The organism is Psychrobacter sp. T6-6 (genome assembly GCF_052258185.1).
GTDB lineage: Bacteria > Pseudomonadota > Gammaproteobacteria > Pseudomonadales > Moraxellaceae > Psychrobacter.
Genome location: NZ_JBQQEX010000011.1, coordinates 1 through 57,671, shown reverse-complemented (window position 1 = coordinate 57,671; position 57,671 = coordinate 1). Strand labels below are relative to the sequence as shown.

The 57,671-nt window shown below is 42.5% G+C and carries 47 protein-coding genes and 2 pseudogenes (1 of these 49 running past the window's edge); 31 read left to right on the top strand and 18 right to left on the bottom strand.

Annotation, left to right across the window (positions count from 1 at the left end):
- The 7 genes from nirB to codA form a co-directional block, all read left to right on the top strand.
- On the top strand, positions 1-630 hold the 3' end of the coding sequence (gene nirB / locus ACTXGL_RS12850; RefSeq protein WP_443527136.1) for a nitrite reductase large subunit NirB. Its footprint begins 1,956 nt before the window's first position; the window shows 630 of its 2,586 coding nt (coding positions 1,957-2,586); the start codon falls outside the window, past its left edge; the stop codon is at positions 628-630.
- A 90-nt stretch (positions 631-720) separates the two neighbouring features.
- Positions 721-1,071, top strand: a complete 351-nt coding sequence (nirD, locus tag ACTXGL_RS12845; protein WP_238036651.1) for a nitrite reductase small subunit NirD — start codon at positions 721-723, stop codon at positions 1,069-1,071.
- Between the two features lie 196 nt (positions 1,072-1,267).
- Positions 1,268-1,618: an IS630 transposase-related protein gene (locus ACTXGL_RS12840; protein ID WP_443527135.1), complete on the top strand. Its 351-nt coding sequence runs from the start codon at positions 1,268-1,270 to the stop codon at positions 1,616-1,618.
- Positions 1,593-2,117: an IS630 family transposase gene (locus ACTXGL_RS12835; protein WP_443527142.1), complete on the top strand. Its 525-nt coding sequence runs from the start codon at positions 1,593-1,595 to the stop codon at positions 2,115-2,117. Before ACTXGL_RS12840 ends, ACTXGL_RS12835 begins: the two co-directional genes overlap by 26 nt.
- 438 nt (positions 2,118-2,555) lie before the next feature.
- Positions 2,556-3,812, top strand: a complete 1,257-nt coding sequence (codB, locus tag ACTXGL_RS12830) for a cytosine permease (protein ID WP_443527134.1) — start codon at positions 2,556-2,558, stop codon at positions 3,810-3,812.
- Positions 3,813-3,815: 3 nt separating this feature from the next.
- Complete coding sequence (locus ACTXGL_RS12825; RefSeq protein ID WP_443527133.1) at positions 3,816-4,964, top strand: PucR family transcriptional regulator; 1,149 nt, start codon at positions 3,816-3,818, stop codon at positions 4,962-4,964.
- A 35-nt stretch (positions 4,965-4,999) separates the two neighbouring features.
- Positions 5,000-6,250, top strand: coding sequence for a cytosine deaminase (gene codA, locus ACTXGL_RS12820; protein WP_443527132.1), 1,251 nt, complete (start codon positions 5,000-5,002; stop codon positions 6,248-6,250).
- 210 nt (positions 6,251-6,460) lie between these two features.
- Here codA and ACTXGL_RS12815 read toward each other — a convergent pair whose 3' ends face one another.
- Both ACTXGL_RS12815 and ACTXGL_RS12810 read right to left on the bottom strand, forming a co-directional pair.
- A complete protein-coding gene (locus ACTXGL_RS12815) occupies positions 6,461-7,582 on the bottom strand; it encodes a Fic family protein (RefSeq protein WP_443527131.1) in 1,122 nt (373 codons plus the stop codon).
- 526 nt (positions 7,583-8,108) lie between these two features.
- Positions 8,109-9,209: an L-dopachrome tautomerase-related protein gene (locus ACTXGL_RS12810; RefSeq protein WP_443527130.1), complete on the bottom strand. Its 1,101-nt coding sequence runs from the start codon at positions 9,207-9,209 to the stop codon at positions 8,109-8,111.
- Positions 9,210-9,645: 436 nt separating this feature from the next.
- Here ACTXGL_RS12810 and ACTXGL_RS12805 point away from each other — a divergent pair, with 436 nt between their 5' ends.
- On the top strand, positions 9,646-9,984 hold the full coding sequence (locus ACTXGL_RS12805) for a periplasmic heavy metal sensor (protein WP_443527129.1): 339 nt from the start codon (positions 9,646-9,648) through the stop codon (positions 9,982-9,984).
- Positions 9,985-10,172: 188 nt separating this feature from the next.
- Here ACTXGL_RS12805 and ACTXGL_RS12800 read toward each other — a convergent pair whose 3' ends face one another.
- From ACTXGL_RS12800 to ACTXGL_RS12790, 3 genes are all read right to left on the bottom strand, one after another.
- Positions 10,173-11,576 (bottom strand): YjiH family protein, encoded by a 1,404-nt coding sequence (locus ACTXGL_RS12800; RefSeq protein ID WP_443527128.1) that lies wholly within the window; start codon positions 11,574-11,576, stop codon positions 10,173-10,175.
- 86 nt (positions 11,577-11,662) lie between these two features.
- Positions 11,663-12,622 carry an arginase gene (locus tag ACTXGL_RS12795; RefSeq protein WP_443527127.1) on the bottom strand — a complete coding sequence of 320 codons (960 nt, stop codon included), beginning with the start codon at positions 12,620-12,622 and terminating at the stop codon, positions 11,663-11,665.
- 67 nt (positions 12,623-12,689) lie between these two features.
- Positions 12,690-13,784, bottom strand: coding sequence for an ornithine cyclodeaminase (locus tag ACTXGL_RS12790; protein ID WP_443527126.1), 1,095 nt, complete (start codon positions 13,782-13,784; stop codon positions 12,690-12,692).
- A gap of 169 nt (positions 13,785-13,953) precedes the next feature.
- Between ACTXGL_RS12790 and ACTXGL_RS12785 the strand changes: the two genes are divergently transcribed.
- The 6 genes and pseudogenes from ACTXGL_RS12785 (at position 13,954) to ACTXGL_RS12760 (ending at position 18,381) form a co-directional block, all read left to right on the top strand.
- Entirely contained in the window at positions 13,954-14,385 is a 432-nt protein-coding gene (locus ACTXGL_RS12785) for an Lrp/AsnC family transcriptional regulator (RefSeq protein WP_443527125.1), read from the top strand.
- Between the two features lie 160 nt (positions 14,386-14,545).
- Positions 14,546-14,683 (top strand): annotated as a pseudogene (locus tag ACTXGL_RS12780) (TetR/AcrR family transcriptional regulator); the annotation flags it as partial.
- Positions 14,684-14,833: 150 nt separating this feature from the next.
- Complete coding sequence (locus tag ACTXGL_RS12775; RefSeq protein ID WP_443527124.1) at positions 14,834-15,061, top strand: hypothetical protein; 228 nt, start codon at positions 14,834-14,836, stop codon at positions 15,059-15,061.
- Complete coding sequence (locus ACTXGL_RS12770) at positions 15,058-16,116, top strand: alcohol dehydrogenase family protein (protein WP_443527123.1); 1,059 nt, start codon at positions 15,058-15,060, stop codon at positions 16,114-16,116. The genes ACTXGL_RS12775 and ACTXGL_RS12770 overlap by 4 nt, the downstream gene beginning before the upstream one ends.
- Before the next feature lie 489 nt (positions 16,117-16,605).
- Complete coding sequence (locus tag ACTXGL_RS12765) at positions 16,606-17,511, top strand: alpha/beta fold hydrolase (RefSeq protein ID WP_443527122.1); 906 nt, start codon at positions 16,606-16,608, stop codon at positions 17,509-17,511.
- A 234-nt stretch (positions 17,512-17,745) separates the two neighbouring features.
- Positions 17,746-18,381, top strand: a complete 636-nt coding sequence (locus tag ACTXGL_RS12760) for a BLUF domain-containing protein (protein ID WP_443527121.1) — start codon at positions 17,746-17,748, stop codon at positions 18,379-18,381.
- A 231-nt stretch (positions 18,382-18,612) separates the two neighbouring features.
- On the opposite strand, the gene ACTXGL_RS12755 is transcribed toward ACTXGL_RS12760, so the two are convergent.
- Complete coding sequence (locus tag ACTXGL_RS12755; protein ID WP_443527120.1) at positions 18,613-19,338, bottom strand: GntR family transcriptional regulator; 726 nt, start codon at positions 19,336-19,338, stop codon at positions 18,613-18,615.
- A 333-nt stretch (positions 19,339-19,671) separates the two neighbouring features.
- Between ACTXGL_RS12755 and ACTXGL_RS12750 the strand changes: the two genes are divergently transcribed.
- The 6 genes from ACTXGL_RS12750 to ACTXGL_RS12725 all read left to right on the top strand — a co-directional run bounded on the left by ACTXGL_RS12750 (position 19,672) and on the right by ACTXGL_RS12725 (position 25,976).
- Positions 19,672-20,961 (top strand): SLC13 family permease, encoded by a 1,290-nt coding sequence (locus ACTXGL_RS12750; protein WP_443527119.1) that lies wholly within the window; start codon positions 19,672-19,674, stop codon positions 20,959-20,961.
- Positions 20,962-21,526: 565 nt separating this feature from the next.
- Positions 21,527-22,540 (top strand): Bug family tripartite tricarboxylate transporter substrate binding protein, encoded by a 1,014-nt coding sequence (locus ACTXGL_RS12745; protein ID WP_443527118.1) that lies wholly within the window; start codon positions 21,527-21,529, stop codon positions 22,538-22,540.
- A 116-nt stretch (positions 22,541-22,656) separates the two neighbouring features.
- On the top strand, positions 22,657-23,112 hold the full coding sequence (locus tag ACTXGL_RS12740) for a tripartite tricarboxylate transporter TctB family protein (protein ID WP_443527117.1): 456 nt from the start codon (positions 22,657-22,659) through the stop codon (positions 23,110-23,112).
- Between the two features lie 5 nt (positions 23,113-23,117).
- On the top strand, positions 23,118-24,623 hold the full coding sequence (locus ACTXGL_RS12735) for a tripartite tricarboxylate transporter permease (RefSeq protein WP_443527116.1): 1,506 nt from the start codon (positions 23,118-23,120) through the stop codon (positions 24,621-24,623).
- Positions 24,624-24,808: 185 nt separating this feature from the next.
- Positions 24,809-25,582: a sulfite exporter TauE/SafE family protein gene (locus ACTXGL_RS12730; protein WP_443527115.1), complete on the top strand. Its 774-nt coding sequence runs from the start codon at positions 24,809-24,811 to the stop codon at positions 25,580-25,582.
- A 115-nt stretch (positions 25,583-25,697) separates the two neighbouring features.
- On the top strand, positions 25,698-25,976 hold the full coding sequence (locus ACTXGL_RS12725; protein ID WP_443527114.1) for a peptidylprolyl isomerase: 279 nt from the start codon (positions 25,698-25,700) through the stop codon (positions 25,974-25,976).
- A 227-nt stretch (positions 25,977-26,203) separates the two neighbouring features.
- On the opposite strand, the gene ACTXGL_RS12720 is transcribed toward ACTXGL_RS12725, so the two are convergent.
- From ACTXGL_RS12720 to rutA, 9 genes and pseudogenes are all read right to left on the bottom strand, one after another.
- On the bottom strand, positions 26,204-26,800 hold the full coding sequence (locus ACTXGL_RS12720) for a malonic semialdehyde reductase (protein ID WP_443527113.1): 597 nt from the start codon (positions 26,798-26,800) through the stop codon (positions 26,204-26,206).
- Between the two features lie 18 nt (positions 26,801-26,818).
- Positions 26,819-27,595, bottom strand: coding sequence for a pyrimidine utilization protein D (gene rutD, locus ACTXGL_RS12715; RefSeq protein ID WP_443527112.1), 777 nt, complete (start codon positions 27,593-27,595; stop codon positions 26,819-26,821).
- A gap of 140 nt (positions 27,596-27,735) precedes the next feature.
- Positions 27,736-28,380, bottom strand: a pseudogene (gene ribB, locus ACTXGL_RS12710) (3,4-dihydroxy-2-butanone-4-phosphate synthase); the annotation flags it as partial.
- Positions 28,381-28,499: 119 nt separating this feature from the next.
- Positions 28,500-29,999, bottom strand: a complete 1,500-nt coding sequence (locus ACTXGL_RS12705) for a CoA-acylating methylmalonate-semialdehyde dehydrogenase (protein ID WP_443527111.1) — start codon at positions 29,997-29,999, stop codon at positions 28,500-28,502.
- A 40-nt stretch (positions 30,000-30,039) separates the two neighbouring features.
- A complete protein-coding gene (locus ACTXGL_RS12700; RefSeq protein ID WP_443527110.1) occupies positions 30,040-31,398 on the bottom strand; it encodes a solute carrier family 23 protein in 1,359 nt (452 codons plus the stop codon).
- A gap of 33 nt (positions 31,399-31,431) precedes the next feature.
- On the bottom strand, positions 31,432-32,013 hold the full coding sequence (rutF, locus tag ACTXGL_RS12695) for an NADH-dependent FMN reductase RutF (protein ID WP_443527109.1): 582 nt from the start codon (positions 32,011-32,013) through the stop codon (positions 31,432-31,434).
- A 116-nt stretch (positions 32,014-32,129) separates the two neighbouring features.
- Positions 32,130-32,513, bottom strand: coding sequence for a pyrimidine utilization protein C (gene rutC, locus ACTXGL_RS12690; RefSeq protein WP_443527108.1), 384 nt, complete (start codon positions 32,511-32,513; stop codon positions 32,130-32,132).
- A gap of 74 nt (positions 32,514-32,587) precedes the next feature.
- Positions 32,588-33,307, bottom strand: a complete 720-nt coding sequence (gene rutB, locus ACTXGL_RS12685; protein WP_443527107.1) for a pyrimidine utilization protein B — start codon at positions 33,305-33,307, stop codon at positions 32,588-32,590.
- Between the two features lie 14 nt (positions 33,308-33,321).
- Complete coding sequence (gene rutA, locus ACTXGL_RS12680; protein ID WP_443527106.1) at positions 33,322-34,425, bottom strand: pyrimidine utilization protein A; 1,104 nt, start codon at positions 34,423-34,425, stop codon at positions 33,322-33,324.
- Positions 34,426-34,898: 473 nt separating this feature from the next.
- On the opposite strand from rutA, the gene ACTXGL_RS12675 reads away from it, so the two are divergent.
- On the top strand, positions 34,899-35,534 hold the full coding sequence (locus ACTXGL_RS12675; RefSeq protein ID WP_443527105.1) for a TetR family transcriptional regulator C-terminal domain-containing protein: 636 nt from the start codon (positions 34,899-34,901) through the stop codon (positions 35,532-35,534).
- Positions 35,535-35,719: 185 nt separating this feature from the next.
- Here the strand turns inward: ACTXGL_RS12675 and ACTXGL_RS12670 are convergent, their stop codons facing one another.
- Complete coding sequence (locus tag ACTXGL_RS12670) at positions 35,720-36,589, bottom strand: alpha/beta fold hydrolase (RefSeq protein ID WP_443527104.1); 870 nt, start codon at positions 36,587-36,589, stop codon at positions 35,720-35,722.
- 7 nt (positions 36,590-36,596) lie between these two features.
- Complete coding sequence (locus ACTXGL_RS12665; RefSeq protein ID WP_443527103.1) at positions 36,597-37,388, bottom strand: class II aldolase/adducin family protein; 792 nt, start codon at positions 37,386-37,388, stop codon at positions 36,597-36,599.
- Positions 37,389-37,473: 85 nt separating this feature from the next.
- Here ACTXGL_RS12665 and ACTXGL_RS12660 point away from each other — a divergent pair, with 85 nt between their 5' ends.
- The 10 genes from ACTXGL_RS12660 to ACTXGL_RS12615 all read left to right on the top strand — a co-directional run bounded on the left by ACTXGL_RS12660 (position 37,474) and on the right by ACTXGL_RS12615 (position 48,641).
- Positions 37,474-38,163 carry a Crp/Fnr family transcriptional regulator gene (locus ACTXGL_RS12660; protein WP_443527102.1) on the top strand — a complete coding sequence of 230 codons (690 nt, stop codon included), beginning with the start codon at positions 37,474-37,476 and terminating at the stop codon, positions 38,161-38,163.
- Positions 38,164-38,336: 173 nt separating this feature from the next.
- Positions 38,337-40,025 carry a phosphoethanolamine transferase gene (locus ACTXGL_RS12655; protein ID WP_443527101.1) on the top strand — a complete coding sequence of 563 codons (1,689 nt, stop codon included), beginning with the start codon at positions 38,337-38,339 and terminating at the stop codon, positions 40,023-40,025.
- Positions 40,026-40,080: 55 nt separating this feature from the next.
- Positions 40,081-40,761, top strand: a complete 681-nt coding sequence (locus ACTXGL_RS12650; protein ID WP_443527100.1) for a response regulator transcription factor — start codon at positions 40,081-40,083, stop codon at positions 40,759-40,761.
- A 94-nt stretch (positions 40,762-40,855) separates the two neighbouring features.
- Positions 40,856-42,217: a sensor histidine kinase gene (locus ACTXGL_RS12645; protein WP_443527099.1), complete on the top strand. Its 1,362-nt coding sequence runs from the start codon at positions 40,856-40,858 to the stop codon at positions 42,215-42,217.
- Positions 42,218-42,440: 223 nt separating this feature from the next.
- Positions 42,441-42,902 carry a diacylglycerol kinase gene (locus ACTXGL_RS12640; protein WP_443527141.1) on the top strand — a complete coding sequence of 154 codons (462 nt, stop codon included), beginning with the start codon at positions 42,441-42,443 and terminating at the stop codon, positions 42,900-42,902.
- A 211-nt stretch (positions 42,903-43,113) separates the two neighbouring features.
- Positions 43,114-43,839 (top strand): PAP2 family lipid A phosphatase, encoded by a 726-nt coding sequence (locus tag ACTXGL_RS12635; RefSeq protein ID WP_443527098.1) that lies wholly within the window; start codon positions 43,114-43,116, stop codon positions 43,837-43,839.
- A 181-nt stretch (positions 43,840-44,020) separates the two neighbouring features.
- The gene (locus ACTXGL_RS12630; RefSeq protein WP_443527097.1) at positions 44,021-44,632 is read left to right on the top strand and encodes a YceI family protein; all 612 of its coding nucleotides are present in this window, start codon (positions 44,021-44,023) and stop codon (positions 44,630-44,632) included.
- 111 nt (positions 44,633-44,743) lie between these two features.
- Positions 44,744-46,180 carry a c-type cytochrome gene (locus ACTXGL_RS12625; RefSeq protein WP_443527096.1) on the top strand — a complete coding sequence of 479 codons (1,437 nt, stop codon included), beginning with the start codon at positions 44,744-44,746 and terminating at the stop codon, positions 46,178-46,180.
- A 94-nt stretch (positions 46,181-46,274) separates the two neighbouring features.
- A complete protein-coding gene (locus ACTXGL_RS12620) occupies positions 46,275-47,888 on the top strand; it encodes a flavin monoamine oxidase family protein (RefSeq protein WP_443527095.1) in 1,614 nt (537 codons plus the stop codon).
- 72 nt (positions 47,889-47,960) lie between these two features.
- Positions 47,961-48,641, top strand: a complete 681-nt coding sequence (locus ACTXGL_RS12615) for a c-type cytochrome (RefSeq protein WP_443527094.1) — start codon at positions 47,961-47,963, stop codon at positions 48,639-48,641.
- A 147-nt stretch (positions 48,642-48,788) separates the two neighbouring features.
- Here ACTXGL_RS12615 and ACTXGL_RS12610 read toward each other — a convergent pair whose 3' ends face one another.
- Positions 48,789-57,548 carry a Calx-beta domain-containing protein gene (locus ACTXGL_RS12610; protein WP_443527093.1) on the bottom strand — a complete coding sequence of 2,920 codons (8,760 nt, stop codon included), beginning with the start codon at positions 57,546-57,548 and terminating at the stop codon, positions 48,789-48,791.
- Positions 57,549-57,671: the final 123 nt, after the last annotated feature.

Here is a 57,671-nt window from a genome sequence, read left to right as displayed (position 1 = left end):
GTGAAATCTTGTGTGGGCAACAACTGGTGTCGCTACGGTGTCGATGACAGTGTGGGTTTAGCACTTAGACTAGAAGACCGCTACAAAGGAGTACGCTCACCACACAAAATAAAAATGGGCGTATCTGGATGTACCCGTGAGTGCGCTGAAGCGCAAAGCAAAGATTTTGGGATTATTGCTACTGAAAACGGCTGGAATCTCTTTGTCTGCGGTAATGGTGGCATGACCCCACGTCATGGCGAGCTATTCGCAACGGATCTTGATACGGATACAGTTGTCAAATATATCGACCGTATTATCATGTTTTATATCAAGACCGCAGATAAGCTTCAGCGTACATCCAAATGGCGCGAGAGCCTTGAAGGTGGACTTGAGTATCTACAGGCAGTCATTATTGAGGACAGTTTAGGTATCGCTGAGGAGCTAGAGTCGCAGATGCAATTACTCATCGACAACTATGTTTGTGAATGGAAAGCCACCATTACTGATAGCGAAAAACTCAAACGTTTCCGTCATTTTGTTAATAGTGAGCAAGGCGATGACAATGTGGTATTCGTCACTGAGCGAGAGCAGATTCGCCCTGCAACCGATATCGAAAAGACGCAAATAAAAGTGACCGAATTGGCGTAATCTTAACGTGTCAGCGTCTATTGATATTAGACGCTAAAAAGCATTTTTTGTTGTTGGTCTCATTTATATTTTACTATTAAGGATCTTCTGATGACTCAGCTCACTGTGTGCAAAATCAATGATATTATTCCCGAGACAGGTGTCTGTGCGCTCGTAAACGGCAAACAAGTGGCTATTTTTTGCACCAAGCAAACACAGTTATTTGCGCTTGATAATTATGATCCGTTTAGTCAAGCCAACGTCTTGTCTAGAGGTCTGATTGGCGGCACCACTATTACTAACGAGGATGGCTCTGATGAAAATGTGCTATATGTCGCCTCACCTATTTATAAGCAACGCTTTAATCTTGTCACAGGTCAATGTTTAGATGATAAAAGCATTATACTCGACACGTATAAAGTAGAGCTTGAGGGTAGCGATGTCATCGTAAAATATAACTAGGTATTTGTGTGTCTAGCACATACTACCTTCTAGACTATTAAAGCAGCCTTTGATTTTAAGAGTCGAAGGCCGTTTTATTCTTCATCAAACCTTTTGTCATCCCCTAATAAATTAATGAGATTGATGTCTGCTAGTATAGTCAGTTCAATATAAAAGTATTATAAATACAATCAACTAAACCAACATTCAAACAATCATGACCTACTCCTTAGACTTTCGCAAACAAGTACTAAAAAGCTTAGATGATGGCATGACGTTCGCTCAAGCTGTCGACTTTTATAATATTAGCCCAACCACTATTCAGAAGTGGAAGAAGCGTATTCATAGCAAAACAACCAGACAAGTTAAGCCTCATAAGATAACCGATGAGCGCTTACTCAAAGATGTAAAGGACTATCCAGACAGTTATCATTATGAACGCGCAAGACGTTTAAAGTGTAGTAAATCAGGGATTTGTGAAGCCCTAAAGCGTCTAGGTATCAGTCAAAAAAAAGACACTAGAGCATTCAAAAGCGTGTCCGATAAAAAGAGCAGCGTACCAGAGTAAGCTTAATAGTTTTATGCAGCAAGACTATCCCATTGTCTATATGGATGAAAGCGGCTTTGAGGCTGAGACTATAAGACCCTATGGCTACGCACCGATTGGCAAACCTTGTATTGATACCTACAACTGGCAAGCAAGAAAGCGCACTAACGTTATTGGGGCTCTGTATGAAAAAATGCTATTTGCGCTTGATTACTTTGAGCAAAATATTAACAGCCGCATATTTTATCACTGGTGCAAATATACCCTTATTCCAAGCCTCAAGGCCAAATGCGTAATTGCGATGGATAATGCTCGATTTCATAAAAATAAACGCATCCAAAAATTACTGAACAGACATGGCCATCGTATTCTTTGGTTGCCACCTTACAGTCCTGATCTGAATCCCATTGAAAAGAAGTGGGCTCAAGCAAAGTTTCTACGCCAAGGCTGGATGCAAAATGACTTATCTAAATTATTTTATGATATTTGTCCTGGTCATAACAATTTTATTTTGAACTAACTATACTTACTATTACTTAGAGTCCCCTGCATTCGAAATAAAACCCTCATATTTTCTAGTTATTCTATTAAGCTTTTCTCATCCTTAATGAAAACCCAATCATAAGATTTTCTACATTCAAAACCCTCATGATTTACCTTTCCGTTATTCATACTCTTGTAAATTATTAAGCCTACAACAGTCCTAAAACTGTTTCATTCGAAACTGCTCTTACGTATTAGAGAGATCACCATGCACCATTTAAGGACATGCAAAGATCAATTTGGTGCATCCGTTCGCAATCTTCAAACAACTTCGTTCCTTACTAAAAAATACTGTTCATGTGGTACATTTACGAAAAGGGTTAATGATCGTTTTGTTACTTATTTTTTTCTTTTTAATATTGGCATAAAGGTTGCTATTTGTAAGTTACAACTTCCAAATTAGGGATATTGAATAATGAATGAATCTAACGACTACCCTTTGAGTGCTGTACCAACTGACAAGAGAAAGAATTTATGGTCCATGATGTCAGTATTATTGGGCTTTACATTTTTTACTTCTACAATGTGGGCAGGCGGTACGCTTGGTAAATCATTTTCATTTTATGAGCTGATGTCTATTATATTCATAGGCAACTTGTTGCTTGGATCTTATGCAGCAAGCTTAGGTTATATTGCGTGTAAAACTGGTTTGAACACCGTGTTATTAGGTCGGTATTGTTTTGGACTAAATGGAAGTAAGTTATCTGACTTTGTATTAGGATTTACACAAATCGGTTGGTATGCATGGGGTACTGCGACGATTGCCATTATCATTGTGAAGTTACTGGAATTGTCAGATGCATGGCTCACGCCATTGATGATCTTTTTTGGTTTTGGTTTCTGTATCAGTGCCTATATAGGCTACAAGGCGTTAGAAATTCTTTCAAAAGTCTCCGTACCTGCGATGCTATTTTTTATCGGCTTATGTTTCTATAAAGGCATACTTGATATAGGCGGCATTTCGGAATTTGTAGCTATCGAACCAACTGAAAGTATGCCTATCGCAGCTGCAATTACCTTGGTATTTGGTACCTTTGTAAGTGGGGGTACGCAAGCAACAAATTGGAGCCGTTTTGCTAAGTCAGGAAAAGTAGCGGTTATAAGTACTTTGGCAGCATTTTTTATCGGTAATGGCTTGATGGTGTTTGTCGGTGCTTTTGGTACGGCTATATATCAACAAGCGGATATCGTTGATGTACTTGTTGCTCAAGGTTTCATGCTTGTCGCTGTCCTAATGTTATTCACTAATATTTGGACTACCCAAGATAATACTATTTACAATTTTGCAGCGGCAGGATGTAACTTGTTAAGAACAGATAAAAGGCGTTTAGTCACCTTATTCGGTGCTGCATTAGGCACCGCATTAGCCGTCATGGGCATGTATAACATGCTAATACCCTTTCTAATACTTCTGGGGACCTTCATTCCACCAATTGGTGCGATTATCATGACAGATTTTTGGGTGAAGTATAAAGGTAATATGCCAGATTTAAGCAGTATCGAATTACCAAAGTACAATATAGTTGGATTATCAGCTTACGTGATTGGTTCAGGTTGTGCTTACGCTTCACCTTGGATTGCTCCACTTGTTGGCATTATTACTTCTGCTATTGCTTATACAATATTATTGAAGCTCTCTACTGTAAAAACCCAACAAGAACAGAGTATTTAATTAATGATATCTATTGAATCGTTAAATCAAATAAGTGGACTAGAAGCTCTTCGTTTTAGAGCGGGTCGGCAAGGTAGCAGAAATGCAATACGTTGGCCCTATATAGCAGAAAACACAGAGATTGAAAACTGGACAAAAGGTGGAGAGTTGATCTTTGTTACAGGGTTAAATTGGAACTGGACTGTTCAAGACTTTATTACTCTCATTAAAAAAGCAAAAACGCAATGTACGAGTGGGTTAGTGATTTTAACCCACTCACCCTATCTCGATACCATTCCTATTGAAGTTTTAGATTTTGCTAATGAACAACACTTTCCTGTTTTTGAACAGCCTTATTCATTGCCAATGGTAAATGTTACCGAAATATTGTCTAACGCGATCATTATGGATGGTCTCAATAATAAATCTAGTCGTTGGTTTCTACAAGACTTAGCAGATAACCCAAATATATCTGAAATAGACCTGATTAAAGCCACAGAAATAGGACTTAACCCCACTCAACAGTTATCTGTCGCTTTTATTAAATTCAACCGTATTACTGATGAAGAAGTCATTAAAGGAGATTACTTAATCAGTCAGTTCATGCTGAACGAGGGCGTTCAACTTCCTATTACGGAGCTTCATCAAGGTTGGCTGGCGATTATGCCGACATCAGCGGAACACTGTGATGATAGTATGAAACGATGGAATCAATTGCATCAAAAACTGCTTGCATATGGCTTTCACTGCACTATTGGTGTTAGCGATGCAAAAGAATTAAAAGTCATTTATAAAGCCGTTTCACAGGCAAGACAAAGCGCTAAATTTCATAGAGATAATAATAGAAACGAAGTTATACATTACAACTCATTAGGTATTGCTCAGCTTTTTACTCATATCGATAACAATGAAATTGACTCTTTTTGTCGTCAGTATCTAGGTGATATTTTCAACAAACAGGATACTCAGAGTTTGGTTCTAAAAACCACTTTAGCTTGTTATTTTGATAATTTATGTTCGATGCGTCAGACAGCATTAGCAATGAATATACACAGAAACACTTTGTCTAATCGATTAGAAAAGATAGAAACGTTAACGGGTATTAATTTAAGTAATGCTCAACAGCGATTGAGTTTGCAAATAGCGCTCATTGCAGATCGTTACATCAGTTAATTTTTATAAAATATAATTACCAATTAGGAGACACCATGATTATTAACAATGCCAAACTTCGCGGTAAACAGGGATTACATAGCATTGAATGCGAAAATGGAAGATTTGTAAGTATTATCGAGCAAGATGGCCTAGTCATTCCATTAGAGTCAAGTCTTGATGCTAAAATGAATTTACTGTCTGCTCCATTTGTTGAGCCTCATATTCACCTTGATGCTGTATTTACAGCAGGTGAGCCAAATTGGAATTTAAGTGGCACGTTGTTTGAAGGGATAGAACGTTGGGCTGAACGTAAGCCGATGCTAACTAGCGCTGATGTTCAGCGAAGAGTATTAAAAGCCGTACAACTATTGGTCGAAAATGGTGTTCAACATATTCGAACACATGTTGATATTACCGATCCTGAATTAGTTGCCTTAAAAGCAATAGTCGCTTTAAAAGAAAAACTTAGTGCTTATATTGATTTACAAATAGTTGCATTCCCCCAAGAAGGTATTTTGTCCTTCCCCAACGGTAAGCAGCTAATGGAAAAAGCACTTGAACAAGGTGCTGATGTCATCGGTGGTATTCCTCATTTTGAATATACTAGAGAATATGGGGTTGAGTCGATGCGATGGATCATCGACCTCGCAGAAAAGCATGGCAAGTTAGTTGATGTCCATTGTGATGAAATAGACGATGGCGCATCAAGGTTTTTGGAAGTATTGGCTACAGCCGCTTTAGAAAAAGGGATTGGAGAACGTGTGACAGCAAGCCATACTACTGCAATGCACTCTTATAACAATGCGTATTGTTCCAAATTATTTCGTTTACTAAAAAAATCTAAAATAAATTTTATTGCTCTTCCTACTGAAAATATGCATCTACAAGGACGCTTTGATGGTTATCCTAAGATTCGCGGTATCACACGAGTTAAAGAGATAAAAGATGCTGGAATGAATATATGTTTCGGTCAAGACTCTATACAAGATCCATGGTACACACTAGGTAATGGCAAACTACTTCGTGTTCTAGATTCAGGGATTCACTCATGTCATATGATGGGATACGAGGATTTAGAAACTGCATTAGACTTAATTACAGATAATGGTGCTAAAACGCTCAATATATCTGCAAACTACGGTATAGAAGTAGGTAAGCCTGCAAACTTTATTATTCTTGAAGGTAGCAATGATGTCGAAGTAATCCAAAAACAGGGCGATGTTTTATACTCTGTAAGAGAGGGAGAGGTACTCATATCTAGACAGCCGGCTACTCTGAATCAAACAATATCTTTAACTGAATGAAAGAATGTTTTTTTACGAGCTACCAAAAATGCGTTCAAGAGTGTTTTCTTGAACGCTTCATCCTTTGCTTATAGCACCATATTTTCTTAGAATTTGACGCTAATTGGATAGTAGTTCGTAAGTACCTCATAATCTCTATATAAGCATAATTTGTGCGAACACATTAAATTGTAACACCGTATAAAAGTTCTCTAAAGCTCATATTCTTTATCATAAAACCAACTCATAACTCGTACTACGTCCTGATGCTATAGATTTTTGCATCATGTCCTTCTCTATTAAATCATTAATATCTCGTAGTGCAGTGTCTATAGAACACTTGGTCATAGTCGCCCATTTCTTAGTGGTAAGTTTGCCATAAAAATCAGTCAGCAAAATATTTAGCATTTTTACTTGCCTATTATTTAAAGCGCACTGTCGATGCGTCTGCCAAAAGCCCGCCTTACTGATAATTTTATCCGTGGTTTCTTGAGCTACAATGAGGGATTGCTCTAGCGTTTGCAAAAACCACACCAACCAATCCGTGATATCTTTATCACCTTTTTGCGTACGTTCTAGTATTTTGTAATAGTCATTACGCTGTTTAAGAATTTGCGCTGACATACTATAAAAGCGTTGGGCACTGTTATCGCTTTTTGCCAGCATACGTTCTGTGAGTGCTCGTGTTAGTCGTCCATTTCCATCATCGAATGGATGCAAAGTCACAAACCATAAATGAGAAACACCTGCTTTTATGACCAAATCTATATCGTCTTGCTTATTTGACGAAGTGTTAAACCACAATAAAAATTTGCTTAACTCATCTGGCAACCTATCGGCACTCGGGGCAACAAAATGAACCCGCTCGCGACCATACCCACCAGACACTACTTGCATTGGCCCTTTGCTATCATCACGGATACTACCTGCTCGAATACGATAAAGCCCACTATATCCATCTGGAAATAATGCTCGATGCCATCCAAGTAAATCATCTAACAATAGTGGCTGTTGATAACGATAGGTGGCACTTAGCATCATCTCTACCACGGCATCGATCTCACGAGTAGTGGTTGGCATGCTGGCACTATCTAACCCTAAATGCCGAGCAACTGAAGAACGAACTTGCTCATCATTTAGTGTCTCACCTTCTATCTCAGAAGTTTTGATAATCTCTAAGGTCACCGCATCTAATTGTGCCTCAACATTCAGATCGAACCCTAGTGTTAGCAGCTTTCCTAGTAAATGGCCTTGTAATATCCGCACACGACTGACGAGTGGCAATAGCTTTTTGTCCGACCATTGCCATTCAGTCCAGTTTGGATGTTCATGAATATAAGTAACATGCTTCATATGTTCCTCAGAAATATGCAGAGATTAGGACAGTAATCTCCTTATATTATGCAGAGAATAAGTAGTAGAGGCAATACGCAAAAACTCAAAAATGACAATAGTAGATGCAATAAGAGTAGATTCTCAACAAACACACATATTCTTTTATTCTGGTAAGGGCTTGAGTAGAGGTAAAAATACTATAAAAATACAGTGCCCAATTACGAGTTAAATTTTATTCTATTACAATTTACATTGTGATTATTAAATCGTATAATATATACAGGCTATGAATATCAGTGTATGTAAGATAATATCATTTTTTACACGTTCGTTGACCTACCTTGACATGGTAGAGGTCGTTGGTTCGAATCCGATTACGCCTACCAGATTCGAAAACCCCCAATCTTAAGATTGGGGGTTTTTTTGTCCGTAAAATATGGGCTTTCTCGATTACTGTTTTTCATTACCAAGGTTACGCCTTAAGGTATGCAAACACAGTCGATGCCGAAATGGCGCCTGTCACGCCACATCGACTGTATTGCTATTATTGGTTCCCTACCCACACTCTATAAATATAGTAAGGCGGCTGGCCTTTATCGACGGTGCCGGTGAACTGCGGTGTTTTATGTAATTGATTTACTGCAACATACAACCAACCATTCGTATCTAAAGACACATTATCAGGCCAGTCGAATCGGCTGTCTCGTACTAACGATGTTAGCTGTCCTTTCGTATCAAGCACATCTACGCCATTATCGTTTAAGTTGGTAAAGTAGTGATTTCCATAACTGTCTGTAGTAGCGCCATCTGAAACGGGTTTATCACCAACACGTATAATGCTCTTACCAATCTGTTCATCACTGGCTTTAGTTCTAAATAAGGTAGCATCTAAGCTATACCAAGATTCACCGTTCATCGCGCCAAAATAAATTGTATTATTATCAGCGGACATCGTAATTGGGTTTATCCCATTGTTTGTCGGCTTGCCACCCATCATAATCTCAACATCATTGATTACCATTTTTGCATCAGCTTCAGGTTGTAAAGCGACATGATTGCCAAAACGGCGTACTTCATTGGTGTTCATATCAATAGCAATAATGGCTGGATTGGGAATATCCGCCAAATAAATCCATCCATTTTCTCTATCAACCACCAAGTCTTGCACAAAACTATTTTTTGGTGCGATATCTGTCGGTATATCGATTTTGCTAATTACTGCGCCAGTGTCAATATCAAATCCCCAAACACGAGTTTTACCAATATTTTGACCCATATCGACGATCCATAACCCACCTTGATCGTCTTTAGTAATACCTAATGGTGTATCAATGGTCGCTTCACCATACTGGCCTTTAGGAGATTGAAATTTGTTTGAAGGCCATGGCTGATAGCGGTTAGGTCCAGTCACTTCAAATAACTGTATCCCCTGTTCACCATCGTTAGGATGCACGGTAGAAAACACCCGACCGTCACTCGTAGCCATGACATTGCCTGGGCGGATAGGTAAACCGATAACCGTTTCTATCTCTCCCACTGTAGCCACATCGCTTTTTACTTGCGTGACGGACATAGCATCGCGCTCAACTAAACTACACCCTGCTAATGCTGTCGTGATTAAACCAATAATAAAAATATTTTTCATCGTGAATTCCTGAGTATTTAAAGAAGCCTATAACGATGTCCATTTTAACTTTTCTACCAAATATTTCTGTTCTTTTCATGATACCTCTAAAGTCATCAGTTCAAAGATAAAAGTGGAAAATAGAAAGTTCTCTTATTTTTAATGCCAGTTTGATTTAACATCAGCTTGATTAGTCATTACATATTTTTTAGAGACATAGCGCTTCATCAGGGTAGTCAATATAGCCTGTTATCAAAACTGTAATAAACATGGGCAGATAGGCGTAAGTCGTTACTCTTCTTAAATTTTCATCAAACTACGCAACGTTTTAATCCCTTATCATTCTTGTTGTCGGAAAGGGGTTAATAAAAAGACGCCTTATCTAATCGAAATCGCTAATGTTAGATGATTTTGCAAACTTGTTTATTCAACCAAGATATATAAATAGGATAACACCATGAAAAAGTTACTATTAGGCTCACTATTAGCTGCATCAACTTGTGTCGCGATGATTGCTCCTGCAACAGCCGCTAGCAATACTGCCGCGCCAAATTCAGCACAAATGCAACATAAAGACGGTACGCACAAAGGACCACTTTCAAAAATCAATCTAACGGCTAAACAGCAAGCACAAGTTAAATCTATTCACGATAAGTATCGTAGCCAAGGCAAAGATGGTCGCCAACAGGCTCGAGCTGAGATTGCAAAAGTCCTAACAGCACAGCAACGTTCGCAGTTAGAGAAAATGAAGGCTGAACATGAAGGCAGTGGTGAGCATCGCGGTCGTGGACATTAATACTAGATAGCTAAAGCAAATCCTCCAAAAAGTAAAAATAGCCCATCTACCATAGATGGGCTATTTTGCTATGTGACAGCGAGAACTATTGGAGGCTTTTGCTCCTAAGTAGCACTGAGTGTACTCGCTTATGCTTTTCATGACTCCTGCTGTCAATCCTGTAGTCTTAAACTTGGGAGATAATCCTATTAAAAAATCATATGAGCACACACGGCAATGATCGGTAATGAAATAAGGGTTCTTAGTAAAAAAATCACCAATAACTGTAAGAAACTCACAGGGATTTTTGTCCCCAAGATCAACCCACCGACTTCCGACATGTAGATCAATTGAGAGACTGACAAGCAAGCGATGACAAAGCGAGTCAACTCTGATTCTATTGAAGAGCCTATGATCGCAGGCAAGAACATATCTGCAAAACCTACCATAATTGTTTTTGACATTTCTGCTGCAAACGGTATGTTTAATAGCTCTAAGAACGGAATAAACGGCATACCTAAATAGTCAAATACAGGCGTCTCTTCTGCAACAATTAAGCCCATGGTCCCGATTGCCATCACAACAGGCAATATCCCGATCCACATGTCCAAGATGTTTTTTAGCCCCTCTTTTAAGAAAGTAACAAAGCTTGGACTCTTATCGGCCTTGTGGACGGCTTTGTGTAGACTATGAGTAAATAATGTTTTCCCTTCAGGAATAGTTTCATGATCTCTATCACTGTTTTCTATCGTATAAGTATCTTCAATTCTAGACAGCGGTAATAGTCTTGGTACTACTAAAGCGCAAACAATCCCGCATAAAGCAACGACCCCAATCATATTGAGAAAGTAGCTTTCTAGTTTGACTTGAGAGATGACGACCAAACAGAACGTAATCGAAACGGCTGAAAAACTTGTGGCAATAACGGCCGCTTCTTTTTTAGTATAGAACCCGCCTTCTAATTGCTTATCTGTTAATAGGACGCCGATCGTTCCATCACCCAGCCATGATGTCAGACAATCGACAGATGACCTACCGGGTAAGCCAAACAAAGGTCGCATCACTTTACTCAATAGAACCCCAAAAAATTCTAATAAGCCAAAATCGAGCAATAGTGGTAGTAATAACCCAGCTAAGAAAAATACGATAAACAGTATTGGCATTAGTTCATATAATATTAAGCCGCCAATATTATCTGAATATATTGCCTCAAACCCAAATTTAAAATAGGTCACGACAACAAAGAACGCACCAAGCATTCTAATCACAAGCCAAGGTGTCGTAACGTTCAGCAAATTATTTAGAAACGCATTATTCAAAACTAATGAAGGTTTCATAACTTTGGTATATAACGTAGCACACAAGGTAATCATGATTGAGGTGACAACGAGTAAGGGCAAGAGGTCACCGATATACCCTTGGATATAATCCTTTAACACAGATATAGGAATGGTAAATCCCTCTGCATAGGTGACAAACTTACCATCTACGTAAGGAATGGGAAATACGAACAGCATCAAACCTATGATAGATGGTATGAAGAACTTTAAAAACTGTCTGATATTGATGCTGCTGGCCTCTTTGCTTGAGGCATTAGTCTTAATAATGTCCATATTATTTTTTGACTCCCTGTCAATTTCAACTAATATAAATAATGTCGTTCAGATTGGTTTTTGTGAGTTATTCTAAATTTTCTATGCTAGTAATTATTTAAAAGGGAGTGCGTTACTTCTTCTAAAATTTTAAATATTCTGGTTGAGTCATCTTTTGAATTGTTGTACAAAGGATTGATCTCTGCCATCTCCCAGCAACATACTTTTTCGTTTTTAATGAGCTCTATGTTGAGCTGCATGGCTTGCTCATAAGACAGACCATTCATTGCTGGCGTACCTGTCCCTGGGACATATAAGGGATCAACACTATCGACATCAAATGAGACATAAATATGATCGCAATATTCTAGTTTTTTGAATATTTCGGCTACTGTGGCGCTGATGCCTTTTTTGGTTATTTCAGCCACACTATATAACGGAATTTTGTGTCTTTTGATCAGTTCCATCTCCTCTTCTTGATAATCTCTAACGGCACAAAACACGACGTTTTCTGGCTTCATTGATGGCTCATCAGATGCCATAAACTTCAATCGCTCCCAATACTCCTTCTCCTTTTCAGAGAGCTCGTTACGCTTGCATTCCAAATTGTCAATCGCACACGCCATTGCCAAAGGCATACCATGCATGTTGCCTGATCCACTGGTATACGGCGAGTGAAAATCAGCATGGGCGTCTATGTAGACCACACCGATCTCAGCATCAGGATGTGCCATTTTAAGACCGTGCATGGTTCCTGCACAGCTAGAATGATCACCTGCGATAACAATCGGAAATTGATTATCTTCTCTAATCTCTTTTATTTTATGTGCCAATTTAGAGATAACAGGCTCAATCACATCAGCGTATTTTGCATGTTTAAATGACGACTCTTCTTCGTGTATGTATTCATTTTTGATACTGTCAAGTTGCAGTTTTTCATAGTAGTCTGCATTCATCTCTTTTGATGATGCGCGCAATGCATCAATGCCTAGTGACGCGCCTTTCTTGTGCCCTGCGACATCCGAATACACTTCTACTATGCGCACGTTTTTCATTAAATCATTCATTATGTTGTCTCCATTAAGTAAAGCAATTCTTTCATTATTCAAATTTATAATTGATCTTTTTAACCACTTACGCCATAGATGCAGCTTCATTCGTCGCTATGCTACGATCTTTGTTGTGAGCTTTCATCACCGAATAAAGGTTTTTAGGATCTTGTTGATGAGGGATCAAATCAAGCAGCTCATAGGCGTCTTGTTTTTTGATCAAATCACGCAAAAACACTAGAGCTGTAAAGTCTTCTGAGGCAAAACCAACGCCGTCAAATACGACTAAGTTATTGTCGTTGGTGCGCGCTTCTTTCTCACCGTTTACGATACAATGGAACTCTGTCACAGGAAAGTCTTGAGAGAGCTGTTGAATATCGCCTTCGATACGGGTTTGTGGTTCAAACTCTACAACGACATGATCGGCTCTTAGTAAGATATTGGCATCCAGCTCGGTTTTGCCAGGGCAATCGCCACCGATAGCGTTGATATAGACACCTTTGTTGACCATATCATCACGCAGGATAGTGGCGTTTTTCTTATCTGCCGTACAGGTCGTGATGATATCTGCGCCTTCAACGGCTTCTTCTGCGGTTTTACAGATAGTAATATCCAAACCTGAATCGGCAAGGTTATGCGCTACTTTTTCAGACGCAGCTGGATCAACATCATAGAGACGTACTTTTGAGATACCCACCACTGCTTTCATGCCCATTGCTTGGAACTCTCCTTGCGCACCATTACCAATAAGCGCCAAGGTTTTAGCGTTTTTAGGCGCACAGTGTTTGGCAACCAGTGCCGAGGTCGCCGCCGTACGTAGTGCGGTCAAGATGCACATCTCTGTTAATAAAATTGGATAGCCTGTGTCAACATCAGACAATACGCCAAAAGCGGCTACCGTCTGTAAATCCCGTTTGGTATTGATAGGATGGCCATTGACATACTTGCATGCAAACATGTCACCATCGCTAACAGGCATGAGCTCTATAACACCATCTTTGGAATGAGAGGCAAAACGACTGGATTTTTCGAATTGTTCCCAGCGAGAAAAATCCTGCTCTAGAGCATCTACCAGTTCTTTTATGGTCTGTTCTATACCATGATTACTGATGATTTCAGCCATTGCCTGTACGCTAACAAAGGGCACACCCTGCTTTTGAGATACGATAAATTTAGACATTCGTTTTGCTCCATTCCATGAATATTGTTTGTTGAATCGACAATTAATATGCTACCAACTATAAATGTCAGTTAAAATGTCAATAAGTTATTAAATATTGATATATTTTTGACATATTGATAGATACTACTTATCACAATGTCAAAAACTTAATAAGGGAGACATTTTTATGGCGTACTACACTTATGACTCTTTAGACAGCGAGCTGATATCTGAACTGCGACAAGACGGCCGCGCAACCATCTCAATCCTTGCAAAAAAACTTAAAGTCTCGCGTGCCACTGTCCAAAACAGATTGGATAGACTGATTCATAATGGCGCTATTTTAGGCTTTACGATTCGAGTGCATGAGGCACTAGATAACGAAACGGTCAAAGCGATGATGATGATCGAGGTGACAGGAAAATCTACGTCACAAGTGATTAGAAAGCTGCGCGGTATCCCGCAATTGATCAAGCTGCATACAACCAATGGGGCGTGGGACTTGGTGGCAGAGATACACACGACAAGTTTGAGAGAATTTGATGAAGTGCTGCGGCAAGTAAGAGAGATCGATGGCATTCTTAATAGCGAAACCAGTGTTTTGCTGTCGAGTTTATGACGCAAGAGTACCTCAGAAAATATATTCAACACCGTCTAAAAACACCTTCCTGGTGAAGACGCAAGATTATCGCTATCATCAAATAGACTGCCTTGACAAAGGTAGAATGAATGCTTTACCCTTTAAGTAGAACGTTCATTCTACTTTTGGGAGTTTTGTTATCAAAGAAGATATTGCTATTAAGCTCGAAAAGGCATTTAGCCGATATGGTTTTGCCGAGCCAAGTGTTGCTCAGCTCAAGACAGCATGTAATGTAAGCCTGCGAACACTGTATAAGTACTATCCCTCTAAAGAGATGATGGTCGTTGCCGCCTTGGACTATCGCCACCAAAGATATCTCGACTTTTTACTCAATGAATCACCTCCTCCTGGCATAGCCTCTATTTTTCATATTTTTGACAGACTCGAACAATGGATGAAAGCGTTCGCACCACATGGCTGCATGTCTATGAGTGCCGTGGCAGCTTTTCCTGATGATCCAGTGATTGCAAGCTCAGTGCAGAAGCACAAACAAGAAGTCAGGCACTTTTTGGGACAACAAAGTCAGAGAGAAGATCTTGCGACGGCCATCTTTTTGTTACATGAAGGCGTTACGAATTCATGGCCTGTATTAGGAGCAAAGGCCATCATCTCAGCCCAGCGCACACTATCAACACTTTTAGAGGAAGACAAATGATGCAACCGATCCCAAAGACAATGACAGGTGTCCAGCTTATCGGTCATGGTGGCCCAGAGATGCTCAAATACCGTGATGATATTCCTGTCCCCACTGTCACTTTAGATGATGTACTCATCCGAGTTTCGGCAGCAGCGGTCAATAATACAGATATCAATACCAGAACGGCATGGTACTCGAAAGGCAATAGCAGTAGCGCTGATGCCAGTTGGTCTGGCACTGCAATGAGCTTCCCTCGTATCCAAGGTGCAGATGTCTGCGGTACGATAGTAGCAGTCGGTGCTAATATTAGTCGTGAACGTATTGGGGAACGGGTTCTTGTTGAACCTTGTATTCATGAAATCGATGGTCAACCATTGAAATCAGCTGGTTACTATGGCTCAGAGTGTGACGGTGGATTTGCTGAATATACAGTAGTCGCTGCCAAACATGCCTATGCCGTAAATAGTATGCTCTCTGATGTCGAGCTGGCTTCGTTCCCATGTTCGTATTCTACTGCTGAGAATATGCTCACGCGAGCGAATGTCTCGTCGTATGATAAGGTATTGATATCCGGCGCTTCAGGCGGTGTTGGATCAGCAGCAGTCCAGCTGGCAAAAGCGCGCGGTGCTTATGTTATTGCTATCACCAGTCCAAGTAAAAACCAACAGCTGCGAGAGCTTGGAGCGGATCAAGTGATACCTCGAGATGATGACTTGGTTGATGCAATAGGCGAAAACTGTATTGATGTCGTGATTGATTTGGTCGCAGGAAAGCAATGGCCTGATTTTTTACAATTGCTAAAACCAAGAGGTCGGTACGCTGTGTCTGGCGCGATTGGAGGCGCATTGGTTGAGCTAGATATCAGAACACTTTATCTAAAAGACTTAACTTTTTATGGCTGTACTGTACTTCAACCTGAAGTCTTTCAAAACCTCGTTAACTGCATCGAGCAACGTAAAATAGCTCCAATCATTGCGCGTACCTTTCCGTTAAAAAAGATACATACTGCTCAAGAGGTTTTCTTAGAAAAAAAACACGTCGGTAAAATCGTTTTAAAAGTTGCTCAAGAATAACCACTTGTCTCTCTTAACTTACTTCACGTAGTCTATCCTAAGTGCAGCCCAATCAACACAACTGCGAAGCATATATCCGTTTACTACATAGAGGATTTATCAGATAGACATCTAGCTTCTTGATAAATCCTCTAGCATAACAATAATAAAGTTATCAAACGTGCCAATAAAGAATACATGAGTGTTGTTACCATTCCTGCCTCAAGTCATTCAAGGTCGACCAGGTCAACAACATTCCAATCCATTGGGCAGCGTACATGGCAGTTGGTTTTGCTGAGACTGATATCATCTATGTCAGGAAACAAACCACAATGACTGAAAGTCGTATCATTGGGTCTGATGGCAAACTATACACGCATGACACCACGACTTGTTTAATATGCAATAATCAGCTGATAGGCAGTAATGAGCGTAAAGATAGTTTTTACTCAACCTGCTTTTGATAATCGATGAAAATTTTGAGAGTTGACAAATAACAAGGCCAATACTATGCAAGCATTTGAACGGGCAATGACTCTAGGTGATAAAACAGCTCGCTATTATGACTTATCCGCTTTGTTTAATAATGATGAAAACGTCCCATTACCTCCTGCACATTTTTATGGTGGCAACGGTTTTGCAGTTGGTGTCTATCTGCCGCTATTAACCACGCTCAGTGAGCAATTTACTATCAACAGTCTCGCCATGCGTGGCTATTGGTACGATCTACCATCCCTCAGAAAGCTGACTCGCGAGCAGGATGCTGATATATTGATTGATTTTTTGGAGAAGACACAGGATAAACCTGTCGTAGGTATTGGACACTCTCAAGGCGCGACTGCTACCGCTATTGCAGCAGCCAAACGTCCAGAACTATTTTCGCAGTTATATTTGATAGAACCCGTTACTTTTACCAAATCGCAGATGCTCACGATGAACTCAGCACCTGACGACTTAAAAATGAGTCGAGAGCCCTTCAAAAGTACACAAGCTAAACAAGTACAATGGCAAAGCGTGGAATCCTACTATGACTATCTACGGGCACATCGCGCTTTTAAACGCATCAATGACAGCAATCTTTATATCTTTGCAAAAAATAGTCTTGTCGAAAACAAGCAAGGGCAATATAGTTTGCTTTTCACCCCTGAGCAAGAATTGGCGAGCTACTTCGACACGCCTTTTGTCAATGACGCCTTAAAAGAGCTTAATACGATTGATTTACCTTACACTATTATCGTTGGCAAACCTTCCATGTTTATCAGCGACGATGTTCGTAAAGTTTGGCAGCATCTGGTGCCTATCAACAAGATCATTGAGCTGCCAGATAATGGACATTTGCTACCGATGGAAGCACCTGAGCAATGTGCTGATATCATCATAAAAAAATTTAGCGCTATGCCATTGAGGGATTTATAACAGCAGCCTAAAAGAGTACGTATGAAGACCCGCTATATATCTAAGATAGTGAATCGCTAGAAGTAATGCTCGTAGAACCAACGACTTAGCCAGACATTTTATACCTTAACTTTAAAAATATGGACGGAAAAGCAGACTTTTCACACGGTAAAACAAATCTATAATGCAAAAATCATTTAAAATAAGAGGCAATTTGAATAAAAAATTAAAATATATTATTAAAAGAGGGCATGAATGAAGATAGAAAGTCATAGGAGACTAGAAAAATCTATGAAGGGTGTTCCATCAAACTCCCTCGTAAGACTCATCTATGTTAGTAAAGTAAATACTCTAGACAGGTCTGTATTTGAGCATATTCAGAGCCATTCAGATGTCTATAACAGAGACAATAAAATATCGGGATTTCTATGCAATGACGAAAAAAGTTTTCTCCAATGCTTAGAAGGCGGAAAAGATGTTGTGTTTTCTCTTATGCGGAGAATATTTAAAGATAACAATCATAAAAAAGTAGGCGTCGTTGCTGTTGAACAAGTCAGTCAGTGCCGCTTTGAAGATTGGCGTATGCACAGTCTCAACTTGAGCGCTAGTAATTGGCATAGACTGTCTGATCATGCTCAATTAGGAGAGATATCACCATTCAAACCTGAGCAATGGCCCTATTGGTTCGTTGAGCACTTCATCGAATGTGTGAGGAATTTTGACTACTCTAACCTCAGTCGTGACGAGGATTACATTACCTTCGATAATTTAGGTTACTCTGAGCTTGAAGAAAAGCTAACCCACAATAATATTTTGCTATTTATATTTCTTGGACTATTGGTCGCATCAACGGCAGCTGTGTTATTGTTCAGATATGACGTCATTACTTGATACCTAAGTTGGATGACTTATGACTCACTTGAACATATCTCAAGGGAATAGGAAATTAGGTATTTCATCCTCTTAATCGATGAACAACTTGTTTTAATGGGACTACTTGCCATAGGCTCGCGGTCAGTAAAAAGCCTCTACAAAGCTTGTAGTCTTACCATAAAGTTAGCTTACGAAATGTTTTCCTAGATAACCTAAATCGTCTACTTCCTCTCGACCACTTCTTATCTATTAGACAATATTAACTTCATAACTGAACTTTTCTGCGAGTCCATATGACTCTCTATATTCGATGGGATCGCCTTCTAGATTTTTGGCAATGCGGCATACCTTTACTAAGTTTTCTTCCTTAGTGTTGGCTAGGTAGGTATCTATATGATTGGTTATGAAGAATAGGGTTTCTACAGCAGACGAAACGAACTGACCGCATTTTGTGTAATAAAATGGATAAAGAAGGTTTTCGAAATCTTCTGGCGCCAAGTCAATAAATGCTTTGAAACGGCTCTTAGGTAACCAAATTTTCTCACTCAGTAGCACTTTATCTTCAATAATACGCAGACGCTCTATGTAAATAAGTGCTTTGCTCTTACTGATATTCAGCTTTTGGTTAATATCATCAATACCTTCTATGACGATCACCTTTTTGACTACCCCGTTCGGTGTCGCATAACCAGCATCTTGGTCACGAAATTTAAAAAACCTTAATAAAGAACTTTCAAAATCTGGTCGTTTCAAAAAAGTACCCCTACCCTGGTATTTAGTTAATACGCCATCCTCTACTAGTTTTTCAACCGCTTTGCGAACCGTTCCCACCGATACTTGATATTTATCTGCAAATTCTTGCTCTGTTGGTAAGGGTGTACTTTCATCCCACTTGCTTTCTGTCAGTAGCGTCAGAATATGCCATCTTACTTGCTCGTATCTTGGCATTTTAAAGTTTTCTAAATTTTTTAACATTTTGTCACCGCTATTTGGAAAGGTTTATATACCACAATATTCTCTTAGAGCACGCTCTAACCTTAGAGATTGAGACAGGGCTTATTACCCACTCGACATCTAAAAATCTTCTATAGTATTATCATACTAACGCTTGTCTTGCTTTTTACGGTTAATCTTAGCCAATCTGCATTGCTTTTTTGCTATTATTCTACTCAGTCAAACGTAAATTCCAAACTTACACGATTCTCTAATCTAGAACGTCGTTTGTCAATATCATCGTGCTGCTCGTTACTCTATAAAAATTGGTATGAGTTTTTGTAGAATTCATATATTTGAGACCAAGGAGCAGCTATGACTCTCTATGTTTTAGCCGCTATTGTAATATCTATCGCGCTCGGCTATACCACCAAAATTAATATCGGCTTATTTGCCATTGTGTTCTCATACCTGATTGGGTGTTTTGGTATGGGTCTTAGCGCTTATGAAATTATTGAACTGTGGCCTCTCAAGATTTTCTTTGTCATTTTTGCCGTTACACTCTTTTATAACTTTCCTCTAGCCAATGGTGCTTTAGAGAAATTATGCAGTCATCTGATCTATAAATGCAGACATTTCCCATCCTCATTACCTTTGGCTATTTTCTTTGTTGCTACAATTGTTGCAGGCCTAGGGGCTGGTTATTACACTGTCTTAGCCACAATGGCGCCTATGATTCTATTGTTGTCCAAAAGAACCAACCTCAATATTGTGGTGGCCACCCTTTCAGTCAACTATGGTGCCCTAGCCGGAGCCAACTTTGTCACTTCACAAAGTGGCGTTATTTTTAGAGAGCTCATGCGCGGAGCAGGCGTCGCCAATGACAATACGTTCACTTATGCTTTGGGCATCTTTGTGGTTACCTTTTTGACACCAGTAGTAGTATTAGGTATTTATAGTTTCATTAATACCAAAAATAGCAAGATAGCGATCCAAGCTATAGCACCCGAGCCCTTAGATCGTAAGCAAAAACAATCTATTGTACTTGTATTTATTATGGTGGCCACAGTGCTTATTGCACCTATCCTAAACCTACTAATACCAAACGTAGAGACCATCGAGTTTTTGAACGCTAGAATCGACATCGGTTTTATCGCTATTTTTTTCGCCATGGTTAGCTTGTTTTTGAAACTAGGTGACGAAAAAACAATCATTGCTTTAGTACCTTGGAATACGCTGATCATGATCTGCGGGGTCGGAATGTTGATCAGCCTTGGTGTGGAGGTAGGCGTTATTTACGAGCTAACAGAATGGCTCAGTACCAATGTACCTATCTGGATGATACCGATTTTAGTATTCATCATCAGCGCAATCATGTCAGTATTTGCCAGTACGCTTGGCGTGGTCGCCCCAACTCTATTCCCTATGGTTCCTGCCCTAGCCATTGCCTCTGGATTAAATCCTTTATTACTATTTATTTGCATTGTGATAGGTGCGCAAAGCTCATCTATTTCTCCTTTTTCGTCAGGAGGTAGCCTGATACTTGGCGCCGCCCAAGTACATATAGACAAAGATCAGCTTTTGAATACGCTATTATTTAAAGCCGTCCCCCTAGGTATCATTGTTGGAATGCTAGCCGTTTTAGTCATACAGCTCGTATTTTAGTATCTTATCACTTAGCTCTCACTCATCTCTTGACCTGCTATTATCTTGATTGGACAACTATATTATAAGAGCCTTCAATACCCTTAGGCTTTCTATCTTATATGTGACTCAATTTCCTTATTATACTTTTCAAAATAATTACTAACTAAGTAATCACTAATTGAGCAATCCTTTATATCTTGCTATAGCACAGCAGTGCATGTAGGTATCACTATCACCTACGTGCACTGCTGTGCTCATATTTAAACATATCTATTTGTTTTTACTGTCTTAATTATCCACTTATAAACACTAATAATATTTCTATTACTCTTTAGTATTGGTGCAATAGAGTCTTGATTAGCGAATCCTTGAACCACTATATCAAAATAAAATTCATATATACATACATATGTTTCTTGTTATTCTTAAAATATTCTGTTACTTTTGCAAAACGCTAAAAAGCGCACTGTTATGAAATTCAGCAACCTATATCGGTGTGACCTGAATTTCTTTTGCAATAACGCTATGGCTTCACTCAGAATTCTATTGAGTTTTAATTGAAAATACACACAAGGAGTGTCGTGTGAAAAAACTATCCTATCTGGCTCTTGGCCTCTCAGTACTAACCCTCACCGCCTGTAATAAGACCGAAACGACAGCATCTGATGCCGGTTTTGATGCCCCTTCACGTCCAGAATGTATTGCCCCTGCAAAACCAGGTGGCGGCTTTGATTTGACGTGCAAGCTTGCTCAGGCTGGTCTAAGAGATACTGGTCTATTAGAAGATCCAATGCGAGTCACTTATATGCCAGGCGGTGTTGGCGCTGTTGCTTACAACAAAATCGTTGCCAATGATCGCGCTAACAACGACGCCATTATTGCCTTCTCAACGGGGTCTATCCTCAATTTATCACAGGGTAAATTCGGCAAATTCACTGAAAAAGACGTGAAATGGCTCGCAGCGGTTGGTACTGATTATGGTGCCATCGCTGTCAATGCTGACTCACCAATCAAGGATCTAGCAGGATTGGTCGCTGAGCTCAAGTCAGATCCCAAAGCAGTTAGTTTCGCCGCTGGTGGTAGTGTTGGTGGTCAAGACTGGATGCAGACCGCTATTTTGGCTAAAGCAGTGGGGGTAAAGCCTAGCGACATGACTTACGTTGCTATGGAAGGTGGCGGTGAAGCTATTACTGCCGTGATGGGTAACCATATTACCGTCGTTAGTGCGGGTATTGCTGAGATCATGCCGCAAGCCACTGCTGGTAAATTACGAGTATTGGCCGTGTTTGCAGATGAAAGACTGGGCGGTACGATGGCTGATATTCCTACTGCTGTAGAGCAAGGCTACGACGTTACTTGGCCAGTGGTCCGTGGCTATTACATGGGTCCAGATGTCAGTCCTGCCGCTTACGACTGGTGGAAAGCCTCATTTGACACCATGTTGGCCGATCCAAAATTTGCTGAGTTACGCGAGCAGCAAGAGCTTCTACCATTCTCTATGACTGGCGATGAGCTAGAAGCATACGTTTATAAGCGTACAGGTGAGCTACGTGAATTGTCTGCTGAGTACGGTCTTACTGATGCTGCGGCTAAATAGTCTCATTCAGATCATATTCCCTTAATGATTGAATACTGGTTTTTATAGTATTCATCGAAGGTTGACAGATGAGATATCTATCAACCTTTTTATTTTAAAATTTAAGGAGTACTCCTATGACAATGGAACGTGCGTTCTCTGGATTGATGGGACTGTTTAGCTTATTTTTGATCTATTTAGCGATCGGTTATGTCGCTCCCATTGCCTATGACCCTATCGGTCCTCGGCCCTATCCTATTTTAATTTTTTCACTGATGGCGCTTTTAACCCTAGTGATTGCTTTTCGTCCAGCACGGTTTACGAAAGTACTTGATTTGGGCTACAACAATGTAGTGATTCGAAACCTTGTTTTATGTGTCAGCACATTGTTGATTTATAGTCTGATTTTTGAGCCTTTAGGTTTTGTGGTTGCTACGACACTGATGTGTTTTGCGCTTGGTTTACTGTTTGCTGGCAACCCTATTAAAAGCCTTATCTTTTCAATTGTGATTAGTATTGCCTTGTATGCCTTGTTTGACATGGCATTGGATGTAATTCTACCACTTGGCATACTATCAGGAATAATGGGATAGCGATTATGGAAACTTTTGATTTTTTAATGCACGGTTTTGCGGTCGCTACCCTACCCAAAAACTTACTGATTGCCTTAATTGGTGCCTTTATTGGTACTATCGTGGGTATGTTGCCTGGTCTGGGTCCTATCAATGGTGTGGCGATACTGTTGCCTTTTGCCTTTGCGCTGGGTCTACCACCAGAGAGTGCTCTTATTTTGCTCGCAGCAGTATATCTCGGTTGTGAGTATGGTGGACGTATCTCTGCTATCTTGCTCAACGTACCAGGATCTGCCGCGGCAGTTATGACCTCATTGGATGGCAACCCACTCGCCACACAAGGCAAAGCAGGTATCGCCTTGTCCATCTCTGCAGTAGCCTCTTTCTTCGGCTCTACGATTGCGACCATTGGTGTGGTCTTGTTCGCACCTCTATTAGCCAAATGGGCGGTGTCTTTCGGCCCTGCTGAATACTTTGTATTGATGGTATTCGCCATTACTTGCTTGAGTGGTTTGGTCGGCGATCAACCGATTAAGACAGCAGTCTCAGCATTAATTGGCTTAGGTCTGGCCACTGTCGGTGTCGATGCAGTGACTGGTATTTACCGCTTTACCTTTGATTCAGTCAATCTGTCGGATGGTATCCAGTTCACGACCATCGTTATTGGTTTTTTTAGTGTCAGTGAGATCTTAATCCTACTTGAGAGAACCAGTACTGGTGGGAAAATCATCGAGCAAGGTAAACGCAGTCTATTCAATCTAAAAGAGTTCACGTTTGCTTTTGGTGCCATGATACGTAGTGGCATTATGGGGTTTTTTGTCGGTATTTTGCCTGGTGCAGGTGCGACGATCGCCAGTGCGATGACCTATGCTAGTGAGCGCAAAATTGCGGGTGATAGTGGTAAATTTGGTGAGGGCGATCTGCGTGGTCTGGCATCTCCAGAAGCGGCTAATAATGCCTCAGCTTGTGGTTCATTTGTACCGATGTTGACTTTGGGTGTCCCCGGCTCTGGTACGACTGCGGTTATGATGGGTGCATTGACCTTGTACAATATCACACCAGGTCCGCAGCTATTTACAGAGCAGCCTGATATTGTTTGGGGTCTTATTGCCTCCTTGTTCATCTGTAACGTCATTTTGTTAGTAATGAATATTCCGCTAGTTGGCCTGTTCTCTAAACTACTTAATGTACCAAACTATATCCTAATACCATCGATCGCCGCTATTAGTTTCGTTGGGGTCTACTCTATTAATAGCACCACGTTTGACATGGTGTTCATGGTAGGGCTTGGGATATTTGGTTATTTCTTACGTAAGCTACACTTCCCTCTATCAGCGCTTATTCTAGGTTATGTACTGGGAGAAATGATGGAATCCAACCTACGTCGCGCTCTTTCTATCTCTCAAGGTGAGATGTCTATTCTATGGAGTAGCCCAATCACCATGTCACTATGGGTACTTGCTTTACTGATGGTATTTATGCCAATTATTCGCAAAATCTATCGTAAACGCTTCAAAAAGACTGCTGCATAAATTATTGCTAGTACGTCTCTAAATGTCTCTCCGGCGGTGGTTATACTCTATGTATGACCACCGTTTTTTTAGAGATATTTTTACTCTACTTTCAACAGTTATTTAACACTCCTAGCTCTTTTTTCAGCTGACCAAAATCAGCAAAACATCACTACTTGATGTCACTTATAAAATAGGATTTTATAGTGCTCTTTGTTTTAGACTTACTACAACCCATCCCAACTTGGCACTTATCAGGCTTATTTTTCGCTGGTATAGTCGCTTTTATTATCTCCACCATATCAGGTGGTGGCGGTGCTATGCTGCTGATACCAGTCACCTCTTCGATGATAGGGACAGCGGTTGCACCTCCTGTGATCAACGTAGCTACCTTTATGAGTAATGCCTCGCGGCTTTATCTATTCTGGCATGATATTGATTGGTCATTGACTAAGTACTATGTCCCAAGCGCTGTCGTAGGCGCGTGGCTTGCCGCATTGGTGTTTAGTCGTTTGGACGCAGGCTGGATTCAATTATTGGTTGGTGCATTTTTAGTCTCTACTATTTTCCAATACAAATTTGGCAAAGTAAGTAAAACATTTGATATGCCAAAAGTAGGTTTTGTACCTGTAGGCTTTGCCATTGCTTTTATGAGCACATTAGTAGGTGGTCTCGGCCCTATTCTTAATCCTTTTTATATGAATGCTGGACTAGAAAAAGAAAGCCTTATTGCGACCAAAACGGCGAATTCTTTCTTCGTAGGTATTGTACAAATCGTCAGCTACACCTTTTTTGGGATACTTACCGTCAAGATATGGGTGTATGCTCTTGTATTAGGATTGGGCGCTGTGATTGGCAATGTTATTGGCAAACGCTTTTTGGCAGGCATTAGCATTAGTCAGTTTAGAGTAATGCTGCTGATTTTGATGGTGATTAGTGGTCTAATAATGATAGCAACAAATGCTAAAACCCTATTATAAACGACTCATTACCACTCCTACTCTTGAGCAATATCCATATTAAGTTCAACTTAGTAACCAAAGTAAGTAATGCTATAATATCCTGACAATCGATATTTTATGCAGGGTTTAGATTATGGCTCGTACCGCTAGCGCACTACACATTTTAGTAAAAGACCAAGAACTGGCTAAAGACATTATCGGCAAACTTAAAAAAGGCGCTGCATTTGATGTGCTGGCGAAAAAACACTCGACCTGCCCGTCGGGTAAGAAAGGCGGCAGCTTAGGTGAGTTCAAAAAAGGTCAAATGGTAGGACCATTTGACAAGGTTTGTTTCAACGGTGAGCTATTCACTCCGCATCTAGTCAAGACCAAATTTGGATGGCATGTGGTAAAAGTGCTTTACAGAACTTAAGAATTTGAGTTTAAGCACAGGAACTTGAGAGCGAGAGTTTAAGCACAGCAACTACAGTCACAGCCTTAGCGACAAGCCAGCTGTGCTATGCCTCATAAATAAGCCACTTGCTAAGTATAAACAGGTGGCTTAATTTTTGGATAACCAAAATAAAAATAGCTCTCTCTACAACTGTCATCGACTCAATCTACTGATCGCAAGACAGCACACTGTACGAATAACGGGTTTTATAAGACCTGACAAGCCTCATCAAAATCTAATCTTGGCAAGCGCTGATACAACTGATCGGGTTTACCATAGCCTATATTGATGAGTAGATTTGAGGACCAGTTACTGTCTTTGAGAAAGGTTTTATCCACTAGATCGTTATCGAACCCAGACATGGGACCCGTATCTAACCCCAACCCTCTGCATGCCAAGATAAGATAAGCCGCTTGCATAGAGCTGTTTCTAAACGCTGTTTCCTTTACAAGTTCGGTACTAGACGTAAACCATGATCTGGCATCCGTGTGCGGGAATAGTTTGGGAAGCTCTTCATAAAACGCTTCATCATGAGCGACAATGACAGTGATGGGTGCTGTCATGGTTTTTTCAACGTTCCCTGATGATAGTGCAGGCTCTAAGCGCGCTTTCGCTTCATCAGATTTGAGAAATATAAATCGTGCAGGTGAACAATTGGCTGAGGTAGGCGCCATTTTAACCAAGTGATAGATCTCTTCAAGTAACGCATCTGGCACGTCTTTTTGTTGCCAAGCGTTAAAGGATCTGGCCTTACCAAACAGTTGATCAAGACCTTCTGAAGATAACGATAGTGAATCAGTCATAATACTTCCTCATTGACTTTAGTTTTTGGATAAGAATTGCAGGATTTTGCTATTGGTTGAGCAGGTCTCAGTGACTGTACTACCATGTCCACCTGTCAGCATTAACTCAAACTGGGCGTTTTGCATACTACCGGCTAACGCCAGACCGCGTTGCCATGGCACCAAAACATCGTCAAGGTTGCTCAACACTAACGTTTTGTTTTTAATATGTTTGGCATTTATGAGGGGCTGATAAGCCTGCAAAGCTTTTAATCTCGCTAGCACGTTCTCAACTGGTGCAAAGTTAGCAATGGCTTTATCTTCTTTTTGTGTGAGTGCTTCTATGTTGTCTGAGATCCAGATCGGTGGGTACAAGAATATCGCTTGCGCGCGTACAAACGCCTCTACCCCTGTATCTTGTAGCAAGCTGGTTCGCATACTAAAACATTTGATAGTGTGAGGGTCTAGGCTCTCCCAACCATTCAAGATAACTAACTTGTCTAATAGCTCTGGTGCCTTATGAGCGACTTCCATACCAATGAACCCGCCAAGCGCATGACCGACGAAATGACAATTAGACAGCCCTTCTGCTTCTAAAATTCCAATTAACTGCGCTGCCAAATCTTGCATAGAATAATTATCAGGTAAGCGTTCGCTATTAGGCAATACCCCTTCTTGTTCGTAACAAACCACATGATAATGTTCGGTAAAACGCTCAATTTGAGGTAACCAAAAGTCAGCACGTCCGCCTAAACCTGAACTAAATACGATCGTTTTTGACGAGTCGTTCTTACAAGGGTATTTTTTGACTAACATAGGTGACCGTCCAATTGTAGTGAAATTTAAATGGCTATAAAAACAGCTAATGGCTTTACTATTCTAGGGTTACGTTGGGTTTACTAACTTGGCTCAGCGATGTGCTCATCGCTTTCACAATACTCATGTGCCAGCGCTTCTTCGATATATTCAACTTTGCCTTTACTATCGACACCCTCTTGAGACTTAATATATTTGATTAACTCGTCTATGGTCCCGACTTTTAGATTGTGGGTATCGGAAAATTTGATAAGATCATTTCTACGAGCCATTTCACCATCTTGATTGATGATCTCTACGATGACTGCAGCAGGCTCGAGGCCAGCCAGTCTCGTCAGATCGCAACCTGCTTCAGTATGACCCGCACGCTCTAGGACACCGCCTTTTTTAGCCATAAGTGGGAAAATATGTCCTGGGGTTACAACATCATCACAGGTAACGTCTTGGGACACAGCGGTTCTGATAGTCTGAGCTCTGTCTGCCGTTGATATGCCAGTACTGACGCCTTTTGCGGCATCAATTGAAACGGTGAAATTTGTACTGTAAGGTGCTTTATTGTTTTTACACATCAACGGTAAGTTTAATTGTTTGCAGCGCTCAGAGGTCAGTGTCAAACAAACCAAACCCCTTGCATGTGTAATCATAAAGTTAATATCTTCGGGTTTGGCAAGACTTGCTGCCATAATGAGGTCACCTTCATTTTCTCTATCCTCATCATCCATGAGTATGACCATTTTTCCTGCTTTAATATCTTCAATGATTTCTGGTATCGTATTGATGTTCATAAAATCCACCGTTTGCATTTACATTTGCTTTTGTATGTTGTCATGTAGGGCGTGCCATTTTTAGGGCTTAATTAATGACACGCTCTGACATGGTTTTCTAGGTTTGCTATGCCGTAGGTCTAGCTCATAGAAATAGTCGTATTGACGCCTTTGCTCGCATCTTCATCGAACCAGCGCGAGATCACAGTTTTGGTCTGTGTATAGAACTGTACTGCTTGCTTGCCATACGGACCTAAATCGCCGAGCTTACTGGCTCTAGACCCTGTGAACGAGAACATAGGTAGCGGTACTGGAATCGGTAGATTGATACCTACTTGTCCGACGTCTATGTCTTGTTGGAACTTATGTGCATGGGCTCCAGACTGGGTAAAAATCGCGGTACCATTACCGTTTGGATTGGCATTGATGATTTGGATTGCTTCCTCAAGCGTGTCAGCGTATACAATACATAAGACAGGGCCAAATATTTCTTCGGTATAGCAGCTCATATCAGTGGTTACGTTGTCCAAGATAGTCGGACCAACAAAGTTGCCGTCCTCGTAACCTTCTACCTGACAGCCGCGACCATCTAGTCTGAGGGTTGCGCCTTCATCCACGCCTGCTTGGATTAAGCGCTCAACGCGGGCTTTGGCCTGTTTAGATATGAGAGGACCTAAGTCTTTGTCGTCCTTGCCAGCAGCAACCACCAGTTGTGATGACTTCTCAATAATGTCATCGACCCACTGTTTAGACGCGCCGACCATGACAACGACAGACAGTGCCATACATCGCTGCCCTGCCGCCCCAAACGCTGCCCCTGCTAACTGGTTCAAGCATTGTTCTTTGTTGGCATCTGGCATGATAACGGCATGGTTTTTTGCACCCATCATGCACTGTACACGCTTGCCCGCTTGACCTGCTCGGTCATAGACATGCTTACCCACTGCGGTTGACCCAACAAAGGACATCGCTTTTATGTCTGGATGATCACATAGGGCATCCACGGTATCTTTGCCACCATGAACCACATTTAATACGCCTTTTGGTATACCTGCCTCAAGCGCCAACTCAACCAATCTCATGGTGACAATTGGGTTTTGTTCAGATGGCTTTAAGATAAAAGTATTGCCGGTAGCGATGGCCATTGGGAACATCCATAGCGGTATCATGGCAGGGAAATTAAAAGGCGTAATGCCTGCGCAGACGCCTATCGGCTGTTGAACGGTATACATGTCAACGCTGCTGGCAACGTTTTCGATGTAGCCGCCTTGCTGCAAGTTACCGATACCTGCTGCATGTTCTACAACCTCAAGCCCTCTAAACACATCGCCTCTAGCATCTGCCAGCGTTTTTCCTTGCTCTTCGGTCAGTAGCGCTGACAGCTCATCCATATGTGCGCGTATCAACTCTTGATACTTGAGGAAGACGCGAGCTCGTTTGCTGATCGATGTGGTACGCCAGCTCTGAAACGCCTCAGATGCTGTTTTGATAGCTTGTTCAATTTCATCAGGTGTGGACTGTGGTACCTTAGCGATCACTTCTTGAGTGGCTGGATTAGTGATATCAATCCATTGGGTGGTAGTTGACTCTGTAAATTCGCCATTGATTAGTTGTTGTACGTTGTGTGGTTGTGCATTCATGACACGATTCCTCAAATTGATATAAAACAGGGTTTTAAAATTATGTGTTGAGCTTTAGGAGCGGCTCTGTTGTAGCGGTTTCTTTATCAGTGGTTACGCTTGTCGCTTTTGGTTTGTTTCTAAAGTTGAAAACGAGGTTCATAAGAATGGCTAAGAAAGTAGCGGTGCCGATACCGCCCAAATCAAAGCCGGCAATGTTCAATGAATAGTTACCCGTTCCTAAAATCACTGGTACTGCAGCGACCAACATGTTGCCATTCTTACTGAAATCGATTTTTGCATTCATCCAAATGCGCGCACCAGCGATCGTAATTAGACCAAAGACTACGATTGAAGCACCCGTCAAGATAGCCACAGGGATGGTGCTAATCAAGGTGCCAAACTTAGGGGATAAGCCCAATAAAATGGCAAAAACACCTGCTATGACAAAGACAACGGTAGAGTAGATTTTGGTCGCTGCCATCACGCCGATGTTTTCTGCATAAGTCGTCATACCAGTACCGCCTACCGAAGCCGAGAGCGTGGTACAGAGACCATCAGCGAAGAACGCTCTACCCATATACGGTGAGATACTTTTACCAGTCATGGCTTCTACTGCTTTGAAATGCCCAAGGTTTTCGGCGATCAGAATGATAAAGACAGGTGCGATGACTAATACGGCACTCATTTCAAATACAGGAGAATATAGTGTTGGCATACCGAACCAAGCCGCACTCGCTACTGGCGCAAAATCAATAGGCGTGCCCATTCCCATCACATTGGTTAAGAGGAAGTAAACAAAATATGCCGCTACCAGTCCTATTAACAGTAACAAGCGCCTTATCATACCTGTGGTAAATACGGCGACTGCACAGATACACAACACAGTGACTAACGCCATCCAAGAATCAAAGCTATTACCGATGACACTTTGTATGGTGACAGGCGCTAAGTGCAAACCGATAATCATGACGATGGACCCAGTGACCACAGGGGGCATCAAGTTCTCAATCCACTCTGCACCTGTCTTCATCACCAGTAGACCCATCAATGCGTATAAAATCCCGCAGACCACGGTACCACCAAGCGCAATGCCGATATTGGGGTTCATACCCGTGCCGCTATACCCTGTGACTGCTACTACCGCTCCGATAAATGCAAAGCTGGAACCTAAGTAACTGGGTACATGACCGCCCGTAATGAGGAAGAAAAGTATCGTGCCTATACCAGTAATCAACATGGTTAAGCTCGGATCAAATCCCATCAGCAACGGGGCTAAAATTGTCGCACCAAACATTGCGAATGAATGCTGTGCGCCCAAAACCACACTTTTACCCATTGGTAAGTATTCATTGATACCTACTGGTGTCGTTTCTAGGTTCCCAGTGTAGGGACGCCATTTAACAAACCATTTGTCCATTTCAAATATCCTTAAAAAGTAGAGGTGTGATACTTATTTTTTGCACTTACTTAGTCGATGGTAGTCTCGATTGAAATAGATGAGACTTTCACAATCGGGCTTGTGTTTGATATCCAATACTTCACAAATGAGAATATCGTGGGTTCCCACCGAGCTGATGAGTTTGATTTTGCAATCAAAAGAGATAATAGCGTCCTCTAATACAGGCGATCCTGTTGCTAGCGTGGACCAACTGCCTTGCTCAAACCTTTCTTCTGGAGCCGTCTTGCCGCCGAATACGCCGCTTAGATCTTGATGTTCAAGACCAAGTGTGTTGACGCATAGCACCATGTTTTCTTTAAAGGTATGGTATACAGAAGCGTTTCTGTTCAAACATACCAATAGGGTTGGCGGTGCGTCAGTGACACTGCATACCGCTGAGGCGGTAAATCCTGCACGCCCTGCTGGACCCTCAGTGGTGATAATATTGACGGCAGCCGCAAGCTTGCTCATTGCCTCTCTAAACGTCTTCTGCATGTCAGTTAAGTTATCTGCCGTAGGGGTGAATGATTCTTTAGACTTATGTTTCATTAATGAGGACTGCGTGGCTTGGCTTTCTTTAATTACTGTATTCATCTGTCATTTCCTTTTAAACAATATCTCACCACATATGTGGTCAACTAAATCGCCCTACTACGGTTACGTGCTAAGTAAACTTAAACTCACTAACTGCAGTTTTTAAATAGGCTATTTTATCCAACGTGTGCTATTGAAGCGATTTCGACTAGCGCGTCTGGTTTTACTAGTCCACATTGAATACAAAATCTTGCTGGCTTATCGTTGGGGAAGAACTCTGCATAGACTTGATTGACCGCGTCATAATCTGCCCAATCTTTTACAAAGATCGAATTAAAAGTCACATCATCCATATCGCCGCCAGCAGTTTGGATTACGTTTTTGATCGTCGTTAAGACATGGCGGGTTTGGGCGGCTGCATCGCCCACATGTACGACATCGTTATTTTCATCGAAGGGTAGTGTGCCTGAGACATAAACGATGTTGTCAGCCTTGGTAGCGGGTACGTAAGGAGCTAATGGTTTGCTGGTACCTTCAGGGATAATCACTTGTTTAGACATATCTATATTCCTATTAAGTTAGATTAAGTATGAAACGCTTGGTTTAGATTGCTAAAAACTGGCTGGGTAAAACGTTAGCTATCCGAGAAGCACTGCTGCATGCTGGTAACATCAGACACCCAACCAAAAAATGTTTTTACGTTATATACTGTGGCCTCATGAGCCTCTACTGGTCCTGCCTGATAACAAGCGTCATCTAACAATACCCCAAAATACTCAAGGAAAAACCCATCTCGAAGCGTAGATTCAACGCAGACGTTGGTTGCTATACCAGTGAGTAATAAGTTACGTATGCCACGTGACCGCAATACGCTGTCGAAGTTGGTGTTCGCAAAGCCGCTATAACGAGGTTTGTCTATAACGATGTCTTGAGGCGCAGGGCTCAGCTCGTCGACCAATTCGTAATCCCAGCCCCCTTTTGCTAATAACGTTCCCTCAAGCTCGGAGTTTTTACGCATGGTTTTTAGGGCGTTTGATTTGTGATAATTAGGCGATCCACTACCACCCGCCTCTACATATTTATTGTCCCAGCCATTTCTGAAGTAAATGACTTGTATGCCAGCTTGGTGCGCAATATCCACCGCTTGCTTGATTTTATCGATGACGGGTTTGGTTGCTGTGACATCGAACCCAGCCAAATCTAGATAACCGCCTTGGCTGGCATAAGCGTTTTGCATATCCACGACGATCAATGCCGTCTGTGAGGGGTCTAACTTGATAGGTTCAGGCAACGACTCTAAGACAGGAGAGGATTCCTTGGTAAAGTCTGCACAAATGGTATTAACCGAATTCATATCCACTCCTTTTATTAGGCTTCGCTGACAGCTTGGCTGGCAACTGGGGTATCGACATTGATGCGGCTCTTCATCAAGGGCTGGATCTTACTGCCGAAATCTTCAACACCTTGTATGAAGTCATCAAAGGTCAGTAAGACGCCATCAGTACCTTGTATCTCACCAACTTCGTCTAACATGCTGGCTACGTTTTCAAAAGAGCCGACCAGCGTACCCATATTGATATTGACTGGCGAAACGCTTGAGGCCATATGGCGAATATTGGTATCTTTGCCTGAGGTTTTGTCTTTACCGCCCTGTGACTGCAGCCAATCAATGGCTTCAAAATCCGCACCATCGTTGTACGATTGCCATTTTGCCTGCGCCTTTTCATCGGTCTCATCTGCAATAACCATAAAGAGCACATAGGTCGGAACATTGCGGCCCGTCTTATCCGTGTGTACCTTTAATCGGTCATTGATACCAGCATAAGCGGTAGGTGTGTTTAGACCTTTACCAAAAACAAAGTTGTAATCAGCATGTTTTGCAGAAAACGCTAACCCTGTATCTGATTGACCCGCACAGATAATCTTCATATCCGCTTGTGGAATGGGCTTCACTTGACAATCATCCATCTGGAAGAACTCACCCTTCAAATCAGATTGGCCTGTCGCCCACAGATCTCTTAAAATTTGGACATATTCAGATAGGTAGTCATAGCGCTTACCAAAATAATCATCGCCTGGCCACATTCCCATCTGTCCATATTCTGCTTCTTGCCAGCCAGTCACGACATTCAGTCCAAACCGTCCGTTTGAGATGCTATCAAGCGTCGATGCCATTCTCGCTACGATTGCGGGCGGCATCACTAACGTTGCTGATGTGGCATAGATTTTTATTTTGGACGTGACTGCCGCAAGCCCTGCCATCAAAGTAAAGCTTTCGAGGTTATAATCCCAAAACTCAGTCTCCCCGCCAAAGCCGCGTAGCTTGATCATTGAGAGCGCAAAATCAAAACCATAGTGCTCAGCACGTTGCACAATTTGCTTATTAAGCTCAAATGTTGGCTTGTACTGCGGCGCGTTTTTTGAAATTAACCAGCCATTGTTGCCAATCGGACAAAAAATACCTATTTCCATGAGGTCACCTATAAATTTCGAGAAGAAAGAAGATAGCTATAAAAGAAATAAAAATTCTTTTATGTTTTTTTATACAGCAAAACCTATGCCATATTTTTTTATTTATATTTATCAATAACCTAATCAATTTTATCCATAAATTTTTTAGACCATATGGTTTAAAAAAATGCATAGTGATAGTGCACCCTGTTATAAAACGGTGCAGTTTGTTATAAAATAGTGCAGAAACACTTGAAAAGTGAATTTTGATGGTAATCTGAATGGGGTGAGATTAATTAACGGTAAATAGGACACTCGTAAGGTCGATTTCTATAATCAACAGTCTTATAGACGAATAGGATATTCATCGCTGATAAGAGCGATATGTGGGCCAATAAGTGGCACTTATACCCGAGGGCTTCGCTCCTTTTTTAAATTCAATCAACGATCATCTACAATTCGATTTATGCAACTCTATAATGAAGGACATGACAGTGAAAGACAGCGTGCTAAAAGAAGAGACGGAAACAAGCTCAAAAGTACTAAAGAAAAAAGCGCATATCATCAATGCTGCATTGATTGTCTTTTCGCAAGAAGGACTAAATGGCGCGCGAATGGAGAGGATTGCTGAAGAAGCTGATATTTCTAAATCGAATATATTTTATTACTTCAAAAACAAAGAGGTTCTTTATATTGCTGCTCTAGAAACGGTGCTCAGTGAGTGGTTGTCCCCTTTAAGCAATATCAACATCAACCAAGATCCAAGAGATGCACTAACAACTTATATTGAAGAAAAATACAAGATTTCAAAGAAGTCACCTGCAGCATCGAGACTATATGCATTAGAGATCATGCAAGGAGCACCTCACTTAATGGGGGTGCTGAAGGGACCTTTAAGATATTTGGTTCGAGAAAAGGTGGCAGTGATTGATGGGTGGATTGCAGATGAGAAGATTAAATCTGTTTCTGCTATTCATTTGATTTTTCATATTTGGGCAGTTACCCAGCACTACTCTGACTTTTCCACCCAAATTGAAGCGGTCTGTAGTCATAGCTTAAGAAACAAAAAATTCGCTAATGAGGCATTAAGTACGAGTATTCAACTGCTCGTAGACAGTTTGATTCCGTAATCGTGAGCGCATCATTTAACAGCAGTAATGAATCAAATCAGATTTAGAGATTTTTTGTACTTTTAACTCATACTTACCATACATAAGAAGCGCAGGGCATCATGTGATGACCTGCGCTTTTTGACAGTAAAACTGTGTGACAAATACAACTGCTACTTAGACCACAGTGTTTTTAAATAGTATTTTTAAACAGAGTCTCTAAACTGTAGATAGGCAGTGGTTATCGCCCCAGCATCCTCGATCTGCGGATAATGACCCAACATAGGCATTTCGGTGACATTAGCATTTGGAATCAACGTACGATAATGATCCATCATGTGTTGACCTGATATCGGATCTTTAGCGCCAGCGATCAACTTAACCGGTATCGTACTCTTTATAATGGCACCTACCCAGCGCTTACGATATTGCTTACGCTGCGGCATATAGTTAATGAGCTTGTGCATCACTGCCAAACCCTCATTGTGAGTTAGTAGCTGCCATAAAGTATCGATGACATCCGGTGTAGGTGGCGTGCTGGGCCCAAAGACACGCTGCAGACTGCGCGCAAACTTCTGCTTAGTGATCAGTTTGGTTACCAAAGGACCTAATGGCGAGATCAATAGTTTTTGAATTAAGATCGGTTTGTGCGTTTCAGGGAACAGGCCACCGTTTAAAAAGCAAACGCTACCAATATAAAACTCATTATCAGTATGTACTTGCCTTGATAGCAGTTCTTGAGCCACAGTATCGCCATAGTCATGCGCCAATATATGATAGTCACTGACGCCGCATTGGCGCAAGACAGCCTGACAAATATCAGCTTGCTCACTGATTAAATAGCGAGCATTCTTTGGTTTATCTGACAACCCAAACCCTAGCATGTCGAGTGTGATGACATAGTAGCGCTCAGTGAGCGCATTCCACATCCCTTCCCAGTCCCAGCTTGCACTAGGATAACCATGAATCAGTAGCAATGCAGGCGCGCTTTTGTCCCCTGCATGCCGTATAAAAATCTGCTGACCATCAACAGTCAAATACGCTCCCTGTCGTTGCCATTCGTCCAAGGTCATCATTACTGGCTTACTCCTCAAATGATGGGTCAGTGCGACGTAGTTTTCTTAACAGTGCAGGCCATGCGATATCACCATTTGCGCCTCTCGTGACTTCCTCGGATGCCGCTTGAATACCTGCCAATATTTGAGCTGGTATCGGTGTCAATGCACCGCCCCCGCTCTGCGCTTTTATCTGAATCTCGCAAGCGCGTTGCATGATATACATATACAAAAACGCATTGGCCACGGTATCGGCACACGTCAGCAGACCATGATTACGTAAAATCATAAAGTGAGCGTCACCTAAATCAGCGACCAAACGAACTTTTTCTTCTGGGTTGAGCGCGACGCCTTCGTAGCCGTGGTACGCTAGATTAGACAAAGGAAATAGCGATTGTTGGGAGATGGGTAATAAGCCTTGCTCTTGTGCAGATACGGCAACACCGTCGTTTGTGTGCAAATGAATCACGCAGTGGGCATCGTCACGAGCTTCGTGCACCGCACTATGGATGATAAACCCTGCTGGATTGACATCGAATTCTGATGGCGCTAATTTTTCGCCAGCTTTGTTTACTTTGACTAGGCTAGAAGCGGTAATCTCTTCAAATAACATTCCGTACGGATTGATCAAGAATTCGTCTTCAGTACCCGGAACGCGGGCTGAGATATGCGTGAATACCAAATCATCCCAGCCATAAGAGGCAATGATGCGATAACAAGCTGCAAGATTGACGCGCATCTCCCACTCTTGCTCGCTCATGTTTTGGTGTACACTCGAGGTTGAATGCGTTTGTGTGGTGGTGTCCATAGCTGTTTGCATTGTATAGTCCTTTACAATTGTAGATATCCTGAAACATCACTCTACACTATTTTGTAACCCCAAATCTGTCAAAAACATTACACTTATGAATATCACTCATCATCTAGATAATGACCCTTGGTTTACTCACTTGTCAGCCGAAATCCAGACACAACTGGCACATAGCGCTGTGCTCAAAACGTATCAAAAAAACCAGATGATTCATGCGGTTGGTGATAATGATGATGCGGCCTTACACTTAGTTCTAGGAGGGACGATCAGGGTCTGTAATGTAAGCGCTAGCGGAAACGCCATGACCCTTACCCATCTGTCTAGTGGCGATTGGTTTGGTGAGATATCTATCATAGATGACAACCCTCGTACCCATGATGCGTGGACTACAAACAAGGTTACTTTACTGTCCATCCCTAGAAAGTCAGTGATCCACACCGCTGAGCAGCACCCAATTTTATACAAGCATCTCGCGCTCATTACCTGCGGGCGGATACGTAGAGCCTTTGACTGGATTGATAATGCGACCTCGCTAAATACATCCGCAAGACTAGCTAGTATGCTCATCGGGCTGATTGGCACTTATGGCAAGCAGGTAGGCGCTGATATAAAAATAGATCTACGCTTGTCGCAAGAGGAGCTTGGCTTCATGCTCGGTACCACCCGACAAACCATCAATAAAATCATTCAATCGTGGCAAAAACAGACCATCATCAATATGCACTATGGCTTTATTACCATAAAGAACAAGCCCCAGCTAATGGCTATGATGAACCCAGAATAATTTGAGTATGCTATAGCATCTATCAGTGAACGTCTTAACACACGTCTAAACGAACCATTCAACCTCTCTTCTATTGGCATAAGTATCAGAGATACCACCTTAACACCTTCTTAACAGCCCGTTTGGTATGGTAAGGAATGACGTTTCCTACCATTTTGTTGAGAAGTTCTTGTATGTCAATACCTCAAGCCGTCAAAATAAATACGCCCACAGCTTGTGGAAAAACCCATTTCCTAAGTCAGCTATATCATCGTGAAGTCAATCTCAGTTATCTTCTGATTACCACTGCCTTGTATTTGGTCGCGACTGCTAATACTGGATTTTTCGAGCAGGTGCTAAATGTCTATCCATTTAGCAAAAACATAGGTTTTATACTGTCTATTACGGGTGTGCTATTTGGACTGATGTGGCTGGTATTACAGCTGCTTTGCTATCGCCAGATTGCCAAGCCAGTGTTGATAACGCTGCTGATTACTGCCGCCATCTGTGGTTATTTTACTGATGCTTACGGAACGATATTTGACACCAATATGCTAATCAATAGCATGGAGACCGATCAAGCAGAAGCGATGGGATTGTTCACACCCAGTCTGGTGATTCGAGTGCTGATATTGGGGGTGTTGCCAGCGTTTATTATTAGCAAAATTCGCTTAAAGCGCTTTACCTGGCAACTCAGCATTCTACAAAAAACAGTTACGCTGATATTATCTATCGCAGTCATCGCCGCTTGTCTCTTACCCTTTGGTGATCAGTACGCCAGCTTCTTTCGTCAGCATAAAGAAGTGCGCTCTTATGCCAACCCGATTACGCCTATTTACTCAATGTTAAAACTTGGCGAAAACTATATTAAAGAGCTGCGCCGTCCTGATACTTTCACGCTGCATGCGACAGATGCAAGGCGGTTAACCCCTGACAACAGCATTGCAAAACCCAAACTGATGGTGTTTGTGGTTGGCGAAACTGCTCGAGCGGATCACTTTGGTTTAAATGGCTATACACGCAACACCACGCCGCTGCTCTCAAAGCAATCAAACCTTTATAGTTTTAAAAACGCGGTCTCTTGCGGCACATCGACCGCCTATTCCGTACCCTGTATGTTCAGTTATACCAATCGAGAAAACTACGACGTAGATACCGCTAAGTATAACGAAAACGTACTCGATACACTCAGCAAGCAAGGGATCAATGTCGTGTGGCGAGACAATAACTCTAGCTCTAAAGGTGTGGCTGATCGTGTGACTTTTGAGGACTACAAGACGGCTGATACCAATCCAAATTGTGATATTGAATGCCGAGATATTGGTATGCTTGATAGTTTTGATACACTGGTTAAGTCAGGCAGCTCACAGAAAGAGATGCCTAAAGACACGCTTATTTTGTTGCACCAAATGGGCAATCATGGCCCTGCTTATTACCAGCGTTATCCTAAAGAATTTGAAACCTATAGACCTGTCTGTATGACCAATGAGCTGTCGAAATGTGATGCCCAGTCTGTAATAAATGGCTATGATAACGCCATTCGCTACACTGATTATTTCTTGAATAACGTGATTGATACCTTAAAACCTTATGAACAAGATTATGATGTCGTCATGGTCTATATGAGTGACCATGGAGAAAGTTTGGGTGAAAATAATATTTACTTGCATGGTCTGCCTTATACATTTGCACCAGATACCCAAAAACATGTTCCTGCGGTAATTTGGTCACCGGACAGTAATAACATCGATGCAGATAGTCTCTCTAGTATGAGCAGTCAGCCGGTATCACATGATTTTATTACGCCGACGTTGCTGAGCTTTTTTGGCATTACAACCAATGAGGTCAAAGGTGCACCAACCTTTTTTAACGTGCATCACTAACCTGTTTTTATATTGCGTTATCCTTTAAGCAACCACTATTTCTTAGGTCAGCATTATGTATAAGATACTCGTTATTGAAGACAATCCCGATATTGTCGCCAACATTTATGCGTTTTTTGAGCCCAAAGGCTTTGAGCTGGACAACGCACATCACGGCTATAGTGGGCTCACACTCGCCTCAAGCAATCATTATGACGTGATATTGCTCGATGTGATGCTACCAGGTATGAATGGCACGCAATTATGCAAAAAGCTCAGAGAAGAATTGCACGATAAGACACCAGTGCTGATGCTCACTGCGCGCGATACGCTTTTAGATAAAGTAGCAGGATTTGATAGCGGTGCTGATGATTATTTGGTCAAGCCTTTTTCGTTGATTGAGCTAGAATGTCGTATAAAAGCGCTCATACGTCGTCATGAGGATGATCATTTTGTACACAGTATCGCCGTGGGTGCGCTATCATTGAATAACAGCGAGCATACTATTATACGCGAAGGAAAATCCATTAGGCTCACACCAACTGGATTTAAAATACTGCATATCCTAATGAGTGCCGCACCGAGAGTCGTCAGCAAATACGAGATTGAAGAAAAAGTATGGGGGCAAGACATCCCAAGTAGTGATGCGCTACGCACCCATATGCATAGCGTGCGAGCGCAGGTCGATAAACCATTCGATAAACCTATGATTATCACCCTGCCTGGTGTAGGTTATCAGGTGATAGATCCCACTTAACTTCGAAAGCGCTCGTGCTCATTGAAGATATATCTTGTGCCACAAACCCTTACCCCCTATCGTTACTATACCGCTTTACTATATAAGTGCCTCTATGCTCAACATACACTCAATCGCCAATAAGTTTCGCTTCTCTTATTTTATATTTGCCTTACTACTATGCAGCGCTTTTGTCAGCATTTTTTTGTATGCAGAAAGCAGAATAGAGCGAGAATTGGTCAAAGCACGTCTATTGCAACAGCTGGAGATGAGTCAAGAAAAACATGGCGATCAGCCTATTTATACGGCTGACCCAGGCATTAAAATTTACCGCTATGATTATGCACCAGTCAGTCTGCAAGCCTCTGCGAATGACACCGTGCAAGAAACTGACGTTACTCTTAATAAAAGCACTGTTAACAAAGGCACTGAGCAGAAGCGCACCCATCTACACTTTTTTGCGTATGAGCAAGGCGATCAAGCATATATTTTGACCTACATAGAAGGGGTTGAGATAGTGATGAGTCACTACCCTGTGTTAGAAATCTTTGAAAACTTAGAAGATATTTTTGCGGACACGCTCAAAGTGGCCGTAATACTGAGTTTACTTATCGCAGCTATATTCTCTCATCTGTCCTCCAAACAGATCATCAAGCCCCTACTCGATCTAAAACAAGCGGTTGAGAGCGATCATAAAAACTTAACGGAACTCACACACTTGCCTTCTGAAGTCGGGGTGTTGGCGCGAGCGATCGATGAAAAAAACCAAAAACTCGAGCAATATCTAGAACGCGAGCAACTGTTTACAGGGGATGTCAGTCACGAGCTGCGCACGCCTTTGACCATCATTATGGGTGCCTCTGAGGTGCTAGCGTCGCAACTCCCAACAGACAGCCATCTAACCGAGTTTACCAATCGTATTGGTGATACCGCGCATGAGACTTCTGAGACTATCACAGCCTTGCTATTACTCTCGCGCGCGCCTGAAAAGCTTGATGCACCGCAAACATCCATCAATAGCATTGTCTTAGCCGAGGTGCAGCGATTGACCTATTTGCTACGCTACAAGACTGTCACGTGTCAGGTAATCGCTGAGCAAGAATATAGTGCCTATGTGCGTCCTGAGCTATTAAAAATGGCATTGGGTAATTTGATAAAAAATGCGTTTCAGTATACCGATGATGGCGAAGTCATCATCACTATCGATGACGAAAAAATTATGGTCACTGATACGGGTCTTGGTATTCCTGAGGCGATGATGCCTCTACTCTACGAGCGATTTGAGCGATTGACTCATGACTATCAAGACGAGGGTAAAGGCACAGCCTTGTCACCGAAGCATGATATCAATCACAAGGTTGAAGGCTCAGGTTTGGGACTAAGCATTGTACAACGCATCATGTCTCATATGGGCTGGCAGCTAACCCATCAAGCCAATCATTCAGGCGGTAGCACTTTTAGTATTTATTACAAGTAGCACATGTTATAGCGCCAAAAAGCCTCATCTAAAAAATACGCTCTTCTCTATTTAATGTTCATTACCACGTATCCCAGCCTCTTTGTAGTCTCTTAACACTTTCTTAATCTCTCTCGTCTTATACTCAAGCTATATCGACTTTACCTGACTGTTTTTTTTGGTCGTGCAAAGCCGAGAGTGCACCTTGATATTAATAGATCATTAAGAATTCTATATGAATAAAATTACTCCTATTAATCTTGAAAACAAGCCAGCCGAGCATTGCTCTATCAAGCAGGTAGCACATCACAGTGCGCTCACGCCTAATAGCTTTGCAGAGAGCGCAAAAGGCAAAACGGGCTTTTATCGCATTGTAAAAGCTGCTGGCTATTCAATAGACGGCTTTAAAGCAGCTTACAAATTTGAGGCGGCTTTTAGACAAGTCGTGTGGCTCAATATTGCCCTATTTACTGCTGTCATTATTGTGCCTTTTTCAATTGGTATAAAAATGATGCTGGTAGTTGCTTCTTTTTTATCTTTGATTGTTGAGCTGCTAAACACGGGTATCGAAGCGTGCGTCGACCATACATCGACAGCCAAACACCCACTTGCCAAGATAGCAAAAGATGTCGGCTCGGCGGCGCAGTTCTTGTCGCTGTGTCTTTTAACTGCTTTATGGACAATGGCATTATCAGTCTTATGTTAATAAAGCATGATAAATACCTAGATAGCAGCACTGTAGATCGCAAAACCTATGCCACATGAGACATCAATAACCAGACGAAACATCATTAAATAGTCATGCTGCAATCTATCATTATCTGACATACGTTACAGAGGTATCTATGACTGTAGAAGACCACTCAACAGCCTGGCTCTGGCTAAAATTAATGTGCGTAACCATCATTGCTACAATAATGTTTGAACATAGCCAGTTGGACCTACGCATCAGTGAGCTATTTTATAACAATGGACACTGGCTACTAGAAAAGGGCGCGCAGCCTTATGCTTTTATCTTTTATGATTTACCCAAAGCTCTATTAATTCTACTGGCAGTCTACCTCATAGTAGTGCTAATCATTAAGTATAGACAGCCTTTGCCCGACCTTGCCTCGCAGTATCGCCATAAGTTCGATAGATTTCTGCTACCGCTACCCGTTCGGGAGATTGGCTACTTACTGATTATAATGGTAATTGTACCGGCTACCATTGCCACGCTCAAAGGCTTTACCCATGTGAGCTGTCCAAACGACTTGGTATCATTTAACGGTGATCTGCCCTACCTTAACCTGTGGCAAAACATCGTGGCTGCGACTCCTGCCAGATGTTTCCCAGCGGCTCACGCCAGCGCAGGTTTTTCTTTATATGGATTGGCGTTTTTACCATCGTTATACACATACCGTGACCGTATATTTACGATAGTGACGGGACTAGGTTGGACGATGGGACTGTATAAGATGCTCTTTGGCGACCATTTCTTTAGTCATACCTTAGTCTCGATGCTGCTATCGCTGACCATAGCCTGTGCGCTCGCTACTCTATTGTTTAGAGACACTATCATCAATAGCGTCAGTAGCGCCAAAGGTAGCAATAGCAAACATACTGATAGACGTCTGTCTACTCTCGAAATACCGAACAACTAAAATAAATCTTTGGCTTTAAGTATAAGCGGATATAACCTCTATATATTTATCAAAATAATATGACTCATCATCTAAAAATACTGTATAAATAATGAAGAGCAATTGGTTGGTCACTGTTTAGCACTATGGATAGTGCTTTTTGATGACATGCTTTATATATTACCCACAAAGGAATGTAGCCATGCACTTCTTATGCATTGAACAAAAAACCCAGTATGTCTACTATTTATCGATTGTGCCATTACTTCTTGTCAGTACTATAAGTGACAGTCATGCCGCTACTTACTCTATTAATCCCACCAGTACGCACATAAAGTTTGCCATTGAACGTTTCAAAAACTCTGCCACCGCTGGCGGATTTTATAATATTAGCGGTCAACTACAATATGATCCAGATTTAAGAGCTGGCGACATCTCATTAATCATACCGATAGACTCTCTAAATACGGGCAATACCTCTTTTAATAAAAGCTTAATAGGCCCTGATTTCTTTGATGCAAAAATGCATCCTTCAGCGCGCTTTAAATCAACAAAATGGTACTTTAATAAGGCTAAGAAACCACAGGTAACACGAGTAGATGGCTATCTTACATTGCATGGTGAGACGCATCCTATTAGCCTGACGGCCACCAAGTTTGAATGTGGCACAAGTGTTGGTTTCAAACAGGAAATTTGCGGTGGTAACTTTACCGCGATGATTGATCGCACAAAGTGGGATATAAACAAATTTGCATGGTTTGGACTGACTAAAAATCTACAGTTAAACATCAAAGTGGAAGCGGCCAGACAGTAGCCGTTTTAATGCTACGACAGTCCCTTTTGAAAGTATCGGCTTTTATTGCTTTGCTCAATTTTAATAGAGATGACTAGTAACTATCAGGCATTTTGCTAGAAGGGAATATAGATGAGTTATAAGGATATTATAAAGACGCTTTGTAGAGCTATGCCAGTTGCGTCATTTTCTGCAGTAGTGGCGTTAACATCAGGGCTGAGCGTACTTGCTACCGCTGCAATGGCAGAGACGGTCAGCCTGCCAATGGACACTTTGCCTAGCAGAATAACCCTGCCAAATGTCAGTAATGTCAGTCCAGCCAATAGTCCTCTTGCCAACCGCGGCGCTTATGTGGCACGCAGCGCTGACTGTATGGCTTGTCACCGTGAAGACTATAGTGGCGGTGTACCGATTGAGACGCCGATTGGTAATATCTATTCGACCAATATCACACCATCGATGCGCTATGGTATTGGCAATTATACCGAGGCTGATTTTAAAAAGGCCTTGCGCAAAGGACGTGCGCCAAATCATCAGATCTATCCTGCGATGCCCTATCCGTCCTATCATGGCATGACAGATGATGATATCAGTGCCTTATTTGCTTATTTTCAGACCGTCCCTGTGGTAGACAAGCCCCCTGAAAAAACCACATACCTGCCTTTTCCATTAAATATCCGTAGCTTGATGCTGGCATGGAATGTCATCAACGTTCCCTCTACCGAAAACCGCGCAGGACTCACGCAAACCCAGCAACGCGGTGAATATCTGGTCAATAATTTAGAGCATTGCGGCACCTGTCATACGCCGCGCAATCTAACCCAAGGCCTTGATAAAGACCGCTACTTATCCGGCGCACCCCTTGGTAAATGGTTTGCACCAAATATCACCCCTGACAACGACACTGGTATTGGGCGCTGGAGCGAAATGGATATCGTGACTTACCTGCGTACAGGAACGCTTGATAAGCGCGCTTATGCGGGCGGACCGATGGCGGAAGCCGTGGCACATAGCACGCGCTATCTCACTGATGAAGATCTGATCGCGATGGCATCTTATCTAAAAGTCGTCCCAGCCCTTAAGACCGATGACTATCTCATACCAGTCAATGTGTCTCGCCTACCGCAGCCAGTCAGCGACTCCATTACTTATGACTTGCTGGAGCAAAAAGACTATCTGGCGCAGGCTAAAACGAATACTGTCAGTCATGCTAATGCTAACAGCGCCAACAAGAGCGGTCTGAACAGCAGCTCACCAAAAGACTTATATTTAGCACATTGTGCCAGCTGTCACGGCGTCGATGGTTACGCTCAGCCTGATGCGCGCTATGCCTCTATCGTTGGTCTCAGTAGCATTCGCCGCGTAAAACCTGATGCGCTCGTTGGCGTGATTGCCTTTGGGGCAAAAGGGGCATTTAACACTGCACCGAAAATGCCGGGCTTTTCAAAAGATTTGAGCCCTGCACAGATTGCGAGCATCACTAACTATGTGCGCGTCACCTTTGGTGGTTTACCCAACAGCGATGTTAGCGCCGCCGACGTCACACGCGTGATAAAAGCAAAAAGCTAGCCCTAAGAATTGGCATTAGAAACAACTATAAAAAATGTGCTCTAATCTTTGCCCTTTATCATATGGCAAAGACCAGCACGATAAGGATAAACCCATGAATGACCTGCTCCAATCTCCCACACGGCGACAACTACTCTCGATGATCGGCAAGACCGCAGGCGCGACCGCGATGTATCAAGCGATGACCACGTTGGGGTTTGCATCCGAGTCGAGCTTTAAAGAAGAGATGAATCTGAAAGGCGCACCAGCTGGTACCAGTATCGTTATTTTGGGTGCAGGATTGGGCGGACTGACTGCCGCTTATGAGCTACGTAAAGCAGGCTACAAAGTCACTGTGCTTGAGTATCAAAACCGTGGCGGCGGACGTAGTTGGACGCTCAATAGCGGTGATAAATATACAGAGCTGGGCGGCGCTGAGGTCACGTGCGACTTTAAAAAAGGCAATTACTTTAATGGTGGGCCATGGCGATTGCCCATCCATCACTACGCGGTCTTTCATTACTGCAAAAAGTTTGGCGTCGCATTGCAACCCTTTATCCAAACCAATGATCGTGCTTATCTACATCGTACCAATCACTTCAATGGTGCACCGCAGCGCTTGGGTGAAGTGCAAAACGATATCCGTGGTTATGTATCCGAGTTATTATCCAAAGCCGTCAATAAAGGCAGTCTTGACAGTACGGTTGATAAAGAGGACAAAGAAAAACTACTCGAAGGTCTAAAGGGTTGGGGTGTTCTGGATAACAATTATCGCTATGTCAAAAGCCATGAAACGGGCAAGCATCGCGGCTATAGTGTGTATCCGGGCGGTGGATTGATGCCTGATGCCAAGCCATCAACGCCGATACCAATGGACAAGCTAATAGACTCAGGCATGTGGTCAGACATTTATAGCAACTATACTGTCCATGTGCATCAACCAACGATGTTTCAGCCTGTCGGCGGTATGGGGAAAATCGGTGATGCGTTTACGCGTGAGTGCCGAGATATGATTACTTTTAATGCCAAAGTCACCAAAATCAATCAAGACGAGACGGGCGTCAGCGTCGAATATGTCGATAGCGATAGCGATAGCGATAGCCCTAATAGTGCTGCCAAAACCGTGCGAGCAGATTGGTGCATTTGTACGATTCCGTTGTCCATACTGACTCAAATTGACATCAATGTGGCCGCACCCATGAAGCAAGCCATGGCAGCTGTCCCTTATGACAGCTCGTATAAAGTCGGTTTAGAATTCAAACGGCGCTTTTGGGAAGAAGATGAATGGATCTATGGTGGCATCACTTATACTGATCTGCCGATTACCCAAATCTCCTACCCTTCACAAGATATGTTTAGCACAGGCTCAGGTGTGTTGCTTGGCGCTTATGGATTTGGCGAGACTTCGTATAAGTTTAACTCCTTGACGCCCAAAGAGCGTATCAACGCGGCGCTCGCCTATGGCAAACAGATTCATCCGCAATATACCAAGGAGTTCCGCTCGGGCACATCCGTCGCATGGCACCGTATCCCTTGGTCGCTTGGCTGTTATGGTATCTGGAGCGAGTCGAGTCGTGAGCAGTATTACGAGACCCTCTGCGAGATTGATCACCGCATCGTACTGGCAGGTGAGCATTGTTCGCACATTCCTGCGTGGCAAGAAGGCGCGATATTATCTGGTATGGATGCCGCCAAACGCTTGCATCAAAAGGCCAAGAAACTTGGCTAAACTACTTTGTATAACCAGTCTGGCGCTGAATTAAGGATGATAACAATGAGACTAGGCACATTAGGGACAATCATGAATATAATGACAGCAAACCCGACAAAATCGTCTAGCTCAGGCAAGGCCGTAATAAAGCTCATAGTTGGCGGGTCGATCGCGTTGCTAACATTGTCAGGCTGTAGTCAGAATAGAACACAAGATGTAGCCACTATCGCCAATCCACAGACGACGCCTGTGATATCTAACAGCAGTTTTGACAATCAGGCCAGTCGCAATCAAGGCGCATGGGGCGGCGTATACATGTCCAAAAGTGAGTTGGCTGAACCCACTAGTAATATCGTCGATGTGCGCTCGATACCCAAAATGAGCGATGATGCCAGCATGCAGCAGTGGCTCGCCAAGTTTGAAGGCAGCACACAAGGTAAAACGGGATTTGCTACAACCAACGGTAAGAAACTCTATGACGACTCTTGTGCAGGTTGTCATATGCAAAAAGGTGACGGCGCGCAAGGCGCTGGTTACTATCCGCCACTGACCAATAACAGTAAGATGGAATCAAAGTACTATATTATTAGCGTAATCATTAACGGCCTGCGCGGTATGCCGTCGTTTCACAGCATGATGAATGATGCGCAAATAGCTGCCGTCACACAATACGTGCATAGCGATCTCAATAACTTCACGGATACGGTCACAACGGATAATGTCGCACAATTACGCCATGACTTTCCACCAGGATCGGACCCGAGTGAGTAAGCAACTGAACAAGCAACTGAGTAAGGAGGGCTAGCCAGTTATTAAAGTATGCTATTTCGTAGACAACACTCAAAAAAACGCCACTGGATTTGATCCAATGGCGTTTTGTAGAAGATAAAAGTCAAACCCCGTACTAGTTGAATAGACCTATATAATAATATTGGTCGTAATATCAGTCTGAATCAACAGATCGTGCGTTCCATTGGTATCCGAGAAGCTATAAACATCGTAGCTAATACCATCCTGCGACACAGTAGTATTTGTATCCGTCCATTCATCGGTCAACGATACGCTATCAGAACTATCACCATTGATAATCAAATCTTTGTTAGTAAGTACCGTATCATTGATAATATCAAGCACATCATTGGTGGATAGATTGGTAAGCGCTTGAGCGCCATTACCTATCAGATTAATGGTTTCAATACTCTCAAACTTAGTTGAATCAAAAGTACCGAAGTCGATTGTCGTTCCTGCTACGTTAATGAGCAAAGTGTCGTCGTCATCACCACCATTGATGAGTAGGTCATCAGCGTCAAACACTATCGTATCATTACCCGCTCCGGCATCAATCGTATCTGCGCCTGCACCGCCGTTAATTGTATCATTGCCAATGCCGCCATTAATTATGTCGTTACCAGCATCGCCATTCAGGACATCGTTACCTGCGCCACCACTGATAGTATCATTACCGATGCCACCGTTAATGGTATCGTTACCGGCATTGCCAGTTAAAGTATCATTGCCAGCATCACCATTAAAAATATCGTTTCCACTACCACCGACAAACAAATCATCGCCTGCGCCACCAGTATATTTAAGCGCAGACGTCTGGTTTACTGAAATTAAAGCATCATCGTCAGGGGTGCCATTGAATACTAAAGTAGGCGCTACATCGATATTAATGGTACCTGGGTCTGTGACAAAAGTATCCCCATTGCCCGTTTCAACTGTTTCTAATGTAATGGTTAAAGGACCAACATAAGATGTCGCCGATTGTACACGCAAATTGTTAATACTTTCATAAGGTACTCCTTCGATAACGTAGGTTTGTATACTGGCATTCCACGTTACGTTCAATGGCGCGCCATCTCTGGTTGTTACCTGTAGTACATCGCCATATAGATTGTCACCAGTCACAATGATATTAACGGTTTCACTGCCGTCAATATCTTCCATTGCAGCATTTAAGTTGAGCGTCGTCCACTTACCTTGGAAACCAACTAAGGTAGATGGATTGAATACGATTTCATCGGCCACAGGTGTCACATCTAAGGTCACTACAAGCGGGGTACTGGCCAAACCACTGTCACTGATGACGCTGACTTCAATACCTGAAACCGTGCCACTGACATTCTCAGGCGCTTGAATAAAGATATTATCCATCTCACCTACTTCACCACGATTAATGTTATTTAGCTGACTGGCATTGATTGACCATGAGTTATTGTTGTTACCACCTGAGATGCCATTGTTACTGGCTAGAACTGTGTCTCCTGAGGTGTTGATGTAATACACCAGATAACCATTAGGCACATCGTCTAAAGTGATCGCTGCTGCATCGTCTCCTTCATCTACTGGATTGATCTGATAAGGTATGGCTATGAGTGTATCCTCATCCCCCGTTGCAGTAACCATTAAATCATCATCATCTCTATCCAAAATAGCCAATGCATCTGGTTGTGCAGCAACTGCGATATCGTAACTGTGCTGATATGTCAATGTCACGCTATCATCACCACTGATCTCATCGACTTCATTTTGTGCTGCGTATACATTCACTACTGCCGTGCCATCTTCATTTTCGGCAGGGGTATAATTGACCGTGATCGTGTCAGCAGGGTTGATACCATCGATATCACTGTCTGTATCTGCAACATCAACGACGTAGTAAGTACCAGCAGGAATATCGCCCACTTCACCATCGGCCAACGTGATAGGTACTAGAGGGTTGTTACTACTATCAGTCAGCACACCAGCACCACCATTAACATCGGTCAAACCACTCTCATCGAGTTGTAGATAAAGCCTACCATCAACCAGAGAAACATAGTCTCCATCCGCACTATTGGTTAAGTTTATATTGATGGCGATAGGAGTATCCTCATTAACGGCCAATGCTGTGGTCTGACCATCGTTGTCGAAAGGATCAGTGACTGGTGTTATCTCTACATTAACGTCATCGATTCTCAAATTATCTTCTAAACCTTGGTCGTTCAGCGCAGTGAATTCAACATTAAAACTGAGCTCTTGACCAACATTAGCCTCATTGGTACTAAAGTTTTCAGGTGGTGTCAAAACAACATTACCTAGCGCTTGATTAGGTGTTAGCTCCTCGCTATCTTCAACGCTGATAATCCACTGACCTGCGACTTGCTGCACACTTACGTCTGGATTACTACTACTCAACACTGTCCCTTCAGGTAGGTCGGTTAGTAAGAAGCTATAAGCACTAACTACATTTGTATCGCTCAACTCAGCATTTACTAAACTAGACAATAAAATAGCAGAATCTTCTGACTGAGGCGTAGGAGTGACATTGAGCGTATCAATCAAATCAACGGGGGCAGGATTACCGCCATTTCCATCTCTTGTTAAGGTAATAGGGAATATACCTACAACCGTCGCTTCACTACCATCGATACCCTCGCCATTGATATCCTGTGTGACACCTACTACAGTGACATTAAAGCTGTCTGCAGGAATATCGTTAGTGTTTGGGTTGCGAGCCAATACCAGTGTATATTCTGGCGCTGAGTCTGTAATGGCCGTATCTGGTACGTCGACATACCAGGTAGTGCCCGCTAAGATACCGCCTTGTACAACAATACCATCAGGGACGTCGCGAACCTCTAAACGAGTAAAAGACTCAGTCCCATCTTGGTCAGGTGAGGATATGGCGATAATCGCTGATGCCGTATCATCTGTACCATTATTATTGATGCTGTTGTCTGTCACATCTACGCTTATTGTTGGCATGTCAGTCACTGCTTGGAACGTCACGTTTACATTAGCCGTTCCTGTTAATGATTGACTGCTAATCGTAGCGTCGTCCGCGAGTGATGCGGTATCTGTATAAGTGTACTCAAACGGCAATGTGACATTGTCATCGCTATGGCGCTTGGTCTCATCGTACCTAATCTCAATCGTTTGATTGGGACCATATGAATACGTTTCATTTTCATTCAGAGGCACTTCGACACCATCGACACGTAGTGATAAGTCCCGAATTATCAAGTCGTCAGCTTTGATTGTTATGGTCTCAAGTGACTCATATCCAATATCGCTATTGCTTGGCACCACTGTATCGTCACTCACAAATGACGCAAGGAAATCGACAGTCGTCCACTCATCTTCAACCGCTAACACTTGCGGGTTGTTGACTACCCCATCAGCAGCATCAGGCGTAATTAATACAGAGACAACTTTAGCGTCATGAGTCGTACTATTGCCAGACACCACTTCCGTCGTCGTTCCTGTAATGGTCAGCTCGATATCACCAGCAAAGTTTTCAGGCGTTGTCAGTTTTGCTGAGCCGTCTTTGAGAGCGTCTAAAGATACAGACCAGCTACGAGTACCTTCACTTTCACTACCGCCTAAGAACACTGCTCCCGTGATGCCAAATCCTATAGGCACGCCTGTCACCTTGTAAGTGACCTGCTCTGCTGCTGGACTACCAGTATCATAAGCGGCAATATTGGCAGTATCAGCAAAGAACGCTGACAACGATATGCTGTCATTGCCAGCGCCTTCGATACCAACATACGTATAATCTTTGGTGACAGACTGCTCATTGATATCCACTATCGTTGCAGTCTCAGTTGCTAGGTTGTCATTTACAATAAGATCTGCTAGGCCAACGACACTAATAGGCAAGTTCAATGTTGCGCTAGAAGCACTGATGTTTCCATCGCTCTCTCTACTGACTGCTGATACTTGGAGATTGGCTTTGCCGCTATAGTTTTCAGCTGGTACAAAGTATAAATCGCTCACTGTATTGGTGTAATTAGCTATGGTTACTGAGCCCCCAGTAGTATCCAACAGCGTCAGTGTTCCATCGTTATCGGCATATAACTGAGCGCCTAGCGGAATGTCTGTAATAGTGACGTCATAAGATTCTGATCCATCATCGTCACGTGAGCTTGGGCGGATGTTCAAAGGAATACCATCGGTAGGAACAACAACTGCAACTGATGACCCATCACGATTATTACCACCGCTAATTGCCTGATCCTCTAAACCTGTGGCAGGATCGACTCCTAGCGTAACTTGGTCAGCAACACCTGCAACTGTGAAAGTTAAGTAACTCTCACCACTCGTTACTGGCTCGACACTAGTATCTGTATCTTCATCATAGTCGATAGTCACAGCTTCTACTTTGACTGCTGTCTCAGCAGTAGCCGATACCGAAGTGACTGTATAATCGCTATAGTCTTGCGGTGGGGTCACAGTAACCGTATTCAGATAAGCGGCTGGGATATCGACACCCGTCCCATTATCTGTAAGCGACAAGGTATTACTACCGTTGTTATAGGTAAATACGGCGCCTTCGATGGCAGTAAACACACCATTGTCTCTACTACCAAACGTCAGATGAGCATAAGTCTGCTCAGAATCATTGAGGGCAGTAGTATGGCTTTCTTCTCCAAAATCAACCGTATCATCTTGGTTTGACCAGTTATCGAGTAATCTGAATGTACCGTCAACACCAAGGTCAAATGCAGCGTCTTCTTGCGCTACAGCGGTGTAAGTGTAGTCTGGATTAATGGTTAAGTCAGGCGTACCATCACCATCAATATCACTACCCACAACTTCGGCTACAGGCGTGATGTTAATCGTTTGGGTTAATGTGGTTGTTTCACTGATAGCAACGGCTACATCTCCATCATCATCCAAATCTGCACTGGTTACTTCAAAGTCGATATCAGTATCTGTTGAAGACTGCGCAGGTGGCGTAAGCGACAAGCTACCCAAGTCAGAGGTGTCGGTAATAACAATCACCGTACCGCCACTCGCGCCTACTGTATCGGTGGTACCATCGTTATATGTCCAACCTTCCGGCAAAATAAACCGAATTGCAGTGATGATTTCGGCAACAGCTGAGCTGCCGTCTTGGTCATCAAGTACTGCAAAATTAAACTCATCAAGTGTGAAGGATGTGTCTTCAGTTGTACTAACATCATTCGCTACTACTTGACCAGCAACAGGTGCCACGGTCAGATTAACGTTAACAGTATCGATTAGCTCAACCGTTTTATTTCTTGGAGATGAGTCAGTATCGTGGTCTTGGGTAAATAACGACACGGTAATATTACTCATATCTTGTGAGTTATATTCAGCTGATGTGATGCTAATTTGCGGCTCTGAGCCACCATTGACTCTCAAACTAGTAGATGTCGGTGCGGCAGCATTAACACCAATCAATACCTGACCGTTGGTATCAACAGTATACTCGGTCACCCTACTACTACCAGCAGGTATAAATGAGACAACAGCATCTGGCTGTAATCCGCTAATTACGAAACCATAGGTCTCTAGACTTCCACCTCTACCCACTAAGTCACCAAAATTGGTGGTGATTGGTAAATCAACAGATTCGCCTTCATTTACAGTGACCGTTAAGGTATCTCCCGTCACTTCATTCTGGTCATAGCCAAAGGTACTATAGTCAATACTATTATCATCATTAGGGTTATTATTCGCAGCATTATTATCTTCAGTATCCGTCACAGCTTGGACTTCAATATCAATAGTAATGGTACTCTCTGCACCATCAACATCAGAACCATTTACTTGTGCAATATCGCCATTTTCATCCACTTCATATTCGGTCACTGACATCTCAAAAGAGATATCGGTGGCATCGTCGGCAGGTGGCGTTAGTGTCATCGCTTCAAATTCAGCACTGGTCATGGCGATGGTTGGTGTGCCTGCATTATTGATTATTTGGTCATTAGTCAAATAATCACTCAATAGTATGGTGATGTCAGCACCAGTTGATGCATAAGTATTACCCCCGTAGTTTAGGATTGCACCATCTGGTATATCCGCTAAGGTAATCAAGCCAATACGTTCAGGGTTGTCAGTAGCATTCCCTATGCCATCTAAATCCGCATCATCACTAATAACAGGTGCTTGCAAACCTAAGCTAGCGGTAGTGTTATCTTCGTCAGTTGATAATGCAATATCATCACCAATATCTGGTGCATCTGATACTGGATTGACGGTGATCGTCAGTGTCTCTGTCCCGCTTTCTGGAGTTGCGGCATTAGGACCATTATTGACAGCAATAGTGACCACTGGTACGGTGCCACTAAAGTTTTCAGCAGGATCAAAGGTATAGCTGCCATCAGTGTTTATTGTCAGCTCACCAATGATAGAGCCGTCTATAGTGACGCTAGTAGCATCACCTACGTTGAATGTCCCCATCATACCAGCAACGGTATAACTATCGACAGTTAGCTCTGTATTGGCATCAGCATCTGCAGTATCGTTTGCAAAAATACCATTGGCAGCCGCCACTGATAATACTGTATCTTCATCGGTACTATCAGTATCATCTACAAGCGCGATACTATCATCAGTACCTGTAATGGTCACTTCAATGTAGCGAATCTCGCTGGTACTGATTTCGTTACCATTAACAGCATTGGTGATACCTTCATTATCATTGACTTGTACGGCATAACGAATGGTGATGGTTTCCCCTTCAGGAAGGAAATCAATGACGTCCGCCTCAGCGTTAATACTCCAGCTACCCTCTTCAAAACTGCCTGCATTATTATCTGCTTCAAATATACTTGATAAGGCTGCTTTTTGAACATCTGTTAATGGATTGGCATTGGTAAAGGTTGTGTTGTTTGAGTCATAGACATAGATGTTTTCTGCCGCGATTTCACTAATCGTCGGCTCATCACTGTCATCAGTATCCGCAAAGCTAAGGGTACCCGTTCGAATGATAGCAGTACCATCAGCCTGCTCGGTTATTGCTGCAGCAGTTTCGATGATGTTGTTACCGTTCGCAACGTTAGTGATGACAGGTCTATCGTTAGTACCATTGATAGTCACAGTCAAAGTGGTCGTACTGGTATCACCATCAGCATCTGTGATGGTGTAGTTGAAGGTTTCGGTTAAAGGTTCATCATCGACAGCAAGATATTGTACTGCATCGTTATCAAGATCGTAACTGTAACTGCCATCTGCATTGAGCGAAAGCACACCATAGTCACCTTGTGTACTTCCACCTACTGTACCCGTCACCGTGGTAGATGTAACTGATTCTATCGCCGTGACAAGTGTTGCGTCTGCCCCTAAACTGTCGGCGACATCTGTTGCAGCGGCACCTGTAGCCGTGAGCACGTTACCTGTTACTTTGTCTATTTCTTCAGTAAGACTATTAGTATCTGGATTGGCAGTAGGCGCGGTATCAATGATACGAATATCTAACGTGTCAGATGAAGTCCCACCTGCACTATTGGTGAGATTGACAGTAAACTGGTCTAATACATTGTCACCAGCGGTGTTGTGCATTTCAGCACTGCCATCTTCGGTATATGCATAAGTGAGCGAGCCTGTGGCCGAGTTGTAATTCGTAATAACCAGTTGGCCTTCGCTACCATTTATAATCACAGGATTAGCAGCGGTGGCTGTGGTCACATCGACACTGTTGATAGTCAGCGCTGCGACACTTTGCGGGTTAGTGATATCGATAGCGCCAGTCACATTGTTACCTGTGCCTTCAACCACGCTGTTATCTTGTGGTGTTGTGGCTGCATCTGTATCTTCAATAGTGACGGTTGGCGCTATATCATTGTCAGTAATGGCGGTGGTAACACTTGCTTGCGTGCTATCAATACTGGCATTGAGTGATGGATTAGATAAAGCGATAGTATAGTTCTCAGAATTTTCAAACAGGGTGTCGTCAGTAATAGCAACCGTAACTGTTTTGGTTACCTCCCCTGCTGCAAAAGTTAATGTCCCTGAGTTCGCACCATAATCAGTCCCAGCAGTGGCCGTTCCATTGCTCGTCGCATAGTCAACAGTCACAGCGGTTGATGACGGGTTGGTTAAGCTAACGGTATAAGTGACCGTACCAGCAGCTTCATTAACGGCGATCGCACCATCAATTGAAATAATAGGCGCAGCATCGTTGTCAATGATGGTACCAGTTGCTGTGCTTGGCGTGACCTGATCAGTTGCACTTGCCGTAAGCGTAATGGTTTCATTCGGCTCATCAATATTGTCATCCACAGTAGGCACACGTACGATTATGCCATTCGTGCTGTTAGCTGGAACATCGACACTAAAAGTGCCATCTACAGCAACAGTGACTGTGCTAAAGGTGCTACCACCATCTAGGCTTACTTCGACAGGCGTATTCGTGTCCGTGCCAAGTACCGCTGTACCATTCGCTAACGTCAGCGCTACTGTTGTATCAGACTCAGATAGGTTGCTCAAATCAACGGTGAACTCAAGAGTATTCCCCTCAACCACACTGTCTCTAGTGACAATTGCAGTCGGCTTATCACCTGCTTGAGGTGTACCGTCTACCGCATCTTCGTCTAAAATAGTGCCAGTCGCAACAGCACTATCAATGTCTGCATTATCAGCACTAGTGACCACAAAGCTGAGCTGCTCACTGCTCTCAAAGATATCATCATTATTAGTAGTGACAATAATAGCAGGTGCTGTTTGGCTTCCTGCAGGAACTTTGAGCTCAAGTATAGTACTACCATCTAAAACTTCTGCTATGACCGTAGCATCGGTAATAACCACTTGATCACCAGTCGCATTGATATAGATAATCGAAGCAATATCTGCCGCTTCTACGTCACTACTTGGATCAACTGTCACTTGCACTGTAGTGTCAAAATTACTTTCACTGTCTTGCTCAACCGTAAAGCTCAAGACATTGTCTACCCCTTCAATCGATTGCGCGTCAGTGGCAGCAATGCTAACGCTCGGTTTGTCGCCCTCGTTGACGGTGCCGTCTGCTGCATTTTCATCGAAGATGGTGGCGACATCAGTGGC

Excerpts from the sequence above, each read along its gene's own strand:
- nirD (WP_238036651.1), top strand. The coding sequence starts at position 721 with ATGACTCAGCTCACTGTGTGCAAAATCAATGATATTATTCCCGAGACA.
- ACTXGL_RS12840 (WP_443527135.1), top strand. The coding sequence starts at position 1,268 with ATGACCTACTCCTTAGACTTTCGCAAACAAGTACTAAAAAGCTTAGAT.
- codB (WP_443527134.1), top strand. The coding sequence starts at position 2,556 with ATGAATGAATCTAACGACTACCCTTTGAGTGCTGTACCAACTGACAAG.
- ACTXGL_RS12825 (WP_443527133.1), top strand. The coding sequence starts at position 3,816 with ATGATATCTATTGAATCGTTAAATCAAATAAGTGGACTAGAAGCTCTT.
- codA (WP_443527132.1), top strand. The coding sequence starts at position 5,000 with ATGATTATTAACAATGCCAAACTTCGCGGTAAACAGGGATTACATAGC.
- ACTXGL_RS12815 (WP_443527131.1), bottom strand. The coding sequence starts at position 7,582 with ATGAAGCATGTTACTTATATTCATGAACATCCAAACTGGACTGAATGG.
- ACTXGL_RS12810 (WP_443527130.1), bottom strand. The coding sequence starts at position 9,209 with ATGAAAAATATTTTTATTATTGGTTTAATCACGACAGCATTAGCAGGG.
- ACTXGL_RS12805 (WP_443527129.1), top strand. The coding sequence starts at position 9,646 with ATGAAAAAGTTACTATTAGGCTCACTATTAGCTGCATCAACTTGTGTC.
- ACTXGL_RS12800 (WP_443527128.1), bottom strand. The coding sequence starts at position 11,576 with ATGGACATTATTAAGACTAATGCCTCAAGCAAAGAGGCCAGCAGCATC.
- ACTXGL_RS12795 (WP_443527127.1), bottom strand. The coding sequence starts at position 12,622 with ATGAATGATTTAATGAAAAACGTGCGCATAGTAGAAGTGTATTCGGAT.
- ACTXGL_RS12790 (WP_443527126.1), bottom strand. The coding sequence starts at position 13,784 with ATGTCTAAATTTATCGTATCTCAAAAGCAGGGTGTGCCCTTTGTTAGC.
- ACTXGL_RS12785 (WP_443527125.1), top strand. The coding sequence starts at position 13,954 with ATGGCGTACTACACTTATGACTCTTTAGACAGCGAGCTGATATCTGAA.
- ACTXGL_RS12775 (WP_443527124.1), top strand. The coding sequence starts at position 14,834 with ATGAGTGCCGTGGCAGCTTTTCCTGATGATCCAGTGATTGCAAGCTCA.
- ACTXGL_RS12770 (WP_443527123.1), top strand. The coding sequence starts at position 15,058 with ATGATGCAACCGATCCCAAAGACAATGACAGGTGTCCAGCTTATCGGT.
- ACTXGL_RS12765 (WP_443527122.1), top strand. The coding sequence starts at position 16,606 with ATGCAAGCATTTGAACGGGCAATGACTCTAGGTGATAAAACAGCTCGC.
- ACTXGL_RS12760 (WP_443527121.1), top strand. The coding sequence starts at position 17,746 with ATGAAGATAGAAAGTCATAGGAGACTAGAAAAATCTATGAAGGGTGTT.
- ACTXGL_RS12755 (WP_443527120.1), bottom strand. The coding sequence starts at position 19,338 with ATGTTAAAAAATTTAGAAAACTTTAAAATGCCAAGATACGAGCAAGTA.
- ACTXGL_RS12750 (WP_443527119.1), top strand. The coding sequence starts at position 19,672 with ATGACTCTCTATGTTTTAGCCGCTATTGTAATATCTATCGCGCTCGGC.
- ACTXGL_RS12740 (WP_443527117.1), top strand. The coding sequence starts at position 22,657 with ATGACAATGGAACGTGCGTTCTCTGGATTGATGGGACTGTTTAGCTTA.
- ACTXGL_RS12735 (WP_443527116.1), top strand. The coding sequence starts at position 23,118 with ATGGAAACTTTTGATTTTTTAATGCACGGTTTTGCGGTCGCTACCCTA.
- ACTXGL_RS12725 (WP_443527114.1), top strand. The coding sequence starts at position 25,698 with ATGGCTCGTACCGCTAGCGCACTACACATTTTAGTAAAAGACCAAGAA.
- ACTXGL_RS12720 (WP_443527113.1), bottom strand. The coding sequence starts at position 26,800 with ATGACTGATTCACTATCGTTATCTTCAGAAGGTCTTGATCAACTGTTT.
- rutD (WP_443527112.1), bottom strand. The coding sequence starts at position 27,595 with ATGTTAGTCAAAAAATACCCTTGTAAGAACGACTCGTCAAAAACGATC.
- ACTXGL_RS12705 (WP_443527111.1), bottom strand. The coding sequence starts at position 29,999 with ATGAATGCACAACCACACAACGTACAACAACTAATCAATGGCGAATTT.
- ACTXGL_RS12700 (WP_443527110.1), bottom strand. The coding sequence starts at position 31,398 with ATGGACAAATGGTTTGTTAAATGGCGTCCCTACACTGGGAACCTAGAA.
- rutF (WP_443527109.1), bottom strand. The coding sequence starts at position 32,013 with ATGAATACAGTAATTAAAGAAAGCCAAGCCACGCAGTCCTCATTAATG.
- rutC (WP_443527108.1), bottom strand. The coding sequence starts at position 32,513 with ATGTCTAAACAAGTGATTATCCCTGAAGGTACCAGCAAACCATTAGCT.
- rutB (WP_443527107.1), bottom strand. The coding sequence starts at position 33,307 with ATGAATTCGGTTAATACCATTTGTGCAGACTTTACCAAGGAATCCTCT.
- rutA (WP_443527106.1), bottom strand. The coding sequence starts at position 34,425 with ATGGAAATAGGTATTTTTTGTCCGATTGGCAACAATGGCTGGTTAATT.
- ACTXGL_RS12670 (WP_443527104.1), bottom strand. The coding sequence starts at position 36,589 with ATGATGACCTTGGACGAATGGCAACGACAGGGAGCGTATTTGACTGTT.
- ACTXGL_RS12665 (WP_443527103.1), bottom strand. The coding sequence starts at position 37,388 with ATGCAAACAGCTATGGACACCACCACACAAACGCATTCAACCTCGAGT.
- ACTXGL_RS12660 (WP_443527102.1), top strand. The coding sequence starts at position 37,474 with ATGAATATCACTCATCATCTAGATAATGACCCTTGGTTTACTCACTTG.
- ACTXGL_RS12655 (WP_443527101.1), top strand. The coding sequence starts at position 38,337 with ATGTCAATACCTCAAGCCGTCAAAATAAATACGCCCACAGCTTGTGGA.
- ACTXGL_RS12650 (WP_443527100.1), top strand. The coding sequence starts at position 40,081 with ATGTATAAGATACTCGTTATTGAAGACAATCCCGATATTGTCGCCAAC.
- ACTXGL_RS12645 (WP_443527099.1), top strand. The coding sequence starts at position 40,856 with ATGCTCAACATACACTCAATCGCCAATAAGTTTCGCTTCTCTTATTTT.
- ACTXGL_RS12635 (WP_443527098.1), top strand. The coding sequence starts at position 43,114 with ATGTTTGAACATAGCCAGTTGGACCTACGCATCAGTGAGCTATTTTAT.
- ACTXGL_RS12630 (WP_443527097.1), top strand. The coding sequence starts at position 44,021 with ATGCACTTCTTATGCATTGAACAAAAAACCCAGTATGTCTACTATTTA.
- ACTXGL_RS12625 (WP_443527096.1), top strand. The coding sequence starts at position 44,744 with ATGAGTTATAAGGATATTATAAAGACGCTTTGTAGAGCTATGCCAGTT.
- ACTXGL_RS12620 (WP_443527095.1), top strand. The coding sequence starts at position 46,275 with ATGAATGACCTGCTCCAATCTCCCACACGGCGACAACTACTCTCGATG.
- ACTXGL_RS12615 (WP_443527094.1), top strand. The coding sequence starts at position 47,961 with ATGAATATAATGACAGCAAACCCGACAAAATCGTCTAGCTCAGGCAAG.